General features: G+C 59.7%; 48 protein-coding genes and 4 pseudogenes. 25 read left to right on the top strand and 27 right to left on the bottom strand.

Features of this window, described 5'->3' with window-relative positions; translation table 11 throughout:
* From AC0YKC_RS30745 to AC0YKC_RS30730, 4 genes are all read right to left on the bottom strand, one after another.
* The coding region (locus AC0YKC_RS30745; protein ID WP_488513754.1) for a PAS domain-containing protein at positions 1-707 on the bottom strand (707 nt) is incomplete at its 3' end.
* Between the two features lie 95 nt (positions 708-802).
* Entirely contained in the window at positions 803-1018 is a 216-nt protein-coding gene (locus tag AC0YKC_RS30740) for a hypothetical protein (protein ID WP_488513753.1), read from the bottom strand.
* A gap of 23 nt (positions 1019-1041) precedes the next feature.
* A complete protein-coding gene (groL, locus tag AC0YKC_RS30735; RefSeq protein WP_488513752.1) occupies positions 1042-2676 on the bottom strand; it encodes a chaperonin GroEL in 1635 nt (544 codons plus the stop codon).
* A gap of 49 nt (positions 2677-2725) precedes the next feature.
* The gene (locus AC0YKC_RS30730; RefSeq protein ID WP_488513751.1) at positions 2726-3064 is read right to left on the bottom strand and encodes a co-chaperone GroES; all 339 of its coding nucleotides are present in this window, start codon (positions 3062-3064) and stop codon (positions 2726-2728) included.
* Positions 3065-3443: 379 nt separating this feature from the next.
* On the opposite strand from AC0YKC_RS30730, the gene AC0YKC_RS30725 reads away from it, so the two are divergent.
* The 5 genes from AC0YKC_RS30725 (at position 3444) to AC0YKC_RS30705 (ending at position 5103) form a co-directional block, all read left to right on the top strand.
* A complete protein-coding gene (locus AC0YKC_RS30725; protein WP_488513750.1) occupies positions 3444-3815 on the top strand; it encodes a hypothetical protein in 372 nt (123 codons plus the stop codon).
* Positions 3812-4180, top strand: coding sequence for a hypothetical protein (locus tag AC0YKC_RS30720; RefSeq protein WP_488513749.1), 369 nt, complete (start codon positions 3812-3814; stop codon positions 4178-4180). Before AC0YKC_RS30725 ends, AC0YKC_RS30720 begins: the two co-directional genes overlap by 4 nt.
* A gap of 91 nt (positions 4181-4271) precedes the next feature.
* Positions 4272-4514 carry a hypothetical protein gene (locus tag AC0YKC_RS30715; protein WP_488513748.1) on the top strand — a complete coding sequence of 81 codons (243 nt, stop codon included), beginning with the start codon at positions 4272-4274 and terminating at the stop codon, positions 4512-4514.
* Complete coding sequence (locus AC0YKC_RS30710; protein WP_488513747.1) at positions 4511-4825, top strand: hypothetical protein; 315 nt, start codon at positions 4511-4513, stop codon at positions 4823-4825. Before AC0YKC_RS30715 ends, AC0YKC_RS30710 begins: the two co-directional genes overlap by 4 nt.
* A 2-nt stretch (positions 4826-4827) precedes the next feature.
* Positions 4828-5103, top strand: a complete 276-nt coding sequence (locus tag AC0YKC_RS30705) for a DUF1488 family protein (RefSeq protein WP_006203073.1) — start codon at positions 4828-4830, stop codon at positions 5101-5103.
* An 832-nt stretch (positions 5104-5935) separates the two neighbouring features.
* Here AC0YKC_RS30705 and AC0YKC_RS30700 read toward each other — a convergent pair.
* From AC0YKC_RS30700 to AC0YKC_RS30690, 3 genes are all read right to left on the bottom strand, one after another.
* Entirely contained in the window at positions 5936-6118 is a 183-nt protein-coding gene (locus AC0YKC_RS30700) for a hypothetical protein (RefSeq protein ID WP_488513746.1), read from the bottom strand.
* Positions 6119-7416: 1298 nt separating this feature from the next.
* A complete protein-coding gene (locus AC0YKC_RS30695; RefSeq protein ID WP_488513745.1) occupies positions 7417-7884 on the bottom strand; it encodes a metallophosphoesterase family protein in 468 nt (155 codons plus the stop codon).
* A 125-nt stretch (positions 7885-8009) separates the two neighbouring features.
* Positions 8010-8918 carry a ribonuclease Z gene (locus AC0YKC_RS30690; RefSeq protein ID WP_488513744.1) on the bottom strand — a complete coding sequence of 303 codons (909 nt, stop codon included), beginning with the start codon at positions 8916-8918 and terminating at the stop codon, positions 8010-8012.
* A 347-nt stretch (positions 8919-9265) separates the two neighbouring features.
* Between AC0YKC_RS30690 and AC0YKC_RS30685 the strand changes: the two genes are divergently transcribed.
* From AC0YKC_RS30685 to AC0YKC_RS30670, 4 genes are all read left to right on the top strand, one after another.
* Entirely contained in the window at positions 9266-9631 is a 366-nt protein-coding gene (locus AC0YKC_RS30685) for a YybH family protein (RefSeq protein WP_320293575.1), read from the top strand.
* A 46-nt stretch (positions 9632-9677) separates the two neighbouring features.
* Positions 9678-10301: a 2-hydroxychromene-2-carboxylate isomerase gene (locus AC0YKC_RS30680; RefSeq protein WP_320293576.1), complete on the top strand. Its 624-nt coding sequence runs from the start codon at positions 9678-9680 to the stop codon at positions 10299-10301.
* Between the two features lie 58 nt (positions 10302-10359).
* Positions 10360-11553, top strand: a complete 1194-nt coding sequence (locus tag AC0YKC_RS30675; RefSeq protein ID WP_320293577.1) for an MFS transporter — start codon at positions 10360-10362, stop codon at positions 11551-11553.
* A 1806-nt stretch (positions 11554-13359) separates the two neighbouring features.
* Positions 13360-14529, top strand: a complete 1170-nt coding sequence (locus AC0YKC_RS30670) for an acyltransferase family protein (RefSeq protein WP_488513743.1) — start codon at positions 13360-13362, stop codon at positions 14527-14529.
* A gap of 46 nt (positions 14530-14575) precedes the next feature.
* Here AC0YKC_RS30670 and AC0YKC_RS30665 read toward each other — a convergent pair whose 3' ends face one another.
* The 3 genes from AC0YKC_RS30665 to AC0YKC_RS30655 all read right to left on the bottom strand — a co-directional run bounded on the left by AC0YKC_RS30665 (position 14576) and on the right by AC0YKC_RS30655 (position 16581).
* Positions 14576-15721: an acyltransferase family protein gene (locus AC0YKC_RS30665; protein WP_488513742.1), complete on the bottom strand. Its 1146-nt coding sequence runs from the start codon at positions 15719-15721 to the stop codon at positions 14576-14578.
* A 110-nt stretch (positions 15722-15831) separates the two neighbouring features.
* Positions 15832-16149: a YMGG-like glycine zipper-containing protein gene (locus AC0YKC_RS30660; RefSeq protein WP_488513741.1), complete on the bottom strand. Its 318-nt coding sequence runs from the start codon at positions 16147-16149 to the stop codon at positions 15832-15834.
* Positions 16150-16320: 171 nt separating this feature from the next.
* Positions 16321-16581, bottom strand: a complete 261-nt coding sequence (locus AC0YKC_RS30655; RefSeq protein ID WP_488513740.1) for a type II toxin-antitoxin system HicB family antitoxin — start codon at positions 16579-16581, stop codon at positions 16321-16323.
* 64 nt (positions 16582-16645) lie between these two features.
* Here AC0YKC_RS30655 and AC0YKC_RS30650 point away from each other — a divergent pair, with 64 nt between their 5' ends.
* From AC0YKC_RS30650 to AC0YKC_RS30635, 4 genes and pseudogenes are all read left to right on the top strand, one after another.
* Positions 16646-16879 (top strand): recombinase family protein, encoded by a 234-nt coding sequence (locus AC0YKC_RS30650; RefSeq protein WP_488513739.1) that lies wholly within the window; start codon positions 16646-16648, stop codon positions 16877-16879.
* Positions 16776-17537: pseudogene (locus AC0YKC_RS30645) on the top strand (recombinase family protein); the annotation flags it as partial. The gene AC0YKC_RS30650 and the pseudogene AC0YKC_RS30645, both read left to right, overlap by 104 nt.
* Positions 17538-17588: 51 nt before the next feature.
* A complete protein-coding gene (locus AC0YKC_RS30640; protein ID WP_488513756.1) occupies positions 17589-18209 on the top strand; it encodes a hypothetical protein in 621 nt (206 codons plus the stop codon).
* Positions 18206-19024 carry a plasmid partitioning protein RepB C-terminal domain-containing protein gene (locus AC0YKC_RS30635; RefSeq protein WP_320293581.1) on the top strand — a complete coding sequence of 273 codons (819 nt, stop codon included), beginning with the start codon at positions 18206-18208 and terminating at the stop codon, positions 19022-19024. Before AC0YKC_RS30640 ends, AC0YKC_RS30635 begins: the two co-directional genes overlap by 4 nt.
* A gap of 5 nt (positions 19025-19029) precedes the next feature.
* Here AC0YKC_RS30635 and AC0YKC_RS30630 read toward each other — a convergent pair whose 3' ends face one another.
* The gene (locus AC0YKC_RS30630; protein ID WP_488513738.1) at positions 19030-19347 is read right to left on the bottom strand and encodes a hypothetical protein; all 318 of its coding nucleotides are present in this window, start codon (positions 19345-19347) and stop codon (positions 19030-19032) included.
* Between the two features lie 80 nt (positions 19348-19427).
* Here AC0YKC_RS30630 and AC0YKC_RS30625 point away from each other — a divergent pair, with 80 nt between their 5' ends.
* The 4 genes and pseudogenes from AC0YKC_RS30625 (at position 19428) to AC0YKC_RS30610 (ending at position 21014) form a co-directional block, all read left to right on the top strand.
* Positions 19428-19730 carry a hypothetical protein gene (locus AC0YKC_RS30625; RefSeq protein WP_488513737.1) on the top strand — a complete coding sequence of 101 codons (303 nt, stop codon included), beginning with the start codon at positions 19428-19430 and terminating at the stop codon, positions 19728-19730.
* Between the two features lie 50 nt (positions 19731-19780).
* Positions 19781-20110: a hypothetical protein gene (locus AC0YKC_RS30620; protein ID WP_488513736.1), complete on the top strand. Its 330-nt coding sequence runs from the start codon at positions 19781-19783 to the stop codon at positions 20108-20110.
* A 2-nt stretch (positions 20111-20112) separates the two neighbouring features.
* Positions 20113-20818 (top strand): annotated as a pseudogene (locus tag AC0YKC_RS30615) (SOS response-associated peptidase).
* Between the two features lie 10 nt (positions 20819-20828).
* On the top strand, positions 20829-21014 hold the full coding sequence (locus tag AC0YKC_RS30610) for a hypothetical protein (protein ID WP_488513735.1): 186 nt from the start codon (positions 20829-20831) through the stop codon (positions 21012-21014).
* A 245-nt stretch (positions 21015-21259) separates the two neighbouring features.
* Here the strand turns inward: AC0YKC_RS30610 and AC0YKC_RS30605 are convergent, their stop codons facing one another.
* From AC0YKC_RS30605 to AC0YKC_RS30585, 5 genes are all read right to left on the bottom strand, one after another.
* Entirely contained in the window at positions 21260-21457 is a 198-nt protein-coding gene (locus tag AC0YKC_RS30605) for a hypothetical protein (protein WP_434721385.1), read from the bottom strand.
* Positions 21458-21468: 11 nt separating this feature from the next.
* Positions 21469-21678 carry a hypothetical protein gene (locus tag AC0YKC_RS30600; protein WP_488513734.1) on the bottom strand — a complete coding sequence of 70 codons (210 nt, stop codon included), beginning with the start codon at positions 21676-21678 and terminating at the stop codon, positions 21469-21471.
* Between the two features lie 103 nt (positions 21679-21781).
* A complete protein-coding gene (locus tag AC0YKC_RS30595; protein ID WP_488513733.1) occupies positions 21782-22006 on the bottom strand; it encodes a hypothetical protein in 225 nt (74 codons plus the stop codon).
* The gene (locus tag AC0YKC_RS30590) at positions 22003-22284 is read right to left on the bottom strand and encodes an ATP dependent DNA ligase (protein WP_488513732.1); all 282 of its coding nucleotides are present in this window, start codon (positions 22282-22284) and stop codon (positions 22003-22005) included. Before AC0YKC_RS30590 ends, AC0YKC_RS30595 begins: the two co-directional genes overlap by 4 nt.
* A gap of 285 nt (positions 22285-22569) precedes the next feature.
* On the bottom strand, positions 22570-22773 hold the full coding sequence (locus AC0YKC_RS30585) for a KTSC domain-containing protein (RefSeq protein WP_320293591.1): 204 nt from the start codon (positions 22771-22773) through the stop codon (positions 22570-22572).
* Between the two features lie 896 nt (positions 22774-23669).
* Here AC0YKC_RS30585 and AC0YKC_RS30580 point away from each other — a divergent pair.
* Positions 23670-23780, top strand: a pseudogene (locus AC0YKC_RS30580) (hypothetical protein); the annotation flags it as partial.
* A gap of 215 nt (positions 23781-23995) precedes the next feature.
* On the top strand, positions 23996-25261 hold the full coding sequence (locus AC0YKC_RS30575; RefSeq protein WP_488513755.1) for an NRAMP family divalent metal transporter: 1266 nt from the start codon (positions 23996-23998) through the stop codon (positions 25259-25261).
* A gap of 1181 nt (positions 25262-26442) precedes the next feature.
* Here AC0YKC_RS30575 and AC0YKC_RS30570 read toward each other — a convergent pair.
* From AC0YKC_RS30570 to AC0YKC_RS30530, 9 genes are all read right to left on the bottom strand, one after another.
* Positions 26443-27081, bottom strand: a complete 639-nt coding sequence (locus tag AC0YKC_RS30570; protein WP_488513731.1) for a hypothetical protein — start codon at positions 27079-27081, stop codon at positions 26443-26445.
* Positions 27065-27475: a phage holin family protein gene (locus tag AC0YKC_RS30565; protein WP_488513730.1), complete on the bottom strand. Its 411-nt coding sequence runs from the start codon at positions 27473-27475 to the stop codon at positions 27065-27067. Before AC0YKC_RS30565 ends, AC0YKC_RS30570 begins: the two co-directional genes overlap by 17 nt.
* Before the next feature lie 24 nt (positions 27476-27499).
* Positions 27500-28012 (bottom strand): hypothetical protein, encoded by a 513-nt coding sequence (locus AC0YKC_RS30560; protein WP_434721392.1) that lies wholly within the window; start codon positions 28010-28012, stop codon positions 27500-27502.
* A 721-nt stretch (positions 28013-28733) separates the two neighbouring features.
* Positions 28734-29897: a sensor histidine kinase gene (locus tag AC0YKC_RS30555; protein WP_320293596.1), complete on the bottom strand. Its 1164-nt coding sequence runs from the start codon at positions 29895-29897 to the stop codon at positions 28734-28736.
* A 524-nt stretch (positions 29898-30421) separates the two neighbouring features.
* Positions 30422-30727 (bottom strand): hypothetical protein, encoded by a 306-nt coding sequence (locus AC0YKC_RS30550; RefSeq protein WP_320293597.1) that lies wholly within the window; start codon positions 30725-30727, stop codon positions 30422-30424.
* A 145-nt stretch (positions 30728-30872) separates the two neighbouring features.
* Entirely contained in the window at positions 30873-31202 is a 330-nt protein-coding gene (locus AC0YKC_RS30545) for a DUF6894 family protein (protein ID WP_320293598.1), read from the bottom strand.
* A 408-nt stretch (positions 31203-31610) separates the two neighbouring features.
* A complete protein-coding gene (locus AC0YKC_RS30540; protein WP_488513729.1) occupies positions 31611-32663 on the bottom strand; it encodes a flavodoxin family protein in 1053 nt (350 codons plus the stop codon).
* A 370-nt stretch (positions 32664-33033) separates the two neighbouring features.
* Positions 33034-34605 carry an FAD-dependent oxidoreductase gene (locus AC0YKC_RS30535; RefSeq protein WP_488513728.1) on the bottom strand — a complete coding sequence of 524 codons (1572 nt, stop codon included), beginning with the start codon at positions 34603-34605 and terminating at the stop codon, positions 33034-33036.
* A 27-nt stretch (positions 34606-34632) separates the two neighbouring features.
* The gene (locus AC0YKC_RS30530) at positions 34633-35139 is read right to left on the bottom strand and encodes a YciE/YciF ferroxidase family protein (protein WP_488513727.1); all 507 of its coding nucleotides are present in this window, start codon (positions 35137-35139) and stop codon (positions 34633-34635) included.
* Positions 35140-35824: 685 nt separating this feature from the next.
* On the opposite strand from AC0YKC_RS30530, the gene AC0YKC_RS30525 reads away from it, so the two are divergent.
* On the top strand, positions 35825-36055 hold the full coding sequence (locus tag AC0YKC_RS30525; RefSeq protein ID WP_488513726.1) for a hypothetical protein: 231 nt from the start codon (positions 35825-35827) through the stop codon (positions 36053-36055).
* Positions 36056-36772: 717 nt separating this feature from the next.
* Positions 36773-37507, top strand: coding sequence for an SGNH/GDSL hydrolase family protein (locus tag AC0YKC_RS30520; protein ID WP_488513725.1), 735 nt, complete (start codon positions 36773-36775; stop codon positions 37505-37507).
* On the opposite strand, the gene AC0YKC_RS30515 is transcribed toward AC0YKC_RS30520, so the two are convergent.
* A complete protein-coding gene (locus tag AC0YKC_RS30515) occupies positions 37508-37663 on the bottom strand; it encodes a hypothetical protein (RefSeq protein ID WP_320293604.1) in 156 nt (51 codons plus the stop codon).
* Between the two features lie 280 nt (positions 37664-37943).
* Between AC0YKC_RS30515 and AC0YKC_RS30510 the strand changes: the two genes are divergently transcribed.
* Both AC0YKC_RS30510 and AC0YKC_RS30505 read left to right on the top strand, forming a co-directional pair.
* Positions 37944-38159, top strand: a complete 216-nt coding sequence (locus AC0YKC_RS30510; RefSeq protein ID WP_434721402.1) for a hypothetical protein — start codon at positions 37944-37946, stop codon at positions 38157-38159.
* Positions 38140-38313: pseudogene (locus AC0YKC_RS30505) on the top strand (transposase); the annotation flags it as partial. The gene AC0YKC_RS30510 and the pseudogene AC0YKC_RS30505, both read left to right, overlap by 20 nt.
* Positions 38314-38491: 178 nt before the next feature.
* On the opposite strand, the gene AC0YKC_RS30500 reads toward AC0YKC_RS30505, so the two are convergent.
* Positions 38492-38734: a hypothetical protein gene (locus AC0YKC_RS30500; protein ID WP_488513724.1), complete on the bottom strand. Its 243-nt coding sequence runs from the start codon at positions 38732-38734 to the stop codon at positions 38492-38494.
* Positions 38735-38816: 82 nt separating this feature from the next.
* Here AC0YKC_RS30500 and ku point away from each other — a divergent pair, with 82 nt between their 5' ends.
* Both ku and AC0YKC_RS30490 read left to right on the top strand, forming a co-directional pair.
* Positions 38817-39641 (top strand): non-homologous end joining protein Ku, encoded by an 825-nt coding sequence (gene ku / locus AC0YKC_RS30495; protein ID WP_488513723.1) that lies wholly within the window; start codon positions 38817-38819, stop codon positions 39639-39641.
* Between the two features lie 1152 nt (positions 39642-40793).
* Positions 40794-41053, top strand: a 260-nt coding sequence (locus AC0YKC_RS30490; RefSeq protein ID WP_488513628.1) for a PRC-barrel domain-containing protein, incomplete at its 3' end; no start/stop codon positions are given.

The following is a 41053-nucleotide window of genomic DNA, read 5'->3' as shown; positions in this document are numbered from 1 at the left end:
GGGCCTTCCAGCACGGCTCGCGAGGCGCCGTAAGGCTCGAGTTGAGTTTGTATCGCCTCGCGCAGCGGGACGTTTTGCCAACCCCGTCGCGCGAGCAGGGCATGGGCCCGAGCCAGGGACTGGATCCGATCCTGAACCGAAGCGGCATAGAGAGCGGAATTGTCGGATTTCGTGAGGCGGACGATGCTGTCGACCAGCGCAAGAACGTTGTTGGCGCGATGATCTACTTCGAGCAGGAGCCGGTGCTCTGACGCTTCGAGAGATTGAATTCGGCGATATTCCGTGCTGTCGATCTGCGACCCGAAATAATAGGCGACGCGCTCGTCGTCGTCATAGACCGGACTGATATGAAGCCGGTTCCAGAACGGTGTTCCATCCTTCCGGTAGTTGAGCAATTCGACGCTGACCTCGCGCTGTTCTCGTAGTGCGGACCGAATTTCCGCCACCGCGGCCGGGGAGGTTGCCTTGCCCTGCAAGAAACGGCAGTTACGGCCTAACACGTCGTCTGCCTTATATCCGGTCAGACTGAGGAAGGCCGGGTTCGCCAGAACAATCGGGTAGTCGTCCGCGGTGGCGTCCGCCACCACCATGGGCATTCTGGTCCGCTGAAAGGCCGTTGCGGCCAATTCCTTCCAATCCGGCGTAGCGCCTCCCGTCACCGCGGCCGGCCGATCAGTCTTTACGTGGGACGTCCGTTTTGGGCTCATAGGTTTGTCTCTAGCTGCCAGCGTTTAGATGGAACGTCGGTTAAGCTAAAGTGTTGCAAACTGTGGATTATCGGGCCGCCGCGATGTCGACCGGTTCAGGCCTGCAGAATGAAAAACACCGCCGCCAGGACAAGGGCTGTCCACAGCACCACGCCGAGCTTCAAAGCCAAGCCCCCGTGCGATGAAAGGCTCTCCCGCATGTCGGCCACCACATTCTTCAAGCTCCTGGATATGGCCGGGCTCGCTGCGACGGCGGCCGGCGACTTGACCCCAAGCCTGCCGAACACCGGAAACAGCGTCGGTTCACGCACGGGCTTATCCTGGCGCCAGGGTCTCAGTATGCCATTCCGCCCATGCCGCCGCCGCCAGGTGAAGGCGCGGCATCCTTGGCAGGAATGTCGGTGATCATGGCCTCGGCCGTGATCAAGAGCGCGGCGATCGAGCCGGCATCCTGCAGTGCAGTGCGCACCACCTTGGCCGGGTCGACGATGCCGGCCTTGATCATGTCGACATAGCCCTCGTTCTGGGCGTCAAACCCCTGATTGTGATCCTTGCTGTCGGTAAGCTTGCCGACGACGATCGAACCTTCGACGCCGGAATTCTCGGCGATCTGTCGGATCGGCGCCTCAAGCGCCCTGAGCACGATCGAAATGCCGGCGGTCACATCGGCATTGGCGCCGGTCAGGCCCTTGAGCGCAGACCTGGCGCGCAGCAGCGCCACGCCGCCGCCCGGAACAATGCCTTCCTCGACAGCAGCGCGCGTGGCGTTCAGCGCGTCGTCGATGCGGTCTTTCTTTTCCTTGACTTCCGACTCGGTGGCGCCGCCGACGCGGATCACCGCAACGCCGCCGGCGAGCTTCGCCAGCCGTTCCTGCAGCTTTTCCTTGTCATAGTCGGAGGTGGTTTCCTCGATCTGTCCCCTGATCTGGCCGATGCGCGCCTGGATCGTCGCCTTGGTGCCGGCGCCATCAACAATCGTGGTGGTGTCCTTCTCGATCAGCACGCGCTTGGCGCGGCCGAGCATTTCTAGCGTGACGTTTTCGAGCTTGATGCCGAGATCCTCCGAGATCATCTGGCCGGCGGTGAGCACGGCGATGTCTTCCAGCATCGCCTTGCGGCGATCGCCGAAGCCCGGCGCCTTGACAGCCGCGACCTTGAGACCACCGCGCAGCTTGTTGACGACCAGCGTGGCGAGCGCCTCGCCTTCGACGTCCTCGGAGATGATTAGCAGCGGCCTGCCGCCCTGCACCACCGCTTCGAGGATCGGCAACATCGCCTGCAGATTGCCGAGCTTCTTCTCGTGGATAAGCACATAGGGCTCTTCCAGTTCGACGCGCATCTTGTCGGCATTGGTGACGAAATACGGGCTGAGATAGCCGCGGTCGAACTGCATGCCCTCGACGACGTCGAGTTCGGTGTCGGCGGTCTTGGCTTCCTCGACGGTGATGACGCCGTCATTGCCGACCTTGTCCATCGCCTTGGCGATCATGGCGCCGACGCTGGCATCACCATTGGCGGCGATGGTGCCGACCTGCGCGATCTCGGCCGAGGACTTGACCTTCTTGGCCCGAGCCTGGATCTCCTTGACCACAGCCGCAACCGCCTGGTCGATGCCGCGCTTGAGGTCCATCGGGTTCATGCCGGCGGCGACGAGCTTGGCGCCTTCGCGCAGGATCGAAGCGGCCAGCACCGTGGCGGTGGTGGTGCCATCACCGGCAAGGTCATTGGTCTTCGAAGCCACTTCGCGCACCATCTGCGCGCCCATGTTCTCGAACTTGTCGGTAAGCTCGATTTCCTTGGCCACCGTCACACCGTCCTTGGTGATGCGCGGCGCACCGTAAGCCTTGTCGATGATGACGTTGCGGCCCTTGGGGCCGAGCGTCACCTTGACTGCGTTGTTGAGGAGCTCGACGCCGCGCAGCATGCGGTCGCGGGCATCAGTGGAGAATTTGATTTCCTTGGCAGACATGATTGATCATCCCATTCAAAAATTGGAGTGAGCCGTGAAGCGTGCCCGGTCAGGCGGCGTTCTTGACGGCCACTGTCTTGTCGACAATGCCGGTCTCGCTCTTGTCGATGATCCCCACGATGTCGGCTTCCTTCATGATCAGAAGGTCCTCGCAGTCGATCTTGACCTCGGTACCCGACCATTTGCCGAACAGGATGAAGTCACCGGCTTTTGCATCGGGCACGATCAAGGCGCCGCTTTCGTCGCGTGCGCCCGGGCCGACGGCGATCACTTCGCCTTCCTGAGGTTTCTCCCTGGCATTGTCGGGAATGATGATGCCACTTCTGGATTTGGTGTCGCCTTTGGCGCGCCGGACGACGACGCGGTCGTGGAGTGGCCGGAATTTCATGGGGGAACTTCTTTCTGGGGCCGGCATGGGCGGCCGCTGCTCCTGTATAGGCGCGTTGGCACTCGATAGATAGGAGTGCCAGAATTAATTCTCGTGGATGCCCAAACAATCGAATGAAATAATTTCGAGCCGCGCAGAAATTCATTGGCGTTGGCGGAAAACTTTCTGCCACCTTGAATTTCACGGATGCCGATTTGTTATTTCAAAGCTCAAATAAAAAGTGTCGCGACCTTGTTTGCAACTCAATTGAGGCGCATATGTAAAGTTCGTTGATTTGGTCGAGTTGGCTTTGTGTCAGAGCCCCGCCATTCACCACCAATTCTCGAAAACGAGTGCATGCGCCGGTCCGGCGCACATTTCGTCCCGTTCGAACCCTGGAATGAAACCGACGCTGACCACGGATGTACTGGCAGCGTCGGGCATCGTTCCGGCGGTTCGAGTGGGAATGATACGGAAAGGCGCCGTGCGTTTCCGCGGAAAGCCGCAATTGATGACCAGCCGCACCATACCCTCAATCGTTCGCTTCAGGGCGGCGTTTTCGCTGCCCGGCCTCGATACGCCGCAACCACCTGGAGAGTATCGCGTCGATCAAGACGAGGAAGCCCTCGAAGGGGCTTCGCTGATCGCATGGCGCCGCGTGGCCACCTTCATTCACCTGCCGGCGATCTCCGCCGGCGGAGCCACGCAGCAGATGGTGCCGATCGATCCGGCATCGCTTGAAGCCGCACTGGAGCAGGACCAGAGACAATGACGAGAACCACCACCTTGATGCAACGCAACACACGCCCGATCCGCCGCGAAGCTGCAACGCATCTGTTTGCCGTAGAACAGGCTGTCCGGCTGAAGGGCGGCTTTGGCACGTTCTCAACGACCGCGGAAATCTACCGCATCACGGCCACGCTCCCGCCGAGGGGAGATTCGCTGCAATACCGCATCCGCAGCGACGGCGAACGTCATGAACGGGTGGCGACGCAGGACAGTCTCGAATCGGTCGACAGGTCGCCCGGTGACGCCATGACACTCATCGAAAGGACGTTCGCACATGCCAAAGGGACAGAAACGCTCCAGCCGGGAAATCAGGAAGCCGAAGCAGGAAAAGGTCCTGCCCAAAGCTGAAAGCGTGTTCGGCACCCAGACCAGGCTTGCCGCCAACATCAGTTCGCCGCGCGGCAGGGCAGGGGCAAGAACTGACGCGGCGGGACGGGCGATGAAGATCCTGATCGAATTCTATCGCACAAGGGAAGCGGACGATGCGCATACCCTGATCGGCCGCGAGACCGTGGAAGCGGTCGACCTCGACGATGCGATCGAAATCGCCAGGTTTCTGGCCAAGACCCTGAACATGCCCCCACGGCCAGACGCCATGACGATCGCCGACGCGAATGGCGCAGCACTCTATTCGGGCGCTCTCGCCACGCAAGCGGTCAATGTGGAAAGGCCAGCATCATGAATGCCCGCAACACCGAAACCGATCGGCAGCGCAATGCCGCCGCGCCTCGGATCTGGGAAAACGAGGGTGGCGCGCCGGGACGCGACTTCACAAACCGTCAATATGGCCGCCGCGTCGAAGCGGATCGTTCCTGGACCGTCTATCGCGTCTTCACCGGTATTCCGGCGCATGAGGACGGCGTTGCTATGACCGGACTCAACCGTTCGGATGCGACGCGCAGCATGTTGTCCCTCAACCGGGGCAATACCGAGCGCCGCAGGGCGCGGGTTGCCGCGCCGCCAATTGTCCCGCACGAGACAGCAGCGGGCTAGTCATGACGCTCTCGTTTCCCAACCCCAGCCGCAGCTTTGACGAAACCCGCAACGCCGTCCGCTTCACTGGCCATGACGGCATGTTCGAAGTGCGCTTCTTCGTCGAGATCGAGGCGCTGGCAAAATCCGACAGCGCTCTGGCCGGGACAGCGGCGTCGGAAACAAAATACCTGTCAGCCTTCGACACCTTGCGATCATCCATCCACAAGGTTGCCGGCAAAGCCTACTCCCGGGACCGCCGCAGTTCCTACACCTTGACTGCCGCGGATTTCCGGTAGGGGCGTCCTATCAGGAACGTTCTGTTGCGACATGAAAGTCAACTCCTGACGCAAAAAACGGCCAAGGCGGCGCCGCAGTCGAGTGTCAGCTTTCGGGTTACGGCCAGCAACGTCGTTGTGTCCTGGATGGGGTTGCCAACGGAATGGCACTTTTCTGGCCAGTTCGTTTCAGAACCGGACCCTCTGCTTCCGGCCCCAAAGCGGCCGCGCAATACGCATTCATCCATACCTTTTTAGTCGCCCTCCCGTTCTTTAGGTTCGCCAGACCATACGAGATCATACGAAGGATATGGGTTGGCTAACCATCCGCTAAACCATTGATTTTCTTTTGCAATCTCACACCCTCTGCGACTAATATAATCGTTATTTATCAATATGTTACGAGGCAGTTCGCCAAAGTCGATTCAAGAAGCCGATCCGGCCACCCACCCATATTCCGTTTGTCGTCTGCCGAACGGCAGTTTTGCGCCGGTGGGTTCAAGGGTCGCCGCAATACTCCTAATGTGAGAGGATGAGGAGGTGTTGCATGGTGACGTTACGGATCTGGTTTACGTCAGCGCAGAAGGCCGAGCTTTGGGCCACCGCCACGCCCCGATCTTTGATCAATCTCACCGCCTCAAGCTTGAACTCGCGGCTGAACGTCCTTCTTTGCATTCCCACTCTCCAGTTCCGTCAAACACCTTATCCAGGTGTCCACGAAACTGGCAGCAGGCCAAGACGCTGGAAATGACGACGGCCAAGGCCCGCTGGCGTGTCTATGCGAGAAGATGGACACCGTTGCGCCAAAACCCGGCAGTGGCGGGCCTTACAAAAAGAAGGCCGCCTAAAAGAGCTATTTGCCCTTGTCTTTCGGAACTATCGAGAGCTTCGGCTTGTGAGCTTCATTAATGATCCTGAGAGCTTCGTCTCGGGTGATGCCGACCTTACGAGCGTAGAAGTCAGCCTCTCGCTCCCGTTCGCCATCTAAAAGGGCTTCAACTGCTTGCTTTTGCTTTCGCTTCGCCTTTTTGCCCATGTGCCGAATCATAGCACGTTTCAGGTCTTAGCTGAATGACCGCCTCGGAGGCCCGTCAATTCGAAACTGAGACACCACCGCAATTGAGGTGTAGCTCAGTTGGAAAGCTCCTTTTGCGGTTCGGGCCTAACTCCAAAGTGCTACGCATGGCGGTCGTGGCAGTACCTAGCCAGGTGAACCGCGCTGCTAGCGCCTTATTGGACTTAGCGACATGCTGGAACCGCTAGGATCGAACTTGTGGATTGCGGATGGCGGGATCGTCTCGTTCAAAGGATTCGATTACCCGACACGCATGGCTGTCGTGCGTCTTGCCGATGGGGGCTGTGGTTGTGGTCGCCGGTCGAAAGGACGGCTGAGATTCGAGCGCTGGGATCTGTTCGGCATATCGTCAGCCCCAATCGCCAAGTTCAGGGAGCTCCATCTTGCCGGAAGTCTGACTGACGAGCCGCCACTGGTGGCGTGACCCAGGCGTCATCGTAGGCCTGCCCATGGGGCGGGTTGTTCCGCGGTCAAAACGCACGAGAAAGCAAGCGATATGCAGAGGCTTGTCGATCCCAACGCCGAGCGCGTTTAATGCATTGCCGCCGACCGACGATCCGGAGGCCGTTGCGCTGGGCGTCTTTTCGACCACATTGGCGCTCTTCACTTGGCCCGCGCCGTGGAAGGGACCGAATTGTCGGACCGCATGCTCGCGGCAGGGAAAGCTGCGGCACGGGCAAGCGTGCGGCCGACGGCCCGATCTGCGGTCAGCGTCGACCCTCATCGAGCATCGGCATCTTTCTAATGGAACATTCGAGCACGGCTCCGGTTTGGACCAAATGCCGGACGCGAAGTAGTTCGCGTCATGTTGGGAGGCCTGGAGCCCGTTCTAATCCCTTCGGGCGGGCTCTTGCCAAACCCAGCGCCAAGACAAATATCAGGATGGGCGACCTCCTAGGAGATCGCCATTGGCAAGGAATACCCGTTTTCGGAGGCGCGTTCGGCGGCAAGCTTGCGGCTGGCACAGGCCTATCGGTTTATTGTTGCCTCCCCTGCGAGCGCAGGGCGGTGCGTGACGTCGCCGCGCTGGCCAGGCGGGTTCGGTCCCGATCAGCCTTGCCTGCAATTAGATCATCTGAAAATCATCTATTGCCGCGAGTGCCGCAGCGCCGGCCGGGACGATCGCAACATCCCCAGTGCGGTTCCTTCGATGGAAAGGTTGGCAATTTGGTCCAAATATCCCGAAAGCACATGTTCAGCTTTCAGCCCATTCCAGACATTTCTTGGCGTCCAATTCGCCTCAGGGTGCGTGCGACGCATCAAGCGTCGCCGAGTTCGTGAATGACTGGTTGCATGTGGCTAGGCGTGACATCGACCGTCGCCAACGTGATCGGCAGCTTGAAGCGCCGCCGGCCGGCGCTGCCGGGATTTAAGTAGAGCACCCCATCGACAGTCTCGATCTTTGGAATGTGAGAGTGGCCCGAGATTACCATGTCGATGCCAAGCGCGGCCGGCGAGATCTGCAGCGTCTTCAAGTCGTGAAGCACATAGACCGTTCGCCCCGCAAGCCGCACGAGCTCAGTCTCAGCGTACTGCGCGGCCCAGGTTCCGGTGTCCACGTTTCCTCTGATGGCGGTGACCGGCGCAATCCTTCGAAGCGCGGCGATGATCTCTGGCCTGCCTATATCTCCGCCGTGAATGATATGATCGACACCGGCTAGGCGACGCTCTGCCTCGGGCCTCAACAAGCCGTGTGTGTCCGAAATGATGCCGATCCTGAATGTCATCGTTCGAGCTATGGGAACCCAAAGTGCTTTGGGATCAGATACGATCGATCTAGGCCCCGTACCCGGGGGCGCGAGTCCACTTTACCTTTCAAAAGCGGACATTCTGAATTTATGAATACGCGCCCCTAGACCGTAAGGATTGTGAAATCCGTTGCGACCGCGGAGTTCGCAAACGTCTGCATGGCCTCGGCTAGGATTTCCTCATCAGAATAGCGGCCGGAGATGTGGGTGAGAACGAGTTGCTTCACATGGTTGTTCGCCGCCACCGATGCGGCTTCCGCCGCTGTGAGATGGCCGTACTCGCGGGCCATGCCTGAATCTCGTTGAAGGAACGTGGCTTCGATGACCAGCAAATCGGCGCCGCGTACCTGTTCTCTCAAACCATCGGTGGTCTCGGTATCGCCGATAATGACGAGCTTCTTGGCGCCTTCGGGCTGCCCAAGAACTTCTTCAGGTGCAACCGCCTTGCCATCGCAGAGGATGATGGAGCGGCCCTCCGCCAGTTCCTTTCTGATTGGACCATCCGGCACACCCAGCGCCGCCAAACGGTCCGGGCGAAGGTGTCGACGCGGCGGCGTCTCGAATACGAACCCGTAGCTATCGGTATCGCGATGTCGGACTTGGAAGCAGTCGATCCTGAACTCATCTGCGTCGACGACCAAACCCGGCGTCAGCGGCACGAGATCCAAAGAGATCGGCGACCGACCTTCGCCCCATAGACCCGCGAGCATGCGGGCAACGACGTCGAGGGTTTCCCGGCTTCCGTGAACGGACACGAGTTCTTCGCTCTGCCTGAGCCGAAGTGTCGAGAACAGCCCCGGAATCCCGAGCACGTGATCGAAGTGCGCATGCGTGAGAAGCAGACGGTCGAGCCGCCTGAAGCCGGCTCGGGCACGCAGCAGCTGTCGCTGAGTACCTTCGCCGCAATCAACCAAGATCCGCTGGCCTCCGGATTCAATGAGGAGACTTGGATGATTGCGTTCGGCCGAGGGCACGCTCGCCGAGGTGCCAAGGAATGTCAGTTTGAAGGTCATGAGGCCAGTGTAACCTCATGAACCACCAAGCAAAGGGCCTGCGGGAACACCCTTTGATACGTGAATCGATCTCATGGACGATGGCCTGATCATTTGCCGGGGCCACTTCAACGGCTGCTTTGCGCCTTAACTCAGACGTAGAGCCCGCCTTTGCGATATCCCGTAAGCGGACACATGTGCGCGGTGTGAGGTCGCAAACTGCCAGAAGGGAGACTGACACCCCCACCATGGGGCCACCGCGATGACGGTTAGATGGGAAGATGGCCGGCGGCCGACCCCGCATGGGAGAATTGTCGCATGTCTGAGAAATTGCTAATATAGCAATCTCACCCCTGGAGGGGCCGGCGGTGTCGATCCACGAGGAACTGCAGATTTTCTGGAATGCCTACGTGGCCGCCTATCGGGCCGGCGACGCCAAAACATGCGGCGCGATGTTTACGGCCGATGCCGAATTACATTCGCCTTATGCGCCTCCTGCTCGGGGCCGCGACGCGATCGAAGCCCTCCACGCAACCTGGACGAACGGGCACAGCGAGGCGACCGACAAGAAGATGACAGTGATGCACGCGGGCAAATCTGGTGACTTGGCTTGGTGCCTGGCCACGTACACCGAGGGGCTAGAAGTCGGCAACGGTACATCAGTCGACGTGTTCGAGCGGCAGCCCGACGGGTCATGGCTCATACGCGTGTGCAGCCTTAACAGCACCGACTGAGGCATTGGTTCGTGTCGAATCGGCTGCGGCCGTGGAGGCGGTGGGAATGAAGCAGATCGACTTCTTCTATTTCTTCGGGAGCGGCTACGCATATCTGTCGGTGATGCGCATTGCCGCGATGGCGAAACAGTCGGGTGTTGCCGTTCGATGGCGCCCCTTCAATGTCCGAACCGTGATGGCCGAGAACAACATTGCCCTCCGCACTCAGGCGGCAAAGGTGAAGTACATGTGGCGCGATGTGGAGCGGCGCGCGGCGACGCACGGCGTGCCTTATGTCAAGGCGCCCATCTGGCCGACCGATCCGGACCTTCTGGCCAACCGGATCGCCATGGTAGCGGCCGAAGAGGGCTGGTGCGAGGCCTATACCATCGCAAGCTTCTCGGCATGGTATCTGGAAGGCATGGAACTGGGTAGCCGCGCCCATTTGGGCCATGTGCTGGCCCCCCTCGGTCAGGATGTCGATGATGTGATTGCCAAGGCCGACGGCGCCCGTGCCCACGAGCGGCTCAAGGCTGAAACCGATGCGGCCCGCAGCTATGGCATTTTCGGTTCCCCGGCCTTCGTCGTGGATGGCGAAACGTTTTGGGGTGACGACAGACTCGAAGAGGCGCTGGCCTGGGCCGTTGGCCGACATGATCTGCAAGCGTTGAACAATGGTGGACGGGACTGAGCCCGCGACGCATTTGGTGAAAACCATGCGCCGATCGTCAGTCCTAGGGAGGATTCAAGTGCCGCGCCGCTGGACCATTCTTGCTGTCTTGTTTGTCGCTCGTGCCGCCTTCGCGTTCCAGTTTGGCAGCGTAGGGGCCGTAGCGCCGCAGCTTAGCCAAAGCCTCGGTGCGAGCCTGGCCGACATCGGCGTCCTTATCGGGGTCTATTTTGCTCCGGGCGTCCTGCTCGCCTTCCCCGGTGGTACCATCGGACGCCGCTATGGCGACAAGGCGATGGTTCTTGCGGGACTCCTGGCGATGCTGGCAGGCGAATTGCTGATGGCCTCGTCGGCGTCATGGAGCGTGCAAATCGCAGGCCGACTGATCGCCGGCGCTGGCGGCATTCTCCTGAGCGTCCTGATGACCAAGATGGTCGCCGACTGGTTCACCGGCCGCGAAATTGCAACAGCGATGGCCATTTTCGTTAACTCGTGGCCGGTGGGCATCGCAATCTCGCTCATGCTCCTGCCATGGATCGCAACGAGGTTCGGCCTTCATCTCGTCAACCTTGCTGTCGCAGGATGGATTTTGATCGGCCTTGTCCTCATGGCCTTTTTCTACCACGAGCCGGAGGCGGCCGCCTCCGTTGAAGGCGAACGAGGAAGTGTGACCTCGGAAACGGTCTGTGCGGTGATTGCCGCTAGCTCGATCTGGTGTCTCTACAATCTCGGTTTGGTGATGATCTTCAGTTTCGGCCCAACGATGCTCGTCGAGCAAGGTTGGTCCATGGCTGCAGCTGGACCAACGATCAGCATCGTCCTCTGGCTCACGGCAATTTCGGTTCCCGTCGGGGGCTTCCTCGCTGATCTGACCAAGCGCGGCGAAGCTATCGTTGTCGCAGGTTGCATTGGCTTTGCGCTGTTGACGGTTCTTCTGTCGCGAAGCGACCAGGTGCTTCCCGTCGTCATTGCCGTCGGGGCCGTTTGCGGCTTGCCTGCCGGGGCGATAATGAGCCTTCCTGCGCGTGTGCTCGAGCCGAAGACACGGGCGGTCGGAATGGGGATATTCTATACGGTTTTCTATGCTGGAAGCCCGGTTGGTTCCGCGATCGGCGGAAAGCTTTCCACGTCGTTCGGTTCCGCAAGCGCCGCGCTCGACTTCGGCGCCGTCATGCTCCTGGTCTGCCCAGTCATTCTGTGGTTCTTCCGCCGTATCGTTGCAGGCCAATCGGCTGGCACTTCCCTCGACATAGAACGCACAGGCAAACCTTAGGTGATATCCCAGGCCATGGTGTTGCTGCATAGCGCGGTGATCACCAACGGTCCGCACGGCAGACTTGGTGGGTGGATTCGTCGCCGGCGCGGTGATCGGCGCATCAATCGCTTACTACTGGTCCCAGTGACTGCTGCCACGGCAGCTTCGGCGATGTGCTGCCGATATTAGACGGTCCGTTCTCGGCCCCGAAGTGACCCGCCGCAATGGACGCTCTAGTCGGTCGCGCTTTGACGTGGCTATCGATCTGGTCGATGACCGCCTGCCATGCATCGTCGCTTATTGAATTGAAGGCCAGAACAGAATTATGCCGCAATCCAGAAATGCGATCAGTCCGATTGGAGGATGCATTTGAAGCAACGGAACGTCAGATTGTTCGTTTCTGCCGCGGTATTCGCCGGGGTCGCTATGGCAAGCTCGGCGGACGCGAAGTGTCTCGCCCCGAATGGTGAGTTCGAGTTGGGCCAGTACTCCTGTCTGGCGACAGGCCCCAATAGCTATCTCGCTCGTTGCGAAAACGACCAGAACGTTTTTTCCTGGAACAGGATCGCCGATTACTGTCCTGGCGGCGCTACCCGGATACCGAGGGCTGCCTCAGCCTCGTCCTGTCGAGGTGACGGTCAGATGTTTCCCGCGGGAAGTTTCGCTTGTTTGGCCGTGGCGGGGCAAGGTCACCTCGCGCGTTGCGACATGGTGCTTAATAGCCCTTCGTGGACGAAAATGCAGGAAGGGTGCTCAGCACTGCCATTTCAGAAAGCCGCGGAAGCCCCGCGACGCAACTGGCTTAAGAAGTCATTGGACCTTCCCCGTGGCCTGCTGAACCAGCTCTGATTGCGGCGCGAAGCGTCAGTCGGCACTGCGCCTGGATCTCGCCGCCCGCCGATTCTCGCCAAGCCTGGAAGTTGCCGTACTTTCACCTTCGGCCGGCGGCCAACATGGACATTTCCCCCGGCGGCTTTTCACGCCGTCGATTGGACGAAGATGAAAATCCGTACGGACCAGGCAGCCCTCGCGATAGGCGACATCAGGTGCGCCAAGGTCTGGAAATGCTCGACGACGAAGCGACACACGCCAAAGCGCGGACGGCACCCCCCAACGTGACCTACGCGGCGCGTCGTTGAGCGAAGAGGCGACCCGGCCGGGCTCGACGAGGGTCGAGGGCAGTCACGATGCTGTGGTGGTGATCACAGTAGACGCGATCCGCCGAAGTTGGCCCAGCACAAAAACGATAACCGCCGGGCACTGATGGGTCTTCGCTTACCGGGAAGCGGCACTGATAGACGCCTAGTTGGATGAGGGGGACGTCTCTCGAAGTCAGTCTGATATTTTCACGCATGATGGTCTTCAGGTTCCTAGTTCATAAGCCGATACCGGACTGACGGCCGCAGCGCGACCGCTCCGAGGCGAGCTTTTCTCGTTTTGAAAGGCTATGGGTCGTCATATGGTGTTGGTCGCGGCATCAATGAAGCCCCAGGCCCTGCTATACGAAGCCGATAGTTTGCGACTTAAGGCCACACCTTCGGCTGCCGAATGGCAGCAAGTCGCTGAACTCCCCCAATGGCGGACGGTCGGCTTGCGGCCCCAAATAGGCCATTCGCAACATCGCGAAACTGGTCAGGTTGTTACCCAGAGTTTCGGGCCAAAGCCCCACACCATCAGCGGGTATTCCTCCCCTTGCTCAGATCCAGCCTCAGCCCGTAAGCCGGACTAGGTGGGCCGATATGACGCGCGTGACCGCATCAAATTTCAGCTGACAGACCATCGAGGGTTGACATTCTGGGCTCGCTCGCCATGCTGCAGTGCAGCATGAACGATAGCCTTACCGATTCATCGCGCATCGAATGCCTGGATGGGCTTCGCGCTGCCGCCGCGTTGTGGGTGCTGGTTGGTCACTGCCTGCTCCTGACAGGCTGGCATCTCCCGGTGCTTGGCGACCCTGCGCTGGGCGTCGATCTCTTCATCATGCTGTCCGGCTTCCTGATGGTGTTCCACTATCAGTTGCGCCAGGACAAGGAGCCTTGGCAAAGGCCTGAAACCTGGCTGAAATTCTGGACGCGGCGTTATTTCCGCATCGCGCCGTTGTTCTACGTCATGATGTTCTTCGCGCTGGCGCTCGGCCCGTATCTTTATGAATCGCGGACGGTCATCGACGCATTCCTGGGCCGTGTGCCGCAGGCGCCCGAGCGCTTCCTCGACAGCAGCCTGAAGAACATCGCCGCCCACCTGACATTCCTGTTCGGCCTTTCCCCGAACCTTGCCTACCGGACGCCGCTGCCCGACTGGAGCCTCGGGCTGGAAATGCAGTTCTACGCGGTCTTCCCGGCGCTCATGCTTTTGGTGCGCCGTTTCGACTGGGTCTGGAGCGCGATAGTCGTGGCGGCTCTCGGCGCCTTCGTGGTGATGATCCTCAATGCGATCTCGGTCCATTTCCCGATGCCGTCGTTGCTGCCGCTGAAGATCCAGGTCTTCCTGTGCGGCATGCTTCTGGCGGGCGTCCTGGCGCAAAGGCAACCGCGGCCACTGCTTCATCTGGCCTTGGCCATGGCGCTTGCGGCCATCCCCTTCGGCGACGGCTACGGCCTCTCGAAGTTCTTGATACGCGAAGCGTTGGTGCTTGGGTTCTTTGCCCTTGTCCTCTACCGGATGCTGCCCGGCACGGCGGGTGCCATGGCGCGAACGATCGCCGTCGCATTGGGCGGAGGCGTGTTCCGTGTGCTCGGCGAATTGTCTTACAGCATCTATCTGATCCACCTGCTGGTGCTGCAGCCAGTCGCGGCATTCATCATTGCCCGATTTGGCGACGGCCTCGCGCCGCCGCTGCGCTTCGCCATCGTGCTGGCGATTGTGCTGCCGGTGGTCTGCGTCCTGTCCTTCGTTACCTACAGGGTCATCGAAATGCCTGGCCAGCAACTCGGTCGCACGGTTCTGCGCCGGTTCGCCCGCAAGCCGCTGCTGAAGCCAAGTCCTGCCGAGTAGCATCGGCGGCGCATCGTCGATCGCCGCCGGCGCGGCAGGGCATCGGCTAGAACTGCGTCACCCCCTCGCGTGCGCGCCGCAATGAAAGCAGATGCCGCAGCAGCGTCCGGACATTCTTGTCGTAGACATAATGCGCAAGCGCCGAGACCGCGATGACGAGAATGGATGTTCCCACTACGAATAGCAGGCCGTGCTGATCCCACTGGGTTCCAGTGATGGATTCGTCCAAGACATTCACAATCCTGATCAACGGCGTGTGAAGCGCATAGATGGCGTAGGAGATGTTGCCCGAGAAAAGGGCGATCGCGCGCCAGAAGCCCGAGAGCCGCAAGCGGGAAGCCGTGAGAACAAGCCAGGGCCAGACCAGCACTATAATCGCAAGGTCGTACAATTGCGCATTTCCGGCGGGACGGAAGATCATCAGTCCCGCGCAAAGCGCCAGCAGGATCGGCATGTAAAGATTGCCATCCCGGCTGTCTCCGGTCGCATATCGCCGCAGATAAACGCCGAGGAAGAAGGAAAAGGCGATCCGGGCGGGAGCCGCGATCGTGCCGTCCCAATGGGCCCCGCCACCCAGGATGACGCCGTGCCAGGCCATCAGCGCCAGCGCCAGGAAACCAAGGCTGAAGATAGCAGCCAGCGAGCGGCGAGCAAGCTTCAGGGCCAGCGCGGCGAAAACCGCGTTGGCGACCAGTTCATAGAAAAGCGACCATGCCGGACCGTTCAGCGGAAAAAGCACATCTGGGCCGACCGACAGCGACGGCGGCGTGGGAAGGAAAAGAAGGGAAAACGCGAGGCTCGCAAGCAAATCCAGCCGGGAATACGAGCTTAGCCCCTGCGTTGCGATGACCGCGCCCACGCCGACCATGGCGACACCGATTGCGGCGAAATATAACGGGTAAAGCCTGAGGATACGGGCCTCCGCGAATTCCCAGAAAGACATCCCTTTCCGGAACTTCTCGTCATAGGCGTGGGCAATCACGAAGCCGCTCAGCAGAAAAAACAGGTCGACGGCCAGGAAGCCTGACGGCGCCAGCTCAAGATGCCGCGCCGTAAGCTCGCTGAAATGGCCAAGCATCACAAGAACGGCAGCGATGCCTCGCAGTCCATGCAACGCGTCGAAATGGCTCGTCTCGGGTCTCAGATTCCGCTCTCCGGTCGTCCTGACCCCGCCAGCGTCACCCAAACCCATCTACGCATCGATTGTTGCGTCGCACAAGAACCTTTTTGCGGCGCACGCGACCGACAATGCACTCATACCCCGGACCTTCTCCCCGCGAACGGGGAGAAGGTGGCTAACGATCAATAGTTGCCGTTGTAATACCGGTCGTCGCAGGGCGCGGTGTAGATGCGGCCGTAGCGGTCCTGATAGCGGCAGAGCTGGTCGCCGCGGCGCTGCGGGGTGGTGGCCGAGCCAACGACGGCGCCGAGCAGCGCGCCGCTGGCAGCACCGATTACCGTGCTCCTGGTGTTGCCGCCGATCGCCTGACCGACCAGTGCGCCGCCGGCGCCACCGATCAGCGCGCCGGTAGTGGCCCGCTGCTGGCCTTCGGTCTGCGTCTCGCAGCCGGCGAGTGCTGCGGTCATCAGCACCGCCAGAATAGCCTTCTTGATGATCATCACTAGAACTCCTCTGAAGCCCCAGGGATTGGTAAACGGGGGCGGAATCGCCAAGTGCGGTCGCATTGCGGCGGAACGGCGGCGCGCCGGCTCACGAAGTGAATCACGGTTTCCCGGCAGTTGAACGCCATGGTTGCCAAACGGGAAAGGCGGCTCTCTTGGCAGTAACCTTTAGCGAATCCTCAATGGAACCATGATGGTTGTGATATCTCGACGGCCGGCGTCTGCCTCGATTTGTGCAACGGAGGTGGGAACGGGAAGGGCCTCGCCGTCATCGATGAGACCTTCAACGTGGAAAGCAAGCGCCTGTTCGGCTAGCTCGCGCGCCTCGGCGAGACTTGCGTCAGCCGTAACAACACCGGGGAAGTCAGGGAAAGACACTCCGTAATCACTGGCGTCCTCTTTGTGGATCAGCCCGACGTACTGACGCATTCCGTTCCCTTGCCACACGGTCATCGACCGCTAGTTTAAAGCACCAGCACGACGGTGCAAGGCGATGGACAAGGTTGCAAGGGCCCGCGACCCTCCCGCGGGGAGGCGCAGGGTTCGCGCGGCTCAATATCTTCGTATGTCGACCGAGCACCAGACCTACTCGATCGAAAACCAGAGGGATGCCATCCGCGACTATGCGGATATCATGGGCTACGAGATCGTTGCCAGCTACGAGGATGCGGGGCGCAGTGGCCTCAATCTCGGAGGCCGCCCTGGGCTTCAGCAAACTTCTCGCTGACGTCGAGAGTGGGAATGCCGATTTCGAGACCGTCGTGGTGTACGATGTGAGCCGATGGGGACGCTTCCAGAATATCGATGAGAGCGCTGCATATGAGTATCGATGCCAGATGGCTGGCGTCCGGATCGAATTTTGCGCCGAACAGTTCGCAAACGACGGCAGCATCGGATCTGATGTGCTCAAGGCGATCAAACGCAGCATGGCTGCGGAGCACAGCAGAATGCTGTCGCAGAAAGTCTTCGTCGGCCAGGCGAGGCTAATCCGGATGGGTTTTCGGCAGGGCGGCAAAGCGGGATTTGGCCTGCGGCGCCTGCTTGTCGACCAACATGGGCATCCGAAAGGTATCCTTTCGTCATACGAGTACAAGAACCTGCAATCCGATCGCATCGTTCTGATCCACGGGCCGCCCGACGAGGTCGCGACGGTACGATGGATTTTCAAGCATTTTGTAAGAACTCGAAAGACACAGCTTGAAGTCGCCCGAACGCTCAACAAGCGCGGCGCGCTGACGGACCTGGGGCGCCCATGGACGAGGGAATCGGTGCACTCGCTACTGACTAACTAGAATTACATTGGCAACAGCGTCTGGAATAGGGGATCGACCAAGCTCAAAGGCCATCGGTTCCACAATCCTCCCGACCAGTGGCTCCGTGTAGAAAACGTCCTCGAGCCGATCGTCGACCGCAAGCTATTCAAGCGAGCTCAGACTTTGCTCAAGACCATCCATCGCCACAAGTCCAATCAGGAGATGTTGGACGCCCTAAAGGCGCTGTTGGCACGCCGCGGCGCTCTGTCAACCTTCATCATTGATGACGACCCCGATTGCCCGCCGGCCCAACGATACTGGTGGCGTTTTGGATCCCTCGGCAAGGCCTATGAGCTGATCGGATACCAGGCGCCCAAGAATTACCGCCACATCAGCGTCAATCGACGACTGGACACCGTGAAACTGCAGGTGATTCAGGATTTCTTGGCCGAAGTTGAAAAGCGGGGCGCCGTTGCGGCCTATGAGGCGGAGACGGGCCTCGTGTGGATCAACGAGGAGATAACCGTGGCGATAGCAATAGCACGCTGCAGGGTTTCCCACTTCGGTTATCCGCGCTGGTTTTCGAAGGCTGATCGGCAGCCGCTGTCGGACATCTTTGTCCTGATCCGGATGAGTCCCGGCGACCTGACCATTCGAGACTATTTGATTGCTCCCGTGGGTGAGATCGCCGGCAAACCTGATCTGCACGCCCATAACGGGGCGCGTCTGGATTCATTTGTCTTCCCTACGCTCACGCCGCTGGTTGTGTTGGCGGAGCGAGCGGCCGTCGAGATGGCAATATGACGCCAAAGCGGCTGAAACGAGAAGTTGCCTACCAGCTTCTCCTCAACAACGACCGCCGGCATGCGGGGGCGTTGGCCTCCGATCAGATGCGCCCGAAGATGCGCCGTTCCACTCCCGAGTTTCTGAAGATTTACGACGCGGAGCGCACACGCAAGCGTGCCTTCATCGCAGAGGTGGAGGAACTGGAGCACCGTTTGGACAGGATCGTCGTGACGGTTCGCCTGATAACGGGCGACCGGCGATTCCGTGCGCTGTTGGCATCCGAAGGCCTTGCAACAATGCCGAATACATTGGGGCTGAGAATCAGCGGCTTTCCACCTGCGCGGACCTCATCGCAACCTATCTCCGGGGAGGCCAATCCGATTTCAGCCGGCGAGATTTGCCCAGAAGTCCTAAGTCTGCTGAGGGATTGCACCGGGCCGGCAGGGCTTTTCGCATTGCTGCGGGTGGTGCTTCCGGTCAGGCAAATAGAGATTGCTCGCTTGATGATTGCCAGGGGGCCGGTCAGCGTCAACTACGTGAAGATGCTCGTCGCTCTCACGCCACCGTCGTTCCTGGTTAAAGATATCCATCCGCAACCTGAGCTCGCCAGCCTTTCCAAGGACCGGAGGGCAGAAATGGTGTCCGAATTGGCCGAGATTAACCGCGCATTCTTAAACGCGCTCGACCGGCGCGGCCCGTTGAGCCTGGAACTCATCACCGCGAGCCGGTATTTCGGCCGGCTGATGGATAATTCCAAGGTGGTGCGGTATCTGGCACGCAATTTCCCTGGCCGCTTTGAAGAATTCCACAACTTGACGGTGCTTGCCTTCTAGCGGGTCTATTCATCTCGCCAGATCACACGCTTCTCCCAGCGGATTTGGACTAGGCGCCTATACCGGATCGTGTGCGCCTGCTCTCCGGTCGGATGGAACAGCTCGGCGTCCATCCATTCGCGGCTGCCGCATTGCTGGCACCGTACCTTTTCCCGAACCTCATCGATCGTGACATTGCCGATGACCTCGCGCAGCTCTAGCGGCTTGTAGAAGCGCTTGAGATTGCACTTACCGCAGCGGATGCCGCACGCTTGCCCCGCATCATGGGCATGCGTCAGCGTCCAGACCGCACCTCGCGGCCACTTCTCTGGTTGTTCCGGCATATGCTGAAATGAGGAACATATTCCTGTGACGTCAAGAGGTCTCTTGATTCAATGTTCTCTTTTCGTTCACTGTAGGCGAAATGGAGGAATTTCCAATGAAGCCCCTACGTGCCACCGAAGCCGACCAACCCGAAATCTTCGCTATCATCAAGCGCGAGTTGCCCGCCATCCATCTCGCGTCACGCAAGATGGGCAAGCAGTTGCGCGGCCTGTCCGATGTCAGCCAGAAAAAGGCCATTGCGGAACTGATGGCATGCTGGGTCGCGGCGTGCTACCCAGAAGACTTGGAGTTGCAGCTGTCGCTCGCGGAGGCGATCTGCGACCAAGCCGAGATCGATCTGACGGAAGCCGCCCGAATGAAGGCGCGCCGCCAGCAGCATTGATGGTCACGCGAAGCCGCGGCATCCCGGCGCCTACGATCATCGACCGCGAGATGCCGCACCAGGCCGCCCTGCCCGACGATATCTGCACCGGTCACAATTTCACGCTGATCCGGCGCTTCCTCGAAGAGCACGGCCTCGAATGCCGGATCAGGTCCGTAATCGCGATCTGGGAGGACGGCAAGCAGGAACAATGGCGGCTGCACTGCTTTTCCGATAGCGCAGCCGCAGCGGCCTTCCTTGACCACTTCGGCGGTATCAAGTTCGATCCGAAGCGAGACAGGAAGAACGGTAGCGCGCGCGGCGTATGGTGGCGCTCCGGCGCCTATGAGCGAATTCTGGAAATGGGGCCGCTCAGCGTGCCCGAAGCCCTGCGGAGCTAGGCATGTGCAATCTCTACAACATCATCGACCAGCCAGGAGGCGATCCGCCAGTGGACGCGGACGCTCCGCGACATCTCCGGCAACTTAGAGTCCTCGATCGACATCTACCCAAACCAATTTGCTCCGGTGGTTCGCAATGCTGCCGACGGCAGCCGCGAGCTCGCCAGGCTTCGATGGGGCATGCCAACGCCCCCCGAGCGGATGCGCGGCAACGCCGATTCCGGCACAACCAATGTCCGCAATCCGCAGTATGCCCACTGGCAGCCCTATCTCGGCGTCGAGAACCGCTGCGTGGTGCCGGTGACGAGCTTTGCCGAGCCGTCGCCGACACCGGGCGACAAGGATCCAGAAACCGGGATCCAGAAGAACTTCTGGTTCGCGGTCAGCGAGGAGCGACCACTGTTCTTTTTCGCCGGCCTGTGGACGCCATGGCACGGCGTGCGCAAGGTGAAGGAAGGCCCCGGCGACCACGAAATCTATGGTTTCCTGACGACCAATCCCAACGCGCTCATCAAGCCGATCCACGAGAAGGCAATGCCGGTGATCCTGACCACGCCGGAGGAAACCGAATTGTGGCTCACCGCCCCCTGGTCGGAGGCGAAGAAGCTACAGCGGCCGGCGCCGGACGACACGCTGGTGATCGTTGAGAAGCCGGAAACGCAGATCAAGTTTCCAGGCGAGCCGCCAGCGCAGGCTTCCTTGTTCTAGGATAACGGCCATGGATCACATCGTCAGGTTGGACAGCCGCCAGGAGGCAGCGCTGCAACAGGTTGCCGACAAGTTCATCAAGCTTCACGGCGGCGACACCGTGAAGGCGCTGAAGGAGATGATCGTGCTCAACGGCCACCTGCAGGATGAATTGGACAAGATGAAGGGCACCCCGCGCGGACGGCGCTACGGATGAGCGACGAGGCCACTCGCACCGGTGAGACCATCCAGCAGCGCCCGCGCGGCCCGCTCGGGCACGCTGCGAGCATGCCGAATGCGGCAAGGATGCCGGTTGGGGTTTCGGGCCGAAACAACCATCGTACTGGTCCTGCTACGAGCACCGTGGCGAAGGGGAGAAATTCCTATGATTGAAGTGCTGTATATCATCGACGGCCGGCTGAACGCCAACCTGGAGGAGAGCCAAGACCGACCGCTGGCGCACTACATGCCGAGCGTCTGGGCTTTTCCAGACGGTTGAACAGCTTCAACGAGCAATTCCGCCGCCGCCTCGACCTCGTCCGCCGCGTGGTCTGTACGCTCCATACGCGTCACAACCCGTTTGTGCAGCATCTCCAACCTTGCGGCATGGTAGAGGGCGCTTCGCTTTCGGCCGTCCGAATTGAGCGGTTCAAACAGCATGGCAAATTCCCTCAATAGCGTGCTTCGGGATTGAGCTTCATAAAGCGGGCGCGCGCATCGATCACGCGCTGGTGTTCGACGCGGATGCGGTTGCAGAGAGTCAGGTTGATAGCAACCCCGCCGCACTCGTCCGCCAACTCGTTTGCCCGGCTGAGCGAGCGGTTTGCTCGATTGATGCGCTGACGCGCCCTGGCAACTTCCAGATTGAGAATCTCGACCATAGTTCGGCATCCCTTAAGTCTGCCGTCCCTTCCCAAAATCAACTGAAGTCGAGCGATTTCGTTCCGAGGGCGGAATGTCGCGGCCGAGGCGATCTTCGTTGAACTAGCGCTTCGACACCGCGCCTTCGTCCAGCTCGGCTTCCAGTCGATCGCTCACCGGCTTGGGCTCAGCGCCGAGCGACACCCCGTCGAAACCCTGCAACCAAGCTTCCGCATGCTCGACCCAATAATCAGGCACAGCCCGTTCCTTGCCGTCCTTGCGCGCCTGCTGGCCATACATCCACGCGTAGCCGACGCGCTCCTGATCCTTCTTGGCGACGGCCATCATTCATCCTCCCGAAAATCCTTTAACGAGGCGTGCCGCAGCATCTCCTCGCCCTTGAGGATTTTCACTCTACCGACGAGGCCGGGTTTCAGCCACTCCGCCTTCTGCTTCTTCAAACCCCTCGGCGGCGGAGCGCCACCTTGCCGATGAATGCGGTTCCACAGCGCCTGGCGCTTGTCAGCTTTGAAGGTGACGAAAGCGCCGCCCATGTAGTGGCCCTTGTCGGCCATGAGCACCATGGCCGGCTCACCGGCCCCTCGCTGCACGCCGAGGATGTCCATCTCCTTCTCGACGTAGCACTTGATCTTGCGCCAGTTCATCGTTGGGCCACCGCGGTAAGCGCTATCGATCCGCTTCGATATGATCCTTCGAGGTTCGCCTCGCACGCAGGGTGGTAGACGGCGTCGCTGGTGTGCCTGGGAGCGCCTCGCTGAATTGGATACGGCCACCGGCCGGGATCAGCGCTTGTAAAAACTTTGCGCCAATCCCCATGGCTTCGATAGGCGCGACCTTAGGCAGGTCATTTGGCACGAACAACCTGGTCACCAGCCTCTTGAAATGGACAGTTAGTCCGGAACGCGGCGATACCGGAAATGATTGCGGATGTGGTCGTTGAAATAGCGGCCCTTGACGAAGGCCGACCGGAAGGCCGTGTAGGTCTCTGGTGGCACCTCCTCAAAGTCGTAGCGCTTGCCGCTGGCCACAAACCACACCGAGAGGATTTTGCTGGCCGGATCGTATTCCGTTTTCCTGATTGAGGTAGATGGCATGGGCAGTCGCTAGCGGCCTGTGCGACATCAGTGGAAGATCGCGGCCGACAGCACTGCTATGCCGATCGAGACCGGTATTGCTGCCAGCAGGCAAGCTTCGACGATTAGGGTTTCTTTGTCGCTGAACATGGAAAGGCAATGCTTTTCCGTGCTTTAGGTTCCGGGTAACAAAAAAGCCCGACGACCGGAGCCGGCGGGCTTTACCGTTCGCCTGAGCCGTCTTGGCATCAGGGCGGCGGTAGAGGCGGGGGCACGGAAGGTCCCACAACGATGGCAGAAAGCTTCGCCTTGCGGATCCCCGATTGATCCCTCAAACGCCGAGAAACTGGCCCGCTATGGTGGGTTGTCAAGCCGCCAAAAAGCCCGCCAGCTGGAGCTGGCGGGCAGGTATTGGGGACCGCCCGGATGCGCTGGCAACGTGTGCGCGACGGGCTGTCCTGTAACAGTAATGAGCCTGGCTGGTTCCTCCACGAGCCGTCCCTTGCCCCTCAGTCCTACTATCCCTGAGACGAACGTCTTGCCACGTCGCTCATAGGTCCCAGCCGTGAAACCATTTCCGGAAATTTCTCTTAGGGTGGGCTGGCAAGAATAGTCCCTTCATTGCCAGCCCGTGGATGCCCAGCATCGACCTGCGATGATGGTGGGCATCCACGTAACTTGATTGCGAGGAGAGTGCCCAATTGCCGATCCCGGAAAGTCTCAATGATCATCAACTGAAGTTCGATTGCCCACGATGCTCGCATCCGATCATTCGCCGTGGCTCATGGTTCAAGGTCATTTCCACTTTCAGGTGTCCGGGTTGCAACGGGACGCTCCATCTCGGCTATCCCGAAAAGGTCCGCATCTTCGAAAGTCACAAGCATCTAGCCGGCTAGCGCGAGTAGCCTGCATCTTCATTTACCGCTTGGCGCGCCTTCGGTGCGAGGAGCCAGGGCGATGAGGAGGCCTATCGCGCCTGGACGGCGACATCGTATCCCACAGAGAGCGGCGGCCCGGGCGCGCGGTGACCGGCGCGTCGAAGCTTATCCTCGCGGGCTTAAGTAGATGCGAGGGAACTGAAGGGAATAATCCCCGTTCATCATCCATCCAACCTAACTTAGCAGGCGCTCATACGTCGTCGGTGAGCCCTCGACCGAGGTCGACCCTTCGTTGCAGGGCCTTGGGCATGGAGGACTAAGACGTGAGCGATGCCAGTTCGGGAGCCTCTCACGAGCAGAGCAACATGATCGCGAAAGGGCCGTTTCAGCGGTTCCTGCGCACTATCGGGCCGGGCTTTATCACCGGGGCTTCGGACGATGATCCCTCAGGTATTGGCACCTACAGCCAAGCGGGAGCGCAGCTCGGGTTCACTATCGGCTGGACAATGGTTGTGGCTTTCCCACTGATGGCGGCCATCCAGGAGATTTCAGCGCGGATCGGCCGCACGACGGGCAAAGGGATATCGGGCAACTTGGTCCGCTACTACCCGCGGGCCTTGCTCTGCTTTATCGTCACCCTGCTTTTTATCGCGAATGTCATCAACATTGGCGCCGATCTCAGCGCCATGGCCGACTCGCTGAAACTGCTGGTCGGAGGTCCAAGTTCGGTCTACGTGATCGGCTTCGCCTCGGTCTGTGTCGCGGCAATCGTGTTCCTCGACTACAGCCGCTACGTCACCATCCTCAAATGGACGACCCTCAGCCTGTTTGCCTACGTGATGGCTATGTTCGCGGCCAAGGTCTCTTGGAGTGATGCTGCCAGAGGGCTCATCCCGCAGATCCAATGGAGCGGGACGTTCCTCACCACCCTGCTGGCCATTCTCGGCACCACCATCTCGCCCTACCTGTTCTTCTGGCAGGCGTCGCAGGAAGTTGAGGAAGAGGAAGCGAAGCCGGCCGCCAAGCCGCTAAAATGGGCCCCCTGGCAGGCAGCGCGGGCGTTTCAGCGCATTCGCGCGGACACGTTGGTGGGCATGGCCTTATCCAATCTCATCGGTCTGGCAATTATCTTCACGACCGCGGCAGCGCTTCACAACGCCGGGGTCACCGACATTGCCTCGTCCACCGACGCGGCCAAGGCTCTTGAGCCGGTGGCGGGCAAGTTCGCGTTCATCATCTTTTCCGCCGGTATCATCGGTACCGGATTGCTCGCCGTCCCGGTGCTCGCCGGATCGGCCGCGTTCGCCGTCGGCGAGGCATTTCACTGGAAAGTTGGCCTGTCGCGCAAACCTAAGGAGGCGGTGGCGTTCTACGCCACCCTTGCGGCGGCGGCCGCGCTGGGCACCGGTATCATGTTCACCCCTATCGACCCGATCAAGGCCCTCTACTGGAGCGCGGTGATCAACGGTATGTGTGCTGTTCCCGTCATGATCGTCATGATGTTGATGGCCGGACGCGCCGACATCATGGGCAAGTTCCCGGTGCAGGGGTGGCTGCGTCTGCTCGGCTGGCTCTCGACAGCGGCAATGGGGCTCGCGACGCTCGGCTTAGCACTGCAGTGGGTGATTTAAGCCTTAAAAATGCGCGTTTCTACAAGCCGCTCGAGCTACACGAAGTGATCGCTCGACAGCGGAACATTAGCGTTTTCTAAATGTTATTCTTCTAGGAGGAGATAGAAATGCATAGCATCATTTACCTCGTTGGGCTCGTCGTCGTTATTCTCGCAGTCCTGAGCTTCTTTGGTCTGCGGAGATAGCCACGTTTACAATCTTTGTGCGAGCCGGCGCCCCGTCGTCCTCGCCGATCAGGCCTCGTGGTGTGTCAGAAACAGGGCGTCCACGGCCCTGCCGGTCCATAGCCAAATTGCGCGATGCTTACTTCGTCTTCGGAGCATCCGCTGGGTTGCTTCCCCGTTCGTCTCCGGTCCCCCTGTATTGACCCTCTGCAGCCCGTGCCGATCCGCCATATGTCAGGCCTCCCGCACCGGTTAGGCCGAGCACAATCGGTCATGAGACACTGATAAAAACTCCATGTTGTGGTCGAAAGCCATCGCTGACAGCAGCCGCAAATCGAAATCCCCTAGCTCACCGCATGTGGCCCGCGGGTTCCTTCCTCGAGGACTTTCGTACGTCTTCCGGCGCCGAAACTCATCAAGTAGCGGAAAGGCGGCTTTCGGATTGCAAGATACTTAATCGGACGCCCGTTCACCAAGAGTCGGCGGTGTAGCAGAGTCCGCATCGAAGGCTTCCAGCTTCAAGCCGCGCGATGGTCTCCGCGGGACCGTGCCTACCGAGATTGAAGCCTCCTAGAGTCGACTCTAGCTTCCCGGATCAGGACCGATCCCGCTAAGGACGCTGCTTAACCTTTGGACGCCGAGCTATTCCACCCGACCGGAGAGCAGGCGCACACGATCCGCTACCGGCGCTTGGTGCAAATCCGGTGGGAGAAGCGCGTGATCTGGCGAGATGAGTAGGTAGCTTTCCCCTGCGACGCGGACTAGCGAAGAAACATGCGCGGTGGCTAATAACGACGAAGGGGCTCCGGATCTCGATCCGAGACGATGCAAAGCTTTTGGAACGCCTATGCCGCCGTCTACTCTGCCGACGCCGCGACTTTCGGCGCTTTGCGGCACAGCGAACGGATCGACAGCATCGTCCGTGAGGCCGGATCGAGCAAGGAAGTGGGAGCCAACAACAATCGAGCAGCTTCCTCGACATCCGATTGCTGGTCGGTGCGGACTGAGGCACGGAAGCTAACCGGCATCGTTCTGGTCGCTCGAGGTGGACCCGCTCAAATGGTTGCTGATGGCCGCCATGATGACAAGGAACGCAGCGCCATATTTTGCAAATCCGAAAGCTTGCGCGGCCCAAATCTTCGCACCCCTCGAATGTTGAGAGATGAAGTCGCCTGCAGGTATACTCAGTTCGGACGGGATATTGGCCATCAGCTCTTTCTCTAGCGCCGTCGACCTGAAGCCGCCGCTTAGTATCGAGCCGATCGCCAGCCCGCCTGCAAACCGAGCCACCGCGCCAGCCCGAGCAAACGAACCAACCGGCGGGTCCGATCGCTCGTATGGCGGCTCGGTTTCCGGGTCGCTCGCATGGTCATCAGAATGCCTGGAAGTATTTTCGGTCGCGCTCAGCCTTCCGACCTCGAATGCGGTAATTGCCCCCAGGCCGATTAGCCCTGCCGTCCCACCATTTTCCTTCACGGCATTGGAAACGTTGCCGAACGTCTCTTCCATCTTCTTCTTCGCGATGGCCATGGCGCCGTCTGCCAGCTGACGAGGTTGCACTCGGCGAGTAATCTCCGCGACGCAGCCAGCTAGCGCGTGTCGCTCCAAGGCAGCTCTTGCCGCCAAGGCTGCAATCTGCTCATTGGTTGGCGCCATGATGGAGTCCTCTCTTCAGCGCGGTGAAATCGGCGGTTGCCTGGGCGATTGTCTGCTCCGGGATCGGCGTCCAACCTGCGATGGCCTTTTTTGCGAAATGCAGCGACGCCACCCCCGCGACGGACAGCACAGCACCGACGATCAGACACGCCAAAACGGCACTGATTCCAGCCAGCACGATGGCGAGTATCAGGCACTCCACCAAGGCAAACGACCCCAGAACAAACAGGACCGCCGCCGCGATCCCGTAGATCCCAGACGCCATGATCGTGGAAGCTTTTGATTTCAGCTCAGCGTGAAAGAGTTCCAGGTCGAGACGAGCCAAAGACGCTGCTCGGTCTCCCGCCTCACGCACAACGCCTCCAAAAGAACGAACCTCCGGCCCATTGTCCATGTCAGCCCTCCTGGCCCTGACAGATCAGGAGTTGGAGTTCCGCATGAAGCGCGTCAGCACGATACCAGCGAGGATCCCGATGCCAAAGAAAGCGGCGGGCTGGCGTTGCGCGAACTTTGTCACCGAGTCGACCAGCTCGCCGACATTACGATCCCTGATGTCGGTCGAAATCCGCTCCACACCCTCGGCGGCACTGCGCACTATGCTCGCCACTTGAGGCGATTTCTGCTCGATGCCATCTGCCGCTTCTTTGACCGAGTGGGCAATGTTTGCGATAGCGTCGGCCCCGGCGGTCTTGTTTGTTTCCACCGCCTCTTTGAAAGCACCCGCGGCATCCGCGGCCACGCCCCCCGCATACCCTCGGGCATCTGTCGAAACCGCAGCCGCAGCGTCTTTCAGGTCGCCCAACGCGTCGGAGGCACTCGACTTCAGCTTATCGATTGCCGCTCCGGACTTGCCTGCGGTGGCAGCGCCGGACGTGCGATCCCACGCATCGCGGTCGGATATGGAACCGGTCAGATTATCTTTTTCGGTCATTGGTTTCTCCTCCATGATCGAAAGGGAACTCCATGCATCGTTCGAGGTTCCAAGCGCTGGCTAATATAAGATTGGAGGAGGCAAACGTAGACGATCGCCCAGCCGTCGCGGGCTAGATCATAACCTGACGGATCTGGGAGAAGTAGCCGGCATCTCCTATCCAACATGCTGGCACCACGGCATAGATGGCGGCGGGCACGACCAAGGCAGAGGACAGTGTCTTCCTTGAGCACGGTCTCATAGCTGATCAATCGCCGGAAACACGCGAGCTTGTAATCGAATTTCGGGCCTGCGGCAGGATTGCCACCCAGCCAGTGGAGGCAGCCAATCAAGCTCGCCGATCTGGGTTCGAGTAGCGGCCGGGTCAGTGTGTCGACCGGATCGCCGGGCAAGCCCTGTCTGCGCTCCACTGGTTGAGCGCCCCCCGGGCGAGAATTGCCACGCCGGGGGCAAGACTCCTGACCGTGCCAGATGGCACCGTAGCCGGCTTGCCCGATGGCATCGGCGGGGAATTTCTCGTCGGATGAAGTGAGCTCCTGCAAGCCAACGATCTCATATCGGGTTTCACCGAGCCATTTGAGGAGGGCGGGTGTTACGCCGTATACGTTGAAGGTCGCGATGGTGGTCATGGTCTATTGCCGACGATCTCTTGCGAGAAGCGTATCGATTTCGAGCTGTGCGTCAGGGAGTGCGAGATGCGTAAAGAGGTACGCCGAACTCGTTATGCGATTACGGGAAAAACGACCGTTACGGTGGTGCCTTTGTCAGAGCTTAACAGCTCCGCCGTGCCGCCAATCTGGCGTGAAAGTGCTTGAATGAGCTTTTGTCCCGATCCACCGGGTCGCGGGTTCCGCACGCCATGTCCGTCATCTGCCAACGTCAGTCGCGCCTCCCCGTAGCCGACGCCGGATTGCAGGCTAACATTGATATTGCCTTTACCTGTGCCGAAGGCATGCTTGACAGAGTTCATCACGGCCTCGTTCAAGATGAGGCCCAACGGAACAGCACGCTCCATCGCGAGTTCGACTTCGTCGGCGTTGATCTCGATCGTCGCGTTCTCCATCTGCGCCTGCAGTGATGCGCATAGCGCGCGCAGATAGTTCGCCACATTGACCGCCCGCAGATCCTGGCCGGGTGACAACTGGTCATGGGCAAGCGAAATAGCGTTCACGCGGTTTGCCACGTGCTCCAGAACGCGATGCACTTCGGCGCTCTCGAAGCGCCGTTTTTGAATAGCAATGGAGGCCAGGATAAGCTGGAAGTTGTTCTTCACCCGGTGCTGCATCTCCCGCAGCAGCACCTCGCGTTCCTCCACCTGACCGATGGCGGCTGCTGTTGATTGCGCGTCGGCGGAAGCAGTTGGTCTCTGCAGTGTTGAAGAGATAACGGCCGCAGCAGCCATCAGAAAAGCGATAGTGTCGTCGCCGAACTCGCGCGTGACTGTCGAATCCACCTCGAGTACGCCCCAAGCTGCGCCCTTGACGAGGATAGGTACGTTCGCAAGGGACTTGATATTGTGCTCTTTAAGCACCTCGGAAAAAACGAAATCCCCCCGCTGTTGCGCAGTCGCTCCGTCTACTATCACCACCGGCTCACCCGTCTGGTATGTTCGTCCAGGTGGCGACCGCAGGTCGGCGGGAAACGTCGCCAGACCCACCACGCCGTCCTTCCAACCAAACCCGGCCTCGATGAACAAATCAGCTGTTTTATGCCGATATCGCAGGGCCTTTACGTGGTCGATCTCGATCGCTCGAGCAACTTGCACGCAGGCTTGATCAAGGAAGCGAGAGAGCGTGGTTTCTTCTCCGGCCAGCCGGCCGAGGTCCACAAGAATGCGGACATGTCGGCGCAGCTTTACAAGGCCATCAACGTCGTCCAAAGGCACGATCCTTCAGGTCAACGTTTGATTAACGCCCGAGTGCGGAAAATGCTCCCGAGTGCCCATCGGTGTCTCCCGCGATTGGAACCAAGCCTCCAGTTCACAAACCATGCCGTTGGAGCAGCGTAAGCGGTGGACGCCCGGCAGCAAGCTTTCATATCAGCAAGCTTGAATGCGGCCGAGGAGCAGGCGCCTCACATTGGCAGCCAATGCCGAACTACCTTTGAAATTCTCCGAAACGAGTAAAGCTAGGTGATACCTGGTTCGATCTCGACAACCCCAGCGGCTGCGAGGGGAAGCACTGAAAGCATTGCATGAGATTGCCATCGACGAATGGCTTCACGCGAATTGGACGTTAGGGGCGCCGTGCGCGATGAGACCGGCAAGCTGCTTTATTCTGCCTCGCTCGACATTGCCTGGCCATTGGCGAGCTAACAGGCCGCTGAAGAAGTCTGTAGCAGCGCCGTCGGACTGGGGCGGGGGTCGTATTCGCTTTTTGGGACCTATGTCTTTGGCATCGAGTTAACGTCTCAGATGAGCGCTATCGCTAAGTAGCGGACCACAACATTATCCTGTTTAAACCGGCGCTCCAGATCGCCACGTCGAAGTTTCCAATCTGAAACGTTCACCTCTGGCGTCATCACCTCGAAGATAACAATCTCGTCACTGTCTGTTTCGCCACTGTCTTTCCAAAGACCCTCCGCGGGTGCCTGGAGATAGGCGGTGACGCCTTTGAAACGAACCGCGAGTTCTTCTTTCACATCGTCGAACTCCTTCCCCGGAAACGGCTCACCTTGGTTGTCGTTGCGAGGCAGCAGGATCTGGACGAGATACACGGCAAATCACCGCGAAAACGGTATAACCGTCGCCGCGAGCAAGCGGTTCCCTCCAAGGGTCGTCGGCGCGAAAGCGAAAGCCCCTCTCAGGAAGCATGATTAATATCTCGGACCCTTCACCCCCTGGCTCCGGCCAGGGGGTTTTTCATGTCGAGCCAGAGCCTTCTGGTTCCTTGGTAGAGGGAATATATCGCGCGGATCCCGAGGGAACCTTCGCCCCAAATTGAAGGGTGAACAACAGGCGGTCTTCGCTGTCCGTCACATTCATGATCCAGGGCGTCATATGCTCCCAGAATGACCGATTGCTCTCGTTGATTATTTCGCCGGCCGCACGCACTGCTTCCCGCCGCGCGGCAGTCAAATCTGGCAGTTCGATTCCGTTAGGGTCTGGGGTGAATTCGCCATTGTCGACGTGGAAGTGATAGATTGGCATGTTGTGCTCTCGCTGGTTGCGACAATCCAACAGCGACGCCACGACTTCGTTCCCGGCGAATGGGAGCGCAGTAGCGTGCCGCTTGACCAGCTGCGAACGCGCAGTCCAGTTTCGCGCTGTTTGAGGGATCAACCGGGGATACCCCTGAAGAAGCCACACGAGAAGTCCGCCCTTGTTCACAAGGCGAAGCTTTCTGCTATCGTTGCGGGACCGTCCGTGCCTCCGCCCTGATCCCAAAACGGCTCAGGGGAACTGCAAAGCCCGTCAGCTATCGGCTCGAAATCACTGCTCGGCTTAATCGGAGCGGCCATTTAGCCGTCTGGATGTTCGCTAGCTAGCTATGGGCTGCATGAGCTGTCGCGAATAGAGCCGGAAGTACGCTGCACTGACCGGCAGATGTCGCTGGTTGTCGGGGGCGAACCGGAGGGTCTCATCCTTGCTGGGATGGACCTATTTCTGCCTCGGTTCTTCTAACGTCGAGCCGGCTATCCTTATTCTACCGGCTCGCTGGTCCATCAGCGCTTCGGCAAGCGTCAAGGCGACGTTGCGCACTTCGCCCTGGATGGCTTCGTCGGTGTCCAGTTCCTGATGATTGGTGGCGTAGGGTTTCCAATAGCCGATGTAGCGGTCGAGCTCGGCAGCCGGCCCAGCTGGCGCAAGGTTCATGAACCGCAGCCAATCGGAAACCGAACGGCGCACATTCTCGGCGCCTTCGACATCGCCATGAACGACAATTGAAAACAGTCGGCCAGCTAGGTGACGCGGATAATCCCAGCCGTCGAGTTCGACATGCTTGGCTTTCTCAGCGTCCTTCCCCCCGGTAAGTGTCGGATCCGGGTTTCCACCATCCGCGCAGACGAGGCGGTCCATCATCAGCTTTAGGGGAGATGAAACCTGGTACCAGTTTACGGGCGTGATCACCATGATCCCGTGGGCAGCCACCCAGAGCGGATAAATATCGTTCATCCAGTCCTGCACCTGCCCGAGCGAATGGTTCGGATAACAGGAACAAGGCCAGTGACAGAGTGGAGCTGCGGTTGAGAAACACGCCTTACATGGATGAATGTTGCGCCCGTATTCTGACGCGAGCCGTGATAGATCGAGTATTTCTGCCGTTAGCTTGCCATTGCTCTCGATCGCATCCCGCGCCAACTCGGCCAACCGGAAGCTTTTTGACATTTCCCCCGGGCAGGTATGTTCGCTCCGCGATGAGCTGTTGATGATGAGAACGTGGGGCGGCATGGCCCGGTTCTCGTAACGCTGCTGAGCATCATCGATCGCCTGCCGCGCTGCGATCCAGTCCACCGAGAGGTCGTAATCGGGATCTGCAAACCCCGGTCCCGCCTTACGGGTCCGCGGACTCTTGCGGCTATCGGCATAGGCCTGCCAAGCCACTTCGGCAATGTCTCCGAGTTCGGAGTCCAGCTTGTCAAACGCAGGGTCGGCAAACTGCTGTCGGTAACGCACCTTGAACTCCTGCTCGCCAAGCTTTGGGCTGGGCATCCCCTTCCGTGGCGTCGTATTCCCCGGGGACTTTTGTGTTCGCTTTGGCATTGCGGTTGCAGCGTCAGAGGAGCTTATCGAGCGAAACGCGGGGATCTTCGGAGAGCGCCATAGATGCGCCGTTGACGCTCAAAGACATGATCACCTCGCTGCGAGCTGGGTCTACTTCAACTATCTTCGGTTCGACCGGTTCCAAGGCCCGCTTCGGAAATCACACTGACAGTTGAGCAGTGGCGCAAGAGCCCAGCGGGGTGATTGGGAATGATACCATCGTCCCTGAAGAAGAAAGCGTTCGCCTCGCGCGTGCACCTGACGATCGAGCTCGCCGCTTGACGGCCGCTCCCAGCCCGTAATGTTCTCGACGATCTTTTTACCGCGCTCGAGTAAGGGCATCAATCTCTCCCGCGGACGCGTCCACTGGCCGGAGAGGATCAACGGCCGGCCCGTTGAGCACAGTGCCATCGGGAGCAAAATGCGAGCCGTGACAGGAGCAGTCCCAGCATTGCTCGGTGGAATTCCAGGCGACTTCGCATCCGGAATGCGTGCAGACGGCGGAATGCAGCTGCAACTTTCCGGCTGTGTCGCGGCAGGCGGCAATCTTGCTCACGCCGTTGCGAAGAATCCCACCCTGACCGGGCGCAAGCGCGTCAAGTGACTTCAACTCGCCCGGAAGCAGGTAAGCGGCAAGATTTTTGACGGCGGACACGTTTTCCCGGACATAGTTGATCACCCCAGAGGGCGTCTTGCGCGACGGCTCGTAAACCGTCGCCCAACGGTTCTCCTGTCCCGAAATCAGGTCCTTCAGAAGCAGGCCGGACAGCGCGCCATGTGTCATGCCCTGTCCTGAATCACCGGTGACCACATAGACCGACTTGCTGCCGGGATTTGGACCGATGAAGGCGCAGTAGTCGATCGTGTCCAGAACCTGCCCTGACCAACGGGTGACCTCCTTGCCCAGCGTGGGAACGAGTTGGCGTATCCAGGCCTCGATCGCCTCGAAGCGGATGTCGCCATCGTCGGCTTCGCCCGACTTGTGGTCGGCGCCGCCGGCGATCAGATAGTCGATCGAGCCTGGGCCGGGATTCATTCGGACGTAATGATAGGGATTGCCGGTATCCCAGAACAGCGCATCCGGCAGATCGCCACGCGGCAGCGTGAAGGCCATCGCATAGGTGCGATAGGGCGACATCTTTGTGTGCAGTTGGAAGCGATCGTTGATCGGGGAATTCGTGGCGATGACGGCTGCAGCCGCTTCGATCACGCCACCGTTCTCCGTAGAGATGCGTACGCCATCGGGCGATTCTTCAAAGGCGACCACAGGGCTGTCCGCGAAGATCAGCCCGCCCCTGACACGGATTGCGGTAACTAGGCCACGCAGATAGCGCAGCGGATGGAACGTGGCCTGATTGGGATAGCGCAGGACGGGCGCCTTCTCGAAACCCTTTAACGGCACTCCGGTCACGAGTTCGACGGGCGCGCCCAACTTCCGCGCCGCGTTGAATTCCTCACGGCGCTGGTCGCGCGCCTCCTTGGGATCCAGCCCCATCGCAGGAAACAGAAAGGCGTCCAGCCTGCGGAAATTGCAGTCGATCTTCAACTCGGCGACGTTTTCTTCGATGCGTGCTACCGCGGCTTCCTGGCTTTCCTGGAAGAGCCTTGCGGTTTCTTCACCGCGCAGATTGATCAACGCGCTCAGGCCGTCGTCGCAAATTGGCGCCAGATGCGCTGTGGTGCGGGACGTCATCCCGCCGGCGATCGATCCTCGATCGATGACGATCACCCTTTCACCGATGCTGGCCAACTCGTGTGCGACCGACAGCCCAGCGATGCCCGATCCGATGATGACGGTGTTGCAGCTCTTCTTTCCCGAGAATTTCGGCGCGTCAGGATAGACGTCGACCTTCATCCAGAGCGATCGGGTCTGTTCACCGCGCTCATTCATGCAGAGATCCCTTTGGAGAGCTGCCGCTCAGCCGGATGCCTTTTGGTTGACCTTTCGCTGCGCAATGGTGGTCAGCTTCTTGTCTGCCGCCTTTTCCTCGTTGAGCGTCGTTGTAAGAAGCCGGGCGACGGCTTCGTTGCCGCTCTCCTGCGCCCACGCAATCAGCGTTCCGTAGCGGGTGATTTCATAGTGCTCGACGGCCTGCGCCGCGGTGATCAAGGCGGCGTCGAGCACCTTCTTCTCTGCAACCTCGCCGGCGATCTCGTTGGCCTCCTTGATGATGCCGTCGATCGCCGGGCAGGTTGTCCCCTTCGCCTTTTCGCCAATCAGTTCGAACGCTTGCTCGAGCCGCTGCACATGTTTTTCCGTTTCAAAGAGATGCGCCTTAAAGGCAGCCGTCAAATCGCGATTGGTCGCCTTTTCGACCATGTCGGCAAGCGCCTTCAGGATTTGCTTCTCGGCATAGTAGATGTCCTGCAGAACATGCAGGAACAGGTCGTCCATCGTCTTGATGTCCTTCGTAAACAGGCCCACGGCTCACTCCAAAATCTGAATGCTGAATATGCCGGAACAACGTGCGGCGTCAGTTCCCGTTCCAGCCGCCCGCCGCGCCGATGAATGCGGTATGAGCGTGACCGAGGCTGGGCCGCCCATGCCGCAGGAACGAATGTCGTCTTCTGTCGTTGCGGCTTGTCGGACCAATTTCCGGCTTGCCCCGTATCTATGGAAAACCGCCATATGGAGATGGCCGCGTTCCATTCAACAAGTACAAGTCTGCGCAGTTAGTTGTCAGATCCAGCCCCCGGCATTCCTGCAGGAATGTTGAATGTCGCGTGCAGCGGCCGGACACGATTTGCTGGTCGGGCCTAGCCGATCTATGGCTCTCGCATGCGCGAAAGACAGCACACTGCATACCGCCCGCGCGGACGCTAAGCCGCATTCCGCTTGAATATCACAGCGAAGTGGCGCGCGTCCGTGGCTCGACGAACGATTGATGGACTTGCCGAGCCTATCTCATTGGGGGGTTGATCCCCCGGCCGCCAATCTTGTCGGAGCCGTCAGGTACGCGCCCGTCGCCGGTTTGGCCGCGCTCGCTGCCCCAGGAAAGGGGCGACCGTCTTTTATCAATACTTCACCATAGGGGCAGCGGTTCCGGAACCTTTCTGATTGCCACGGACTTCCGGGAGCCACTATGAATCCCAAATGAAGGAATGTCGGCATGAAAGTAACCGCAGCAGGCATCGACCGCATCAAGATCGGTAATGCGGACGCAACTGGCCACGGCGCGCATTTCGTCGTTTGGCTTTATCTCCAGGTCGACGAAGGCGGCACACAGACCGGTCAGGAACTTGTGGTGTCGGTCCCGTACGACGCGAAGATGACCTTCGACGATATCGCCCCCAGGCGTTCGAGAAGGCGCACGCCATGCTGCTCGCTTGCTGCGAGATAGACGAGTCCATGTGGTGGAAGCAGTTCAACCGCAGCCTTGCGCCGCTGCCGGAATGGACGCCTGGTGCGCAGTAATTGGGAGGCGTAGCGTCCCAACAGGGCCCATGCCAGATTCTGAATAATACGGCCGAGACTTGGGCACTTCGCCAGGCAGCACGGTGGCCAGAGAACGAACCCGCCGTGCGGGCTAGGCCGTGAGGTGAGTTAGGACCACGAGCGGGACGTCGCCAGGCGTCCGGCGCGGTCAGGCACGCGCTTTGCGCCCGCATACAGTTCGAGGGTCGAGGAAGCGGTCACTCATTCCGCCCTCCGGATGCGTTCACGCGTGTAGCGCACATCCTGTCTGTGGTTAGTAGGATGCCAGCTCTTTAGCCGGAGGACGCTGGATGCGTCTTGGCTCTAGTATAGCGGCTGTCGCTCTGGCTAGCATGATGGCGGGACGATCAGCAAAGGGAAGAGCGGGCGATCCGAGCCGCAAAGGCGCTAGCTGGCACGCATGTTGGTTATCGCATGGAGTCGCGACGCCGAGCCAGCGCTCGGGAACTGGCGGCGGCCCATGGCCGCTGGCATCGTCTCATCGAGGGCGTCGGACGCGCCCAGGTTTACAGCATCGACGACGGTCAATCCGTTAAGTTAGGATTGCGGGTGTGATCCATCATTAGCATTCGGATGATTACATCATTTCGGAAAACGCATTTGGCCAAGCTGCGATGTCATCATGAGCCTTGAGCGAAAGATCGTGGCGTGCCTCGGATCGAGCAGCACGGCAGGCAAAGGACAAGCATTTGATTGGATCGCTGAGCTTCGCCGCCGGCCGCGCAACGGCCGATTTGAGTTTCGGAATTTCGGCGTCGGTGGTGACTTGGCCTATAGCGCGCTGCAGAGGTTGCCAGACGTGGTTGCCTGTCGGCCCCACAAGGTTGTCGTTTGGGTTGGCGGCAATGACGTTCTCGCCGTCGTGTCAAGCAAGGCACGGCGTTTCTTCGCTTTATCGAAGCGCCTCCCATGTAGTCCGTCACCAGACTGGTATCGCGAAAACCTCGTCGAAATAGCCCGTCGACTAAAGCGGGAAACTGAGGCGGAGGTGGGGCTTTGCTCGCTCTGTCCCATTGGAGAAGCCTTGGACTCGGATGATCCGTTCCAGAGCGAACTCAATCGCCGGGTCGAGGAATATTCCGGGATCGTGGCATCTGTCGCGGATGAGGAACGCTGCGTCTACATTTCGCTCTATGAGGCGATCGCGGAAGCAGTTCATGCCTCGCCCGGTCGGGCCTTCACGGCGTTCAGATTTCTTCCATTCTACCGCGATGCGTTTCGCGTACTGGTGATGCGACAGTCTCCCGACGAAGTCGCACGCAGAAATGGGTGGCTTTTTCACACCGACGGCGTGCATTTGAACAGCCGTGCGGGGCGGATCGTAGCTGATTGCATACAGAAGTTCATCGACGCCTGATTAGCAGCGGTTTGAGAAGCCCATCATCTGCAATGAAGTCACGATTGCAGTTTGATGGCTGTTTCCGACCGAGGAAGCATTGAGGCTGATCTGGATCAGACTGCCGCCCGTAGGCGAAGGGTTGGGCGTCGCGATCTTCTTGATGATCGCTTTCATTCTTGTCGGTCATGGTATCCTCCTCGTGCAATCATGCCTCGCGCTACGATTTGCGAAACGGTTGCCTCGACGCCGTTCAGCGAAATGCCGAAAGAGAAGCTCGCGTTAAAATCCACGCCGAAGGAGGCTCAGGGCGGCCGGTGGTCGTATTGCCGCGGCCGGCGATGCGTTCCGTTCGGATCCTTTCGGAAGGCTCGAGCTATGGAATCGGTCTGGTTTTCGGGAGGAGGAGAGGGCGTTTCTGGCTGTCTGCGCTTATTCGGTCGGGGAAGCCGATCGCTTGGCCAAGGTCCAATATCTTTTGGAGATCGAGGCGCGCGGCCAGCTCGACCTGCCCGAGCACATTCAGGCTCTTCTTGGCTCGATGATACCGAAGCCACGAGACACGCCGCCGGACAGCTTCGGCATCATCAGCAGCTTGCCGGAAAGGTTAGTTGTGGGACTGAACTGGTGCGCCGCGCGGTGCCTGGCTGCCGCTGCCGGCCTATTCGCCTGATCTCAATCCAATCGAAATGGCCTTCTCGAAAATCAAGGCGCTGCTCAGAAAGAAGGCCGCGCGATCCTTCGACGCTTTATGCAACGCGCTCAGGACCATATGCGACCTGATCGACCCGCTACAGTGCAGAAACTTCTTCAAAGCCGCCGGATATGAGGAGAGCCATCGGGAGCGGAACCTAAAGGGACGGGGAAGCATTGCGTTTCGTTCAGTGACAAAGAAACCCTAATCGTGGAAGCCTGCCTCCTGGCAGCCATACCGGTCTCGATCGGCATGACCGTCCTGTCGGCTGTCATCTTCAACTGATCAGCACGCGCGGCATTCGGCTGCATTCAAGAGGCGTCGGGCACGATGGTGAGCGGCTGGTTACTATCCGCAGCCAAATTGGCGGCAAGGGCTTCGAGCGCTTGAACGTCAGGCGCGTAAGCAGCAACATGCGCAGGATATCGTCTCTGCTGCGCGCGGTAAAAGTCCAACCATTTTGGCAAGTCGGCGATCGGGAACGTTCCTCGCCATATGTCTTTCTGGAGCGTGAATGTGCCCGCCCTCGAATCGTAAGTCGCTATCGTCTTCATGCCAGCCTCATAGCATGGCTCGACCGGGAACCATGCTCGGCGCTAACTGTTCCTGTGTGAATGCATCGGTGAGGAACAAGGCATGGCAGCGCCCCGCGCGGTTTGGAAAGGCTTCCTGAAGGTCGGGTCGGTGTCCTGCGGGGTGAAGCTGGTGGGCGCGACCACCGAGGCCGGGAAGGTTCATTTCAAAATCCTCAATCGGGAAGACGGCTTGCCCGTCAAAAGCGCCTATATCGACGAAGGAACCGGCGACGCCGTGCCGACGGAAGACCAGATCAAGGGCTATGAGGCCGAGAAAGGCGATTTCGTTGAGATCGAGCCGGACGAGATCAAGAAGCTGAAGCTGACATCCCAGCATACGCTTGACGTGGAGGGCTTCGTCGCGATCGATGAGATTGACACGCGCTACCTTGAAAAACCCTATTACGTCATTCCCGCTGACGGTGCCGCCGTAGAGGCATTTTCGGTGCTGCGCGAAGCCATGGCCAAGATGCGGGTCGCGGCACGCTCCTGTGTCGTGCTGTACCAGCGGGGCAGAGAGGTCATCATCCAGCCCTTCGGCAAAGGAATGCTGTTGACTGAGTTGCGAACCCACAACGAGATGGTTTCGGAGCGCAGCGTTTTCGACGACCTGAAGAGCCCGAAGTACGACAAGGATCTGCTCGAAATCGCCGGGTTGTTGATCGACAAGAAGGTCACGAAGTTCGACCCGTCGAAGTTCGAAGACACCTATGAGGATGCGTTGATCGCAATGATCGATGCCAAGCGGAAGGGCAAGAAGCCGCCCGAGCCAGCGCCAAAGCCCAAGGAGAACGTCGTCGACCTTGCCTCCGTTCTGAAAAAGAGCTTGGAGAAGGAAGGGATCAAGGGCGGCACGAAGGCGAAACCGACGCGCAAATCGGCTTAGTCGCTTCGCTTAACGTCTGTGAAACCCAGAGGTGGTGCTTGCGTGCAAGGGTGGCCCGGGCCTTCGGCCCGACAGCTCCGGTCAGCGGGCTTTTCTATGCCGCCGCACGGTTGCGGTGATGACGTTGATACCTTCGACGTATTCATGGTCTGGACCAGCGAAAGCCTTCGTCAGGCAAGTGGTCAACCCAGTCGCTGAGGGAAATCGCAGGAGCCCGTCGCCAATCTCTCCCGAGCAAGAATAGTCCCTTCATTGCCACCCCGTGGATGCCCAGCATCGACCTGCGATGATGGTGGGCATCCATGTAACTTGATTGCGAGGAGAGTGCCCAATTGTCGAACCCGGAAAGTCTCAATGATCATCAACTGAAGTTCGATTGCCCATGATGCTCGCATCCGATCATTCGCCGGGGCTCATGGTTCAAGGTCATTTCCACTTTCAGGTGTCCGGGTTGCAACGGGACGCTCCATCTCGGCTATCCCGAAAAGGTCCGCATCTTCGAAGCTCACAAGCATCTAGCCGGCTAGCGCGCAAACCCCATAGCGTAAAAGCCTCGCGCCGGCAGCGGCTAAGCTTCATCCGAAGCGGGCGCCTTAGCGTGCGATCGGAAGGGTCGGGAAAAGCGGTTGGAAACAACGCCTCCTTTCCAATTTGCTCTGCGCGGCAGTTTTTGCTCATGTTGCGACGGCTATCGGGCCTTCTACGAAACTGGCACATGGAAATTGAGTTCATCGATCTGACACCGGAAAATGGCCTCGTACCAACGTCGCCGATCGCTCGCTTACATGGTGGATGCGCTAAGGGGGCTCCGCAGCGGATCTCAAGAACCCACGGAGCGTCGCTATCACGCTTGCCCGGGCGGACTTCGATCCCTTTCTGTTGGCGCCGGCCGGAATGATATTCATCCCCTGCTGTCGTGGTGAGCCCCAACGAGGCGGAGAGCGCCAAGATTACGATATGGCTGCGGGGACTTGCGTGCTCGCCAACACGCTTGTTGAGCTTGCTAATCTCTGACAAAAGCGGCTGGCGGCCGCCACCGAGGAGGCGAATGAAGGATCACGTTCACTCCCACCGATAGCTGCGCGGTAAGCCGGAACTTTCGTCCGTGCCCCTCATTGTCAGTGCAGGTATTCAACAGAGAGGAGCACCACCATGACCACCCCGTCCGGGCATACCGAAGCCATCGCGGCCTCGCGCGTCATCGGCACGTCTGTCTACAACACCGAAGGCAAGAGCATCGGCAGCATCGAGGACGTCATGCTCGACAAGATGTCGAACGGCATCATGTTCGCCGTCATCGGCTTCGGCGGCTTCCTCGGCATGGGCGAGAAGTACCACGCGATCCCGTGGGCGACCCTCGACTATGATGAGGATAAAGGCGGCTACGTCGTGCCGTTCACCAAGGAGCAGCT

It is taken from the genome of Mesorhizobium sp. CNPSo 4661 (assembly GCF_057784215.1).
Note: the sequence above shows the minus strand (reverse complement) of the source record. Positions and strands in the feature narration are given on the sequence as shown.

Excerpts from the sequence above, each read along its gene's own strand:
- AC0YKC_RS30655 (WP_488513740.1), bottom strand. The coding sequence starts at position 16,581 with ATGCGTCAGTACGTCGGGCTGATCCACAAAGAGGACGCCAGTGATTAC.
- AC0YKC_RS30560 (WP_434721392.1), bottom strand. The coding sequence starts at position 28,012 with ATGACCGAAAAAGATAATCTGACCGGTTCCATATCCGACCGCGATGCG.
- AC0YKC_RS30710 (WP_488513747.1), top strand. The coding sequence starts at position 4,511 with ATGAATGCCCGCAACACCGAAACCGATCGGCAGCGCAATGCCGCCGCG.
- AC0YKC_RS30620 (WP_488513736.1), top strand. The coding sequence starts at position 19,781 with ATGCCGCACCAGGCCGCCCTGCCCGACGATATCTGCACCGGTCACAAT.
- AC0YKC_RS30585 (WP_320293591.1), bottom strand. The coding sequence starts at position 22,773 with ATGCCATCTACCTCAATCAGGAAAACGGAATACGATCCGGCCAGCAAA.
- AC0YKC_RS30500 (WP_488513724.1), bottom strand. The coding sequence starts at position 38,734 with ATGAAGACGATAGCGACTTACGATTCGAGGGCGGGCACATTCACGCTC.
- AC0YKC_RS30705 (WP_006203073.1), top strand. The coding sequence starts at position 4,828 with ATGACGCTCTCGTTTCCCAACCCCAGCCGCAGCTTTGACGAAACCCGC.
- AC0YKC_RS30565 (WP_488513730.1), bottom strand. The coding sequence starts at position 27,475 with ATGGACAATGGGCCGGAGGTTCGTTCTTTTGGAGGCGTTGTGCGTGAG.
- AC0YKC_RS30520 (WP_488513725.1), top strand. The coding sequence starts at position 36,773 with ATGAGCCTTGAGCGAAAGATCGTGGCGTGCCTCGGATCGAGCAGCACG.
- AC0YKC_RS30700 (WP_488513746.1), bottom strand. The coding sequence starts at position 6,118 with ATGGGCAAAAAGGCGAAGCGAAAGCAAAAGCAAGCAGTTGAAGCCCTT.
- AC0YKC_RS30665 (WP_488513742.1), bottom strand. The coding sequence starts at position 15,721 with ATGGGTTTGGGTGACGCTGGCGGGGTCAGGACGACCGGAGAGCGGAAT.
- AC0YKC_RS30570 (WP_488513731.1), bottom strand. The coding sequence starts at position 27,081 with ATGGCGCCAACCAATGAGCAGATTGCAGCCTTGGCGGCAAGAGCTGCC.
- AC0YKC_RS30590 (WP_488513732.1), bottom strand. The coding sequence starts at position 22,284 with ATGGACATCCTCGGCGTGCAGCGAGGGGCCGGTGAGCCGGCCATGGTG.
- AC0YKC_RS30630 (WP_488513738.1), bottom strand. The coding sequence starts at position 19,347 with ATGCCGGAACAACCAGAGAAGTGGCCGCGAGGTGCGGTCTGGACGCTG.
- AC0YKC_RS30690 (WP_488513744.1), bottom strand. The coding sequence starts at position 8,918 with ATGACCTTCAAACTGACATTCCTTGGCACCTCGGCGAGCGTGCCCTCG.
- AC0YKC_RS30535 (WP_488513728.1), bottom strand. The coding sequence starts at position 34,605 with ATGAATGAGCGCGGTGAACAGACCCGATCGCTCTGGATGAAGGTCGAC.
- AC0YKC_RS30540 (WP_488513729.1), bottom strand. The coding sequence starts at position 32,663 with ATGCCCAGCCCAAAGCTTGGCGAGCAGGAGTTCAAGGTGCGTTACCGA.
- AC0YKC_RS30660 (WP_488513741.1), bottom strand. The coding sequence starts at position 16,149 with ATGATCATCAAGAAGGCTATTCTGGCGGTGCTGATGACCGCAGCACTC.
- AC0YKC_RS30625 (WP_488513737.1), top strand. The coding sequence starts at position 19,428 with ATGGAGGAATTTCCAATGAAGCCCCTACGTGCCACCGAAGCCGACCAA.
- AC0YKC_RS30595 (WP_488513733.1), bottom strand. The coding sequence starts at position 22,006 with ATGATGGCCGTCGCCAAGAAGGATCAGGAGCGCGTCGGCTACGCGTGG.
- AC0YKC_RS30680 (WP_320293576.1), top strand. The coding sequence starts at position 9,678 with ATGAAGCAGATCGACTTCTTCTATTTCTTCGGGAGCGGCTACGCATAT.
- AC0YKC_RS30725 (WP_488513750.1), top strand. The coding sequence starts at position 3,444 with ATGAAACCGACGCTGACCACGGATGTACTGGCAGCGTCGGGCATCGTT.
- AC0YKC_RS30515 (WP_320293604.1), bottom strand. The coding sequence starts at position 37,663 with ATGAAAGCGATCATCAAGAAGATCGCGACGCCCAACCCTTCGCCTACG.
- groL (WP_488513752.1), bottom strand. The coding sequence starts at position 2,676 with ATGTCTGCCAAGGAAATCAAATTCTCCACTGATGCCCGCGACCGCATG.
- AC0YKC_RS30670 (WP_488513743.1), top strand. The coding sequence starts at position 13,360 with ATGAACGATAGCCTTACCGATTCATCGCGCATCGAATGCCTGGATGGG.
- AC0YKC_RS30575 (WP_488513755.1), top strand. The coding sequence starts at position 23,996 with ATGATCGCGAAAGGGCCGTTTCAGCGGTTCCTGCGCACTATCGGGCCG.
- ku (WP_488513723.1), top strand. The coding sequence starts at position 38,817 with ATGGCAGCGCCCCGCGCGGTTTGGAAAGGCTTCCTGAAGGTCGGGTCG.
- AC0YKC_RS30650 (WP_488513739.1), top strand. The coding sequence starts at position 16,646 with ATGGACAAGGTTGCAAGGGCCCGCGACCCTCCCGCGGGGAGGCGCAGG.
- AC0YKC_RS30610 (WP_488513735.1), top strand. The coding sequence starts at position 20,829 with ATGGATCACATCGTCAGGTTGGACAGCCGCCAGGAGGCAGCGCTGCAA.
- AC0YKC_RS30720 (WP_488513749.1), top strand. The coding sequence starts at position 3,812 with ATGACGAGAACCACCACCTTGATGCAACGCAACACACGCCCGATCCGC.
- AC0YKC_RS30695 (WP_488513745.1), bottom strand. The coding sequence starts at position 7,884 with ATGACATTCAGGATCGGCATCATTTCGGACACACACGGCTTGTTGAGG.
- AC0YKC_RS30635 (WP_320293581.1), top strand. The coding sequence starts at position 18,206 with ATGACGCCAAAGCGGCTGAAACGAGAAGTTGCCTACCAGCTTCTCCTC.
- AC0YKC_RS30715 (WP_488513748.1), top strand. The coding sequence starts at position 4,272 with ATGAAGATCCTGATCGAATTCTATCGCACAAGGGAAGCGGACGATGCG.
- AC0YKC_RS30730 (WP_488513751.1), bottom strand. The coding sequence starts at position 3,064 with ATGAAATTCCGGCCACTCCACGACCGCGTCGTCGTCCGGCGCGCCAAA.
- AC0YKC_RS30525 (WP_488513726.1), top strand. The coding sequence starts at position 35,825 with ATGAAAGTAACCGCAGCAGGCATCGACCGCATCAAGATCGGTAATGCG.
- AC0YKC_RS30600 (WP_488513734.1), bottom strand. The coding sequence starts at position 21,678 with ATGGTCGAGATTCTCAATCTGGAAGTTGCCAGGGCGCGTCAGCGCATC.
- AC0YKC_RS30605 (WP_434721385.1), bottom strand. The coding sequence starts at position 21,457 with ATGCTGTTTGAACCGCTCAATTCGGACGGCCGAAAGCGAAGCGCCCTC.